55 protein-coding genes (1 of these 55 only partly in view) are annotated in these 56,526 nt (G+C 69.2%); 38 read left to right on the forward strand and 17 right to left on the reverse strand.

Annotated features, from left to right (window positions below; genetic code table 11):
- Window positions 1–30: 30 nt before the first annotated feature.
- The 3 genes from P0W64_RS16915 to ectA are packed head-to-tail and all read right to left on the reverse strand — an operon-like array spanning window position 31 to window position 2,291.
- Window positions 31–423 carry an ectoine synthase gene (locus tag P0W64_RS16915; RefSeq protein ID WP_275481332.1) on the reverse strand — a complete coding sequence of 131 codons (393 nt, stop codon included), beginning with the start codon at window positions 421–423 and terminating at the stop codon, window positions 31–33.
- The gene (ectB, locus tag P0W64_RS16920) at window positions 420–1,700 is read right to left on the reverse strand and encodes a diaminobutyrate--2-oxoglutarate transaminase (RefSeq protein ID WP_275481333.1); all 1,281 of its coding nucleotides are present in this window, start codon (window positions 1,698–1,700) and stop codon (window positions 420–422) included. Before ectB ends, P0W64_RS16915 begins: the two co-directional genes overlap by 4 nt.
- 42 nt (window positions 1,701–1,742) lie before the next feature.
- Window positions 1,743–2,291, reverse strand: coding sequence for a diaminobutyrate acetyltransferase (ectA, locus tag P0W64_RS16925; protein ID WP_275481334.1), 549 nt, complete (start codon window positions 2,289–2,291; stop codon window positions 1,743–1,745).
- A 384-nt stretch (window positions 2,292–2,675) separates the two neighbouring features.
- Here ectA and P0W64_RS16930 point away from each other — a divergent pair, with 384 nt between their 5' ends.
- Window positions 2,676–4,052: an LLM class flavin-dependent oxidoreductase gene (locus P0W64_RS16930; RefSeq protein WP_275481335.1), complete on the forward strand. Its 1,377-nt coding sequence runs from the start codon at window positions 2,676–2,678 to the stop codon at window positions 4,050–4,052.
- A 3-nt stretch (window positions 4,053–4,055) separates the two neighbouring features.
- Here the strand turns inward: P0W64_RS16930 and P0W64_RS16935 are convergent, their stop codons facing one another.
- On the reverse strand, window positions 4,056–5,639 hold the full coding sequence (locus P0W64_RS16935) for an alkaline phosphatase D family protein (protein ID WP_275481336.1): 1,584 nt from the start codon (window positions 5,637–5,639) through the stop codon (window positions 4,056–4,058).
- A 262-nt stretch (window positions 5,640–5,901) separates the two neighbouring features.
- On the opposite strand from P0W64_RS16935, the gene P0W64_RS16940 reads away from it, so the two are divergent.
- Window positions 5,902–7,308 carry an MFS transporter gene (locus P0W64_RS16940; RefSeq protein WP_275481337.1) on the forward strand — a complete coding sequence of 469 codons (1,407 nt, stop codon included), beginning with the start codon at window positions 5,902–5,904 and terminating at the stop codon, window positions 7,306–7,308.
- Here the strand turns inward: P0W64_RS16940 and P0W64_RS16945 are convergent.
- The gene (locus P0W64_RS16945; RefSeq protein ID WP_275481338.1) at window positions 7,298–10,198 is read right to left on the reverse strand and encodes an FAD-binding and (Fe-S)-binding domain-containing protein; all 2,901 of its coding nucleotides are present in this window, start codon (window positions 10,196–10,198) and stop codon (window positions 7,298–7,300) included. The genes P0W64_RS16940 and P0W64_RS16945 overlap by 11 nt on opposite strands.
- Before the next feature lie 65 nt (window positions 10,199–10,263).
- On the opposite strand from P0W64_RS16945, the gene rsmD reads away from it, so the two are divergent.
- The 6 genes from rsmD (at window position 10,264) to mutM (ending at window position 14,569) form a co-directional block, all read left to right on the forward strand.
- Window positions 10,264–10,830, forward strand: coding sequence for a 16S rRNA (guanine(966)-N(2))-methyltransferase RsmD (gene rsmD, locus P0W64_RS16950; RefSeq protein WP_275481339.1), 567 nt, complete (start codon window positions 10,264–10,266; stop codon window positions 10,828–10,830).
- Window positions 10,827–11,300 (forward strand): pantetheine-phosphate adenylyltransferase, encoded by a 474-nt coding sequence (gene coaD, locus P0W64_RS16955; protein ID WP_275481340.1) that lies wholly within the window; start codon window positions 10,827–10,829, stop codon window positions 11,298–11,300. Before rsmD ends, coaD begins: the two co-directional genes overlap by 4 nt.
- Window positions 11,301–11,403: 103 nt before the next feature.
- A complete protein-coding gene (locus tag P0W64_RS16960; RefSeq protein WP_275481341.1) occupies window positions 11,404–12,189 on the forward strand; it encodes a DivIVA domain-containing protein in 786 nt (261 codons plus the stop codon).
- Between the two features lie 93 nt (window positions 12,190–12,282).
- Complete coding sequence (locus P0W64_RS16965; protein ID WP_275481342.1) at window positions 12,283–12,891, forward strand: DUF177 domain-containing protein; 609 nt, start codon at window positions 12,283–12,285, stop codon at window positions 12,889–12,891.
- 23 nt (window positions 12,892–12,914) lie between these two features.
- Window positions 12,915–13,709 carry a ribonuclease III gene (gene rnc, locus P0W64_RS16970; RefSeq protein ID WP_275481343.1) on the forward strand — a complete coding sequence of 265 codons (795 nt, stop codon included), beginning with the start codon at window positions 12,915–12,917 and terminating at the stop codon, window positions 13,707–13,709.
- Window positions 13,709–14,569 (forward strand): bifunctional DNA-formamidopyrimidine glycosylase/DNA-(apurinic or apyrimidinic site) lyase, encoded by an 861-nt coding sequence (gene mutM, locus P0W64_RS16975; protein WP_275481344.1) that lies wholly within the window; start codon window positions 13,709–13,711, stop codon window positions 14,567–14,569. The genes rnc and mutM overlap by 1 nt, the downstream gene beginning before the upstream one ends.
- Before the next feature lie 15 nt (window positions 14,570–14,584).
- Here the strand turns inward: mutM and P0W64_RS16980 are convergent, their stop codons facing one another.
- Window positions 14,585–15,436, reverse strand: a complete 852-nt coding sequence (locus tag P0W64_RS16980; protein ID WP_275481345.1) for an alpha/beta hydrolase — start codon at window positions 15,434–15,436, stop codon at window positions 14,585–14,587.
- Between the two features lie 119 nt (window positions 15,437–15,555).
- On the opposite strand from P0W64_RS16980, the gene P0W64_RS16985 reads away from it, so the two are divergent.
- The 7 genes from P0W64_RS16985 (at window position 15,556) to P0W64_RS17015 (ending at window position 22,577) form a co-directional block, all read left to right on the forward strand.
- Complete coding sequence (locus P0W64_RS16985; protein WP_275481346.1) at window positions 15,556–17,250, forward strand: AMP-binding protein; 1,695 nt, start codon at window positions 15,556–15,558, stop codon at window positions 17,248–17,250.
- Window positions 17,251–17,277: 27 nt separating this feature from the next.
- Entirely contained in the window at window positions 17,278–18,774 is a 1,497-nt protein-coding gene (locus P0W64_RS16990; protein WP_275481347.1) for an FAD-dependent monooxygenase, read from the forward strand.
- Between the two features lie 36 nt (window positions 18,775–18,810).
- On the forward strand, window positions 18,811–19,503 hold the full coding sequence (locus P0W64_RS16995) for a TetR/AcrR family transcriptional regulator (RefSeq protein ID WP_275481348.1): 693 nt from the start codon (window positions 18,811–18,813) through the stop codon (window positions 19,501–19,503).
- A 164-nt stretch (window positions 19,504–19,667) separates the two neighbouring features.
- Complete coding sequence (locus tag P0W64_RS17000; protein WP_275481349.1) at window positions 19,668–20,429, forward strand: maleate cis-trans isomerase; 762 nt, start codon at window positions 19,668–19,670, stop codon at window positions 20,427–20,429.
- 29 nt (window positions 20,430–20,458) lie between these two features.
- Window positions 20,459–21,091, forward strand: a complete 633-nt coding sequence (locus P0W64_RS17005; RefSeq protein WP_275481350.1) for a VOC family protein — start codon at window positions 20,459–20,461, stop codon at window positions 21,089–21,091.
- On the forward strand, window positions 21,088–21,333 hold the full coding sequence (locus tag P0W64_RS17010; RefSeq protein WP_275481351.1) for a hypothetical protein: 246 nt from the start codon (window positions 21,088–21,090) through the stop codon (window positions 21,331–21,333). Before P0W64_RS17005 ends, P0W64_RS17010 begins: the two co-directional genes overlap by 4 nt.
- On the forward strand, window positions 21,330–22,577 hold the full coding sequence (locus P0W64_RS17015) for an alpha/beta hydrolase (protein WP_275481352.1): 1,248 nt from the start codon (window positions 21,330–21,332) through the stop codon (window positions 22,575–22,577). The genes P0W64_RS17010 and P0W64_RS17015 overlap by 4 nt, the downstream gene beginning before the upstream one ends.
- Before the next feature lie 6 nt (window positions 22,578–22,583).
- On the opposite strand, the gene arr is transcribed toward P0W64_RS17015, so the two are convergent.
- Window positions 22,584–23,006, reverse strand: coding sequence for an NAD(+)--rifampin ADP-ribosyltransferase (gene arr, locus P0W64_RS17020; RefSeq protein WP_275481353.1), 423 nt, complete (start codon window positions 23,004–23,006; stop codon window positions 22,584–22,586).
- Window positions 23,007–23,071: 65 nt separating this feature from the next.
- Here arr and P0W64_RS17025 point away from each other — a divergent pair, with 65 nt between their 5' ends.
- From P0W64_RS17025 to P0W64_RS17055, 7 genes are all read left to right on the forward strand, one after another.
- Window positions 23,072–23,503 (forward strand): OsmC family protein, encoded by a 432-nt coding sequence (locus P0W64_RS17025; RefSeq protein ID WP_275481354.1) that lies wholly within the window; start codon window positions 23,072–23,074, stop codon window positions 23,501–23,503.
- Between the two features lie 14 nt (window positions 23,504–23,517).
- Window positions 23,518–23,778, forward strand: coding sequence for an acylphosphatase (locus tag P0W64_RS17030; protein WP_275481386.1), 261 nt, complete (start codon window positions 23,518–23,520; stop codon window positions 23,776–23,778).
- A 90-nt stretch (window positions 23,779–23,868) separates the two neighbouring features.
- On the forward strand, window positions 23,869–24,594 hold the full coding sequence (locus tag P0W64_RS17035) for a hypothetical protein (RefSeq protein ID WP_275481355.1): 726 nt from the start codon (window positions 23,869–23,871) through the stop codon (window positions 24,592–24,594).
- Window positions 24,594–25,784, forward strand: coding sequence for a glutathionylspermidine synthase family protein (locus P0W64_RS17040; RefSeq protein ID WP_275481356.1), 1,191 nt, complete (start codon window positions 24,594–24,596; stop codon window positions 25,782–25,784). Before P0W64_RS17035 ends, P0W64_RS17040 begins: the two co-directional genes overlap by 1 nt.
- Before the next feature lies 1 nt (window position 25,785).
- A complete protein-coding gene (locus P0W64_RS17045; RefSeq protein ID WP_275481357.1) occupies window positions 25,786–26,238 on the forward strand; it encodes a DUF350 domain-containing protein in 453 nt (150 codons plus the stop codon).
- Between the two features lie 57 nt (window positions 26,239–26,295).
- The gene (gene smc / locus P0W64_RS17050) at window positions 26,296–29,883 is read left to right on the forward strand and encodes a chromosome segregation protein SMC (RefSeq protein ID WP_275481358.1); all 3,588 of its coding nucleotides are present in this window, start codon (window positions 26,296–26,298) and stop codon (window positions 29,881–29,883) included.
- A 10-nt stretch (window positions 29,884–29,893) separates the two neighbouring features.
- Window positions 29,894–30,472, forward strand: a complete 579-nt coding sequence (locus tag P0W64_RS17055; protein ID WP_275481359.1) for a GNAT family N-acetyltransferase — start codon at window positions 29,894–29,896, stop codon at window positions 30,470–30,472.
- A gap of 90 nt (window positions 30,473–30,562) precedes the next feature.
- Here the strand turns inward: P0W64_RS17055 and P0W64_RS17060 are convergent, their stop codons facing one another.
- The 3 genes from P0W64_RS17060 to P0W64_RS17070 form a co-directional block, all read right to left on the reverse strand.
- Window positions 30,563–31,531, reverse strand: coding sequence for an alpha/beta hydrolase (locus P0W64_RS17060; protein ID WP_275481360.1), 969 nt, complete (start codon window positions 31,529–31,531; stop codon window positions 30,563–30,565).
- Between the two features lie 142 nt (window positions 31,532–31,673).
- Complete coding sequence (locus P0W64_RS17065; RefSeq protein WP_275481361.1) at window positions 31,674–32,588, reverse strand: acetoacetate decarboxylase family protein; 915 nt, start codon at window positions 32,586–32,588, stop codon at window positions 31,674–31,676.
- Window positions 32,589–32,678: 90 nt separating this feature from the next.
- Window positions 32,679–33,257 (reverse strand): TetR/AcrR family transcriptional regulator, encoded by a 579-nt coding sequence (locus P0W64_RS17070; protein ID WP_275481362.1) that lies wholly within the window; start codon window positions 33,255–33,257, stop codon window positions 32,679–32,681.
- Between the two features lie 171 nt (window positions 33,258–33,428).
- On the opposite strand from P0W64_RS17070, the gene P0W64_RS17075 reads away from it, so the two are divergent.
- Complete coding sequence (locus P0W64_RS17075; protein ID WP_275481363.1) at window positions 33,429–34,112, forward strand: type 1 glutamine amidotransferase domain-containing protein; 684 nt, start codon at window positions 33,429–33,431, stop codon at window positions 34,110–34,112.
- Between the two features lie 6 nt (window positions 34,113–34,118).
- Here the strand turns inward: P0W64_RS17075 and P0W64_RS17080 are convergent, their stop codons facing one another.
- Complete coding sequence (locus tag P0W64_RS17080) at window positions 34,119–35,141, reverse strand: LLM class flavin-dependent oxidoreductase (RefSeq protein WP_275481387.1); 1,023 nt, start codon at window positions 35,139–35,141, stop codon at window positions 34,119–34,121.
- A gap of 125 nt (window positions 35,142–35,266) precedes the next feature.
- Here P0W64_RS17080 and P0W64_RS17085 point away from each other — a divergent pair, with 125 nt between their 5' ends.
- On the forward strand, window positions 35,267–35,680 hold the full coding sequence (locus tag P0W64_RS17085) for a very short patch repair endonuclease (RefSeq protein ID WP_275481364.1): 414 nt from the start codon (window positions 35,267–35,269) through the stop codon (window positions 35,678–35,680).
- Between the two features lie 8 nt (window positions 35,681–35,688).
- On the opposite strand, the gene P0W64_RS17090 is transcribed toward P0W64_RS17085, so the two are convergent.
- On the reverse strand, window positions 35,689–36,456 hold the full coding sequence (locus tag P0W64_RS17090) for an alpha/beta fold hydrolase (RefSeq protein ID WP_275481365.1): 768 nt from the start codon (window positions 36,454–36,456) through the stop codon (window positions 35,689–35,691).
- A 93-nt stretch (window positions 36,457–36,549) separates the two neighbouring features.
- On the opposite strand from P0W64_RS17090, the gene P0W64_RS17095 reads away from it, so the two are divergent.
- Entirely contained in the window at window positions 36,550–37,791 is a 1,242-nt protein-coding gene (locus P0W64_RS17095) for an FAD-dependent oxidoreductase (RefSeq protein ID WP_275481366.1), read from the forward strand.
- Between the two features lie 63 nt (window positions 37,792–37,854).
- Here the strand turns inward: P0W64_RS17095 and P0W64_RS17100 are convergent, their stop codons facing one another.
- Entirely contained in the window at window positions 37,855–39,153 is a 1,299-nt protein-coding gene (locus P0W64_RS17100) for a DoxX family protein (protein ID WP_275481388.1), read from the reverse strand.
- A gap of 355 nt (window positions 39,154–39,508) precedes the next feature.
- On the opposite strand from P0W64_RS17100, the gene ftsY reads away from it, so the two are divergent.
- Window positions 39,509–41,008 (forward strand): signal recognition particle-docking protein FtsY, encoded by a 1,500-nt coding sequence (gene ftsY, locus P0W64_RS17105; RefSeq protein WP_275481367.1) that lies wholly within the window; start codon window positions 39,509–39,511, stop codon window positions 41,006–41,008.
- On the opposite strand, the gene P0W64_RS17110 is transcribed toward ftsY, so the two are convergent.
- Complete coding sequence (locus tag P0W64_RS17110) at window positions 41,005–42,360, reverse strand: rhomboid family intramembrane serine protease (RefSeq protein WP_275481368.1); 1,356 nt, start codon at window positions 42,358–42,360, stop codon at window positions 41,005–41,007. The two genes, ftsY and P0W64_RS17110, sit on opposite strands and share 4 nt — an antisense overlap.
- Window positions 42,361–42,607: 247 nt before the next feature.
- Here P0W64_RS17110 and P0W64_RS17115 point away from each other — a divergent pair, with 247 nt between their 5' ends.
- The 5 genes from P0W64_RS17115 (at window position 42,608) to P0W64_RS17135 (ending at window position 49,494) form a co-directional block, all read left to right on the forward strand.
- Window positions 42,608–43,942, forward strand: a complete 1,335-nt coding sequence (locus tag P0W64_RS17115) for an ammonium transporter (protein WP_275481389.1) — start codon at window positions 42,608–42,610, stop codon at window positions 43,940–43,942.
- 102 nt (window positions 43,943–44,044) lie between these two features.
- Complete coding sequence (locus P0W64_RS17120) at window positions 44,045–44,383, forward strand: P-II family nitrogen regulator (protein WP_275481369.1); 339 nt, start codon at window positions 44,045–44,047, stop codon at window positions 44,381–44,383.
- Window positions 44,384–44,420: 37 nt separating this feature from the next.
- A complete protein-coding gene (locus P0W64_RS17125; protein ID WP_275481390.1) occupies window positions 44,421–46,838 on the forward strand; it encodes a [protein-PII] uridylyltransferase in 2,418 nt (805 codons plus the stop codon).
- Window positions 46,839–46,847: 9 nt separating this feature from the next.
- Window positions 46,848–48,422 (forward strand): signal recognition particle protein, encoded by a 1,575-nt coding sequence (gene ffh / locus P0W64_RS17130; RefSeq protein WP_275481370.1) that lies wholly within the window; start codon window positions 46,848–46,850, stop codon window positions 48,420–48,422.
- 1 nt (window position 48,423) lies between these two features.
- Window positions 48,424–49,494, forward strand: coding sequence for an amidohydrolase family protein (locus P0W64_RS17135; protein ID WP_275481371.1), 1,071 nt, complete (start codon window positions 48,424–48,426; stop codon window positions 49,492–49,494).
- Here the strand turns inward: P0W64_RS17135 and P0W64_RS17140 are convergent, their stop codons facing one another.
- The 3 genes from P0W64_RS17140 to P0W64_RS17150 form a co-directional block, all read right to left on the reverse strand.
- Window positions 49,495–50,181, reverse strand: coding sequence for a lysophospholipid acyltransferase family protein (locus P0W64_RS17140; RefSeq protein ID WP_275481372.1), 687 nt, complete (start codon window positions 50,179–50,181; stop codon window positions 49,495–49,497).
- Complete coding sequence (locus P0W64_RS17145) at window positions 50,168–51,445, reverse strand: acyltransferase (protein WP_275481373.1); 1,278 nt, start codon at window positions 51,443–51,445, stop codon at window positions 50,168–50,170. The genes P0W64_RS17140 and P0W64_RS17145 overlap by 14 nt, the downstream gene beginning before the upstream one ends.
- Before the next feature lie 108 nt (window positions 51,446–51,553).
- Window positions 51,554–52,927, reverse strand: coding sequence for a glutamate decarboxylase (locus P0W64_RS17150; RefSeq protein WP_275481374.1), 1,374 nt, complete (start codon window positions 52,925–52,927; stop codon window positions 51,554–51,556).
- Between the two features lie 177 nt (window positions 52,928–53,104).
- Here P0W64_RS17150 and rpsP point away from each other — a divergent pair, with 177 nt between their 5' ends.
- The 7 genes from rpsP to P0W64_RS17185 all read left to right on the forward strand — a co-directional run.
- Window positions 53,105–53,548 carry a 30S ribosomal protein S16 gene (rpsP, locus tag P0W64_RS17155; protein WP_275481375.1) on the forward strand — a complete coding sequence of 148 codons (444 nt, stop codon included), beginning with the start codon at window positions 53,105–53,107 and terminating at the stop codon, window positions 53,546–53,548.
- Entirely contained in the window at window positions 53,545–53,793 is a 249-nt protein-coding gene (locus P0W64_RS17160) for an RNA-binding protein (protein ID WP_275481376.1), read from the forward strand. The genes rpsP and P0W64_RS17160 overlap by 4 nt, the downstream gene beginning before the upstream one ends.
- A 4-nt stretch (window positions 53,794–53,797) precedes the next feature.
- Complete coding sequence (gene rimM / locus P0W64_RS17165; protein WP_275481377.1) at window positions 53,798–54,328, forward strand: ribosome maturation factor RimM; 531 nt, start codon at window positions 53,798–53,800, stop codon at window positions 54,326–54,328.
- Between the two features lie 10 nt (window positions 54,329–54,338).
- Window positions 54,339–55,037, forward strand: coding sequence for a tRNA (guanosine(37)-N1)-methyltransferase TrmD (gene trmD / locus P0W64_RS17170; RefSeq protein ID WP_275481378.1), 699 nt, complete (start codon window positions 54,339–54,341; stop codon window positions 55,035–55,037).
- 67 nt (window positions 55,038–55,104) lie between these two features.
- On the forward strand, window positions 55,105–55,398 hold the full coding sequence (locus P0W64_RS17175; RefSeq protein ID WP_275481379.1) for a YbaB/EbfC family nucleoid-associated protein: 294 nt from the start codon (window positions 55,105–55,107) through the stop codon (window positions 55,396–55,398).
- Entirely contained in the window at window positions 55,398–55,670 is a 273-nt protein-coding gene (locus tag P0W64_RS17180) for a hypothetical protein (protein ID WP_275481380.1), read from the forward strand. The genes P0W64_RS17175 and P0W64_RS17180 overlap by 1 nt, the downstream gene beginning before the upstream one ends.
- On the forward strand, window positions 55,670–56,526 hold the 5' portion of the coding sequence (locus tag P0W64_RS17185; RefSeq protein WP_275481381.1) for a hypothetical protein. 118 nt of this gene lie beyond the right edge of the window; only the first 857 of its 975 coding nucleotides appear in the window; the start codon lies at window positions 55,670–55,672; its stop codon lies off the right edge, out of view. The genes P0W64_RS17180 and P0W64_RS17185 overlap by 1 nt, the downstream gene beginning before the upstream one ends.

The raw sequence follows: 56,526 nt of genomic DNA on the forward strand, positions 1-56,526 counted from the left end.
GGCCGCGCTCTAAGGGGCCTTCACCGGTGTTCAGTCCGGCACTGCGACCAGCGGGTAGACGCCGTTCTCGTCGTGTACCTCGGTGCCGACGACGGGCGGGTTGAACACGCAGAGCATCCGCAGCTGGGTGCGCGCGGTGACGGTGTGCCGCTCGTGCCCGTTCAGCAGATACATCGTGCCCGGCGCGAGCGGGTACTCCTTACCCGTCTCCCGGTCGAGCAGGGTTCCCTCGCCCTCGACGAGCCAGACCGCCTCGACGTGGTTGGCGTAGTGGAACTCGTTGACACTGCCGGCGTCGATGGTGGTCTCGTGGAACGAGAAGCCGACCTTGTCGCCGCCCAGCACGATGCGCTTGCTCCGCCAGTGCCCGGCCGCCACGTCGCGGTCGGTCCCGGTGATCTCTTCGGTCGTGCGGACGATCATCGCTTGCTCAGTACCTCTCGGGTTCCGGCCTCGAGAATGTCGAGGCCCTGGTCGATCTCTTCCTCGGTGATGGTCAGCGGCGGCAGCAGCTTGACGACCTCGTCGTCCGGCCCCGACGTCTCGGCGAGCAGGCCCTTGTCGTAGGCGTAGCGGCACACCTTGCCGGCGAGCTCCGCCTCGGTGAACGCAAGCGCCTGCACGAGGCCGCGGCCTCGCGTCGCCAGGTCGTCCGGGAACTCGGCCGCCAGCGTGCGGAAGCGCGACGCGATGCGCTCACCCTTCTCCAGCGTGGACTTCTCGAGCGTGTCATCGGCCCAGTAGTGGTCGAGCGCCACCTTCGCGGTGACGAACGCGGGGTTGTTGCCGCGGAACGTGCCGTTGTGCTCGCCCGGGCCCCACACGTCGAGGTCGCGCTTGAACAGCGTGAGCGCGAGCGGCATCCCGTAGCCGCCGACGGACTTCGACAGCGTGACGATGTCCGGCTCGATGCCCGCGATCTCGAACGAGAAGAACGGGCCGGTGCGGCCGCAGCCCATCTGCACGTCGTCGACGATCAGCAGGATGTCGCGGCGCTTGCACAGGTCGGCGAGGGCACGCAGCCACTCGGGGCGGGCGACGTTGACGCCGCCCTCACCCTGCACGGTCTCGACGATGACTGCCGCGGGGCGGTTCAGGCCCGAGCCCGAGTCGTCGAGCACGCGCTCGAACCACTGGAAGTCCTCCACGACGCCGCCGAAGTAGTTGTCGAACGGCATCGGCGTCGCGTGCACCAACGGGATGCCGGCGCCGGCACGCTTCATCGAGTTGCCGGTCACCGAAAGCGATCCCAGCGTCATACCGTGGAAAGCGTTGGTGAAGTTGATGATCGACTCGCGGCCGGTCACCTTTCGCGCCAGCTTCAGCGCGGCCTCGACGGTGTTGGTGCCGGTCGGGCCGGGGAACTGGACCTTGTAGTCGAGCCCGCGCGGCTCGAGGATGCGCTCAGAGAACGTGTCCAGCAGCTCGCCCTTCGCGACCGTCGACATGTCCAGTGAGTGCGTGATCCGCCCGCTGCTGATGTAGTCGACGAGGGCCTCGCGCAGCAGAGGGTTGTTGTGCCCGTAGTTGAGAGCTCCTGCGCCGGCGAAGAAGTCGAGGTAGCGGTTGCCATCTCGGTCGATGATCCACGAGCCCTCCGCCTTGTCGAAGACAGCGGGCCATCCGCGCGAGTAGCTGCGAACCTGCGACTCGCGGTCGTCGAAGATCGTTTCAGGAAAAGTAGTTGTAGGAGTGGTCATCTCGTCCTCCTGGTTGGAACCGTAGGCTGACATCGGTCCCGGTTAGACGGGGGTGATCGTGTAGAGCCGCTCGGCCTCGTGGCCGTGCGGATCGGATTCGGGAGAGATATCCGCCGACTCGAAGTAGTCGGCGACGGTCAAAGTTCCGTAGCGCGCCCGGGCTACGGACCGGAAGAGCTGATCGGACGCCTGATTCGACGGCGTGATCGTGGTCTCCAGGCGCGAGATCCCCTGTGGGGTAACGCGGTCCAGTAGTCCGTTCAGCATGGTTCCCGCGATTCCCAGGCCACGGTGGGCGCCATCGACGGCCACCTGCCAGATGAAGATCGTGTCCGGCCGGGAGGGCGGGATGTAACCGGTGATGAAGCCGACGACCTCGTCATTACGTACTGCGACGCATGAGGTCTCGGCGAAATCGGCACACCAGAGGGTGTAGGCGTAGGTGGAGTTGAGGTCGAGTACCGCGGTATCCCTCGCGATCTCCCACAGCCTTGTGCCGTCGGATGTCGTGGGTCGCCGGATCGACACTGCATCGTTGCCTGCAGGGCCTTCGGTGATTCCTGGGGTGGAGCTCACTTCAGTAGGGTGCATCGCAGTTCGACGTTAACGACCTCGCGGCCGGAATTCACCCCCGGAGCGGAATCGGCACCGAACACGCCCGACAATCCCCTGCAAGACCGGTGTATGTGAGATGGGTCACATTCAGGAGCGGGTCGGCGGTAGGCGCTGCCCTCATCGCACGTCCGGCGCCTCGGGCCCCGTCGTCGGTGAGGCTGTCGCAGCACATCACGCACGTCGTGGACGCGAAGAGCGCGGAGGGTACTCGGCTGCGCAACCCCCCTGCGGTGTGTCGGCCCTGCACACGGGCCCAGCGCACGGCCGGAGGATCTGTTGCGGACGGTGTCTCGGGTGGTCCTGGAACCACCGCGAGCGCAACGCTGGCTGGGGTGCGTGGCCGGCCATAGCGTGCGCGACATGACCCGTCAGATCCGCTTCAATGCGTTCGACATGAACTGCGTCGCCCACCAGTCGCCCGGCCTCTGGCGGCACCCTGAGGACCAGTCGCACCGGTACAAGGAGCTCGGCTACTGGACCGATCTCGCGCAGCTGCTCGAGCGCGGAACGTTCGACGGCATCTTCATCGCCGATGTGCTCGGTGTGTACGACGCGTTCCATGGCAGCGACGAGGCCGCGATCCGGCACGCGGCGCAGGTTCCCGTGTCCGATCCGCTGCTGCTGGTGTCGGCGATGGCGACCGTGACCGAGCACCTCGGCTTCGGTATCACGGCGGGCACCGGCTTCGAGCACCCGTTCCCTTTCGCTCGTCGCCTGACGACGCTCGACCACCTGACGAACGGACGCATCGGGTGGAACGTCGTGACGGGATACCTGCCTTCCGCCGCGAAGAACATGGGGCAGCTGGACCAGCTGCAACACGACGAGCGCTACGACCACGCCGACGAGTACCTCGAGGTGCTCTACAAGCTGTGGGAGGCGTCGTGGGAGGACGACGCGGTCGTCCGCGATCGCGAGAAGGGGATCTTCACGCATCCCGAGAAGGTGCATCCGATAGCTCACCGCGGGAAGTACTTCGACGTACCCGGTATCCACGTGGGGGAGCCGTCGCCGCAGCGCACGCCCGTCATCTATCAGGCGGGCGCGTCCCCGCGCGGCCTGGAGTTCGCGACGGCGAACGCAGAGGCGATCTTCGTCGCCGCGCCCACCAAGGCGATACTGAAGAACCTGGTGACGACCGTGCGGGAGGGACTCGTCGCGCAGGGACGCGACCCGCATTCGGCCCGGGTCTACACGTTGCTGACGATCGTGACCGACGAGACGGAGGCGGGTGCCCAGGCGAAGCTCGCCGACTATCGGGGCTATGCCAGCGACGAGGGCGCGCTGGTGTTCATGTCCGGGTGGATGGGCGTGGACCTGGGCGCCTACTCGCCCAGCGACCCCGTCGGAGACGTGCAGTCCAACGCCATCCAGTCGGCCGTCGCGGCGTTCCAGCAGGCCGACCCGTCCGGCCGGCCCTGGACGGTCGCCGACATCGCGAAATGGGGCGGCATCGGTGGGATGGGTCCCGTTCTGACCGGATCGGCTTCACGCATCGCCGACGAGTTGCAGGAGTGGGCGGAGGAGACCGACGTCGACGGCTTCAATCTCGCCTACGCCATCACGCCGGGCACGTTCGAGGACGTCGTCGAGCTCGTAGTGCCTGAACTGCGCAGGCGCGGCGCCTATCCCGACGAGTACACGCCGGGAACGCTGCGCCACAAGCTGTTCGGGAAGGGCGACCGGCTGCCCGACGACCATCCTGTGCACCGCCACCGCCTCGGAGCGGCGGTCTAGGGGTCACGCCGCGGGAAGCTCCTTGGACCACAGAGACTTTCCCGTCGCATCGCACAGGCTGACCGTCAGCGCCCTGGTCTGGGCGTTGATGGTCACATCGCCGAAGTGCTGGAAGCCTTCTGCGGGCGATGTGTTCGCCTTCTCCGGTGCGTGCACGAACTCGTACCGCGCTCCAAACGTCCCATCGAGGGGGCTCTGCGGGAACGCGCCCGCGTTGAGCGGGCCGGACACGAACTCCCAGAACGGCGTGAAGTCGGTGAAGGCCGCGCGCTCGGGGGCGTACGAGATCGCGGCGGTGTAGTGCACATCCGCGGTGAGGAACGCGATGTTTCGCACCTCCTTGACCGCGCTGAGAATGCGGGAGAGCGCGATCTCGCGACCCAGCGGAGCGCCGCCCTCGCCCTGCGCGACCGCCTCCATCGACTTCGGTCCCTGCTTGGGATCGGACAGGGAGTCGGGGACGACGATGCCCAGCGGCAGGTCGTTCGCGACTACCTTCCACGTCGCCTTCGAATTCTTCAGTCCGTCGATGAGCCACCGCTCCTGTTCGCGGCCGAGGATGCCCTCGTCGTCCGTCGTGGCCCACGCGTCCGGGTTCCGGTCCTTGTAGCTGCGCATATCCAGGACGAACACGTCGAGCAGTGGTCCGTACGAGATGGTCCGGTACACGCGACCGGCCTTCGCCTCGCGCGGGTCGACAGGCTGCCATTCGCTCCACGCCTGGTACGCCCGTCCCGCCAGGACGTCGACGTCGGTCTCGGTGTAGCCCTTGCGGTCCTGACCCGTGAGGTTCTCGCCGGGGAACCAGTTGTTGAGCACCTCGTGGTCGTCCCATTGGATGATCTGCGGGACCGTCGAGTTGAAGCGTAGGTAGTGCGCGTCGGACAGGTTGTACTGGTAATTGCCCCGGAACTGGTCGAGGGTCTGGGCGACCTGATCCTTGCCAGGAGCCGTGACGCTGCGGTACGTGCGACCGTCATTCTGTTTCTGCTCGGCGGTCACCGGATTATCGGCGTAGATCGCGTCGCCGGAGTGCAGGAAGAAGTCCGGCCGTTTGTCCGCCATCGCACCCCACACCGCCATGCCGCCGTCGCGGTTGATGCCCCAGCCCTGGCCGACGACGTCCCCCGACCACAGGAAGTGCACGTCGCGGGGTGCGGTGGGGACGGTGGTGAACACGCCGGTCACGGGCTCCGACCTCGCTCCGTTCTCGCCCTCGAGGGTGACGCGGTAGTGCACCGTCTGGCCCGCCTCCAGCCCGGTGATGCGGACGCGGCCGGTGCCGTCGGTCGCCGGCGTGAGCTGCGGGCCACGGACCGTGCGCGCGCCCGAGAAGCTCTCGGTCGCCGCGGTCTCGACGATCATCGTTGCCGGCGTGTCGGAACGGGCCCAGACCAGTGTCCCGTTCGCGCGCGGGTCGCCCGTGGCGACACCGTGAGTGAGCCGCGGACGCTTCACCGCCAGCCCGGATCCGGACGATCCGGACGATCCCGATGGTGTGCCCGACGAGCACGCGGCGAGCGCGGTGCCGGCGGGAATCAGGATCGCACCGCCGAGGCCGGCGCGGAGCAGAGTACGGCGGGACATGGCTGAACTGGGCTGATTCAGTGTCATTCGCCCAGCGTGGCCGAGAATTCTTCGCTCCGGCAAAGGCAGGGGAAATCGGCGGTGAACGAACAGAGACGATGAGCGCCAGTGGTTTCTGCTAGGTTCGACACACGGACGATACGACGGCTCGGCGGGCACTCGAAACGCTCACCGATTCGCCGAAAGCGGATCACGATCCGCCGCAACGGCACGTCTAGACAGAGGCGGCTACGGCGGCGGGTTAATAACGCTGGGGGCCGATATGCCTGATCAGTCACACGAGCCCGGTAGTAGCGCGAGTCTTGCTGCGGCGCTGGAGAAGCCACCCAAGGAGGTGGACCAGGGAGTACTCCATCGCGCCATCGCAGCGTCGGCGCTCGGAAACATGACCGAGTGGTTCGACTACGGCGTGTACGCGGCCACACTCACATACTTGACGCACACGTTCTTTCCAGGCCATCTCGGATCGATAGGAACCTACCTGGGCTTCGCGATCTCCTTCGTGCTGCGCCCGCTGGGCGGGATGGTGTGGGGCCCGCTGGGTGATCGATTGGGACGCAAGGTGGTCATGGCGACCACCATCCTGATGATGGCGGGTTCGACCGCCTTGATCGGCGTTCTTCCGAGCCACGCCCAGGTCGGTGTGTTGGCGCCGATCCTGCTCATGTTGCTCCGCGTGATCCAGGGCTTCTCCACCGGCGGCGAATACGGTGGTGCGGCTACGTTCATGGCCGAGTACTCGCCGGATCGCAAGCGCGGAAGATACGGCAGTTTCCTCGAATTCGGCACGATGTGTGGGTTCGCGCTGGGCAGCTGCGTGGTGTTGCTGATGCAGGCACTGACCACCGACGAGCAGATGCAGTCGTGGGGCTGGCGGATTCCCTTCTTCATCGCGCTTCCGCTCGGCGCGGTCGGCTGGTACCTCCGGTCGCACATGGACGACACCCCGGTGTTCGAGGAGATGGAGGCGACTCCCGAGGGGGACATCTCGGCCTGGGGGCGGTTCAAGAAGCTGCTGGTCGAGTACTGGCGTCCGATCCTCACGATGTTCGGAATGGTCATCGCTCTGAACGTCGTCAACTACTCGCTTCTCACCTACATGCCGACGTACCTCGAGAAGGAGATCAATCTGTCGACCGGGTCGACCACGGCGTTGATCGTCATCGGTGAGGTCGTGATGGCCGCGTTCATCCCGCTGTTCGGGCGGCTATCCGACTACACGGGTAGGAAACCCATGTGGTGGGGCTCGCTGATCGGCCTGCTCATATTCGCGTGGCCGCTGTTCATCCTGATGGCGCAGGGCTTCGTGTGGGCGATCATCGCATTCGTGATCCTGGGGCTGCTATACATTCCGCAGTTGGCGACGATCTCCGCGACATTCCCTGCGATGTTCCCGACGCCCGTTCGTTATGCAGGCTTCGCGATCTCCTACAACGTCGCCACCGCGGCGTTCGGCGGTACAGCGGGACTCATCAACGATGCGGTCGTGGACAACACCGGATGGAAGCTGTTTCCCGCCTGGTACATGATGGCGGCGTGCGTGATCGGCCTCTTGGCGATGCCGTTCCTCAAGGAGACCAAGGGATGTTCGATTCGCGGTGCCGAGATCCCCGGTCCCGATACGAATGCCACTCGGTTGGCACGGATCCACGAGAAGGCTAGCGCCTGAGCGGACGGTCGGCCAGCAACTCGGCCAGGTGCATCGGCGTTGCCGCCGGCACCTGGCCGATCGTTGTCAGATGGTCGACGGCCATGTGGCAGCTGAATCCGTCCGTGAGCACCACGGATTCGTGCGGACGGGCGCGAAGGGCCGGTGCCAGGGCGTGTTCGGCGATGGCCATGCTGGTCTCGTAGTGGCCGGCCTCGAAACCGAAATCGCCCGCGACGCCGCAGCACCCCTCCGCGACCTCGATTCCGTCGACGCCGAGCCGGCCGAGCACGGAGCGCTGTAGGCCGGCGCCGAACACCGAATACTCGTGGCAGTGCTGTTGCAGCAGTACGTGTCCCGGCATGGCGCGGCGCGGCCGCCAGCCATCGTCGAGCAGTATCGAGACCTCGGACGCGAAGCTGCGCACGCGCTCCGAGACGCGGCGCGCGGCAGGGGAGTCGACGAGGCGCGGCAGATCCCCCTTGATCGTTGCCGCGCACGATGGTTCGGGCACCACGATCGGGGCCGCGTCTGCGTAGCCGCCATCGAGCGCCTCGGCCAAGCGGCGCAGCCGCTTTCTCGCCCTACCCAGCTGCCCGGTCGAGATGAGCGGCAGCCCGCAGCAGCCGGCGGACGTATGGGTCACGGCGCGGCCGGCGTCCGTGAGTACCGCGGCGGTGGCCGTAGCGACCTGCGGACGGAACGCCCGGGTGAAGGAGTCGACGAAGAGCAGCGTGTCCGCGTCGGCGCGGACGGGTAAGGCCGACAGTGCGTCTCCTACCGCCCTGCGACTCGCGAGCGTAGGGAGCGTGCGGCGCGGGTCGATGCCCGCGAGTCTGGCGACGGGCCCGCAACGCCTCGCAAGTCGGTTGGCGATGGGGGCCAAGAATCGGGCGGTGGGTAGCAGTGCGGGCATCGCGCCGAACGCGTAGTGCGCAGGCGGGCGCACGCGGCGTCGATAGTGCTGGTGCAGGAACTCGGCCTTGTAGGTCGCCATGTCCACCCCCACCGGGCAGTCCGAGGAGCATGCCTTACACGCCAGACACAGGTCCAACGCCTCGCGCACATCGGCGGAGCCCCAGCCCTCATCTGGTGTGGCGGCCCCGCGCACCATCTCCTGCAGCACTCGGGCGCGCCCGCGGGTCGAATGCGTCTCGTCCTGTGTCGCGCGATAACTCGGGCACATCACACCGCCGGAGTGGCTGCGGCATCGGCCCACGCCGATGCACGCCTGGACCGCATGCACGAACGGCGCAGGCTTTCCCGGGAGCGGTGCGCCGAGGTCGGTCACCGTGGGCCAGGGACGGTCGGGGACGCCCGCCAGCGCCAGATCTGCGTCCACGGGCGCAGCGTCGACGATGCTGCCGGGATTGAGGATCCCCGTCGGGTCCCACAGGCGCTTGAACCGACCGAACGCGTCGATCATCGTGGGGGAGTACATGAGCGGCAGGTACTCACTGCGCGCACGTCCGTCGCCGTGCTCGCCGGAGAGTGAGCCCCCGTGGCGCACCACGAGTCGCGCCGCCTCGTTCGTGAAGGCGCGGAACACTCGCACGCCCTCGTCGGACCGCAGGTCGAACGTGATCCGTACGTGCATGCAACCAGCCCCGAAGTGCCCGTACATGACGCCCTGCAGATCGTGCCGCTGCAGCAGCGCCGTGAACTCGGCCAGGTAGCCCGCCAGGCGGTCAGGCGGAACCGCGGCGTCCTCCCAGCCGGGCCAGGACTCGTACGCGGCCGGCCCGGGCGCCGCCGGGTCGGCGAGTCGCGAGGACAATCCCGCGCCGTCCTCGCGCACACGCCACAGCTGTGCACGTTCGACAGGATCGGGGACGACGCGGCCCCCGGTCACGCGGCCCGCAGCACGGGCGGCGGCGAGCACGTCCCGCGCCTTGGCGTCGACCTCCGCCGGCGAGTCCCCGTCCACGTCTACGAACAGCCACGCGTGCCCGTCCGGAAGTGCGGCAACGGAATCGGTGCCGCGCCGCGCCCGCATCGTCGTCACGATGGCCTCGTCGACGCCCTCGACCGCGGTCGGGTCGAACGTGCGCAACAGGGGCACGTCCGCCGCGGCGTCCACGACGTCGCGGTACCCGAGGCACACCAGCAGTGCGTTCGCCGCCCGCGGGACCAGGGACAGGGTCGCGCCCACCACGATCGCGCACGTCCCCTCCGAGCCGACCAGCGCGCGGGCGACATCGAACCCGTTCTCCGGCAACAGTCGTGCGAGGTGATAGCCGGAGACCTGGCGACCGAACCGCTCGAGCTCCGTGCGCAGCGGTGCCAGGTTGGCGGTCGCGAGATCCCGCATACCGGACGAGATGTCGCGTGCGCGTGCCGCCGCGGCGGCGTCTCCCGACACCGTCGGGCGCACGCCGTGGCGGTCCGCGGTCAGCAGCAGACCGTCGGCGGTGACAAGCTCGAGTTCCTCGACATGATCCGTGGTTCGCCCGTACCTGACCGAGTGGTTACCGCACGCGTCATTGCCCACCGCGCCGCCGACCGTGGCCCTGTTCTGCGACGACGGGTCGGGGGCGAAAGTCCACCGATCACCGGTCTGTTCGTGCACGTGCGCCCGCAGCCTGGTGAGTACCACCCCCGGCTCGGCGTGGACGGTGCGACGCTCGCCGTCCACCGGACCCACCGCTGTCATGTGTCGTGAGAGGTCGAGGACGACACCTGCGCCGATCGCGTTGCCGCCCATGCCGGTGCCACCGCCCCGGGCGGTCAGCGTGATCGAGCGCTCGTGGCAGTAGCGTGCGACGGCTGCGACGTCCACCGCGGTGCGCGGGAAGACCACGGCGGCAGGGCGGATGCGGTAGTTGGACGCGTCGTAGGCGTACTCGGCGAGTCGCAGCGACGAGTCGTCCGCCTCGACCCCGAGCGCGCGTAGGTTCTCCGCGAGCGTCATGCGACTACTGTGCCGAACCATGGGCGCCCGCCACAATGCGGGCGCCACGATCGACGGGAGGGCCGATGACGAGGATCATCGCCGGGTCCGCGCGCGGCAGGCGGCTGCAGGTGCCACCGAAGGGGACACGGCCCACGTCGGACCGGGTGCGCGAGGCCGTGTTCAGCGCCCTTGCCGCTCGCGTCGACCTCGACGGTGTCGCTGTGCTGGATCTCTACGCCGGCTCCGGAGCGCTCGGACTCGAGGCGCTTTCGCGGGGCGCGGCATCGGCGGTCCTCGTCGACGCCGATCATCGTGCCGCGACGGTGCTGGCCGCGAACGTGCAGGCGGTGGCGGCCGCGGGACGGGATGCGCGGGTGCGGAAGTCCACCGTCGAGAACTTCCTGGCGGGCACGCCGCAACGACAGGACCTCGTCTTCCTCGACCCGCCGTACGACCTGCCGGGTGCAACCGTCGAGCGGGACCTCGAGGGACTGACCCGCGGTTGGCTGGCTCCAGGCGCGCACGTGCTGGTCGAGAGGTCGGCGCGGACACCGTCCATCGCATGGCCCGAGGGGTTCGACGAAGATCTGATTCGCGACTACGGCGAGACCCGGATCCAGCTGGCGCTCTGGCAGGATGGGGAGCCATGAGCAAGGCCGTCTGCCCCGGATCGTTCGACCCCGTGACGCTCGGTCATCTCGACGTCTTCCGCAGAGCCGCGCGACTGTTCGACGAGTTCGTGGTCACCGTGGTGGTGAACCCCAACAAGTCGGGCATGTTCGGAATCGACGAGCGGATCGCGCTCATCGAGGAGAACGTCGCGGATCTGGGCAACGTCACCGTCGATCAGTGGACGGGCCTGCTGGTCGACTACGCCCGCGAGTGCGGTGCCGACGCCATCGTCAAGGGCCTGCGCAATTCGACGGACTTCGACTACGAACAGCCGATGGCCTCCATGAACGCCCACCTCACCGGCGTCGAGACGGTGTTCCTGTGCACCGATCCGAAGTACGCGTTCGTATCCAGCTCGCTGGTCAAGGAGGTCCGCAAGCTGGGCGGTGACATCGACGAGCTGGTGCCTGGCAACGTCGGGCGTGCTCTCGCCGCCAAGCTGGCATAGGGGCGCGGCCGCCGTGCCGACACGCGTACGTCCGCGGGTTCGGTGCATTCTGCGCAGATCGCGGGACAATGGGCTTCAGACACCGTCTGTGAGAGGTTGTGCCGTGTACCGAGTTTTCGAAGCGCTCGACGAGCTGGGGGCGATCCTGGAGGAGGCCCGCAGCGTCCCGATGACCGCCGGCTGCGTGGTACCTCGGGGTGATGTGCTGGAGCTTCTGGACGATATCCGTGACTCCTTCCCCGGCGACCTGGACGACGCGCAGGATGTGCTCGACCAGAAGGACAGGCTCGTCAGCGAGGCCCGTCACCACGCCGATACCACTGTCGCCCAGGCTGATTCGGAGGCCGACGCGACCCTGAGCCGCTCGCGTGCGGAGGCGGATCGGCTCCTTGCCGACGCCAAGGCGCAGGCGGACCGCATGGTCGCCGAGGCGCACCAGCACGCGTCCGCGATGGTCGCCGACGCCCGCGCCGAGGACGAGCGGATCCGCCGCGGTGCCCAGCGCGAGTACGAGGCCGTCACAGGCCGTGCCCGCTCCGAGGCCGAGCGTCTGGCGGCCGAGGGCAACGCTGCGTACCAGCGGTCCGTCGACGAGGGCATCGCCGAGCAGGAGCGCCTGGTCGCCGAGACCGAGGTCGTCGCTGCTGCGAAGGCCGAGTCCGACCGGATCATCGACGCCGCTCACGCGGAGTCGGACCGGCTCCGCGGGGAGTGCGACGTCTACGTCGACACCAAGCTGGCGCAGTTCGAGGAGATCCTCGGCACCACCATGCGTTCGGTGAACCGCGGTCGGCAGCAGCTGCGCACCGCCGCGGGCGTGCACGACTACACGGACCACGGTGCCACCGACGACTACTTCGACGAGTTCGCGGAGCCGCAGGCGGGCTGAGCCGCGCGGTTTGCCCGGGCACGGAACCTGACCTATGCTTGGGTGTTTGGCTCAGTGAGCCCAGGAGTAACCGTCTAGCCCGTGAGGTGGGTTGTGTCCGAGAACAAAGCCGCGACTGTCCGGCAGCCCGCGGGGAAGCCGTACGTCCTGGATGTTTGCGCGTTCGGGAAGCGACCCGGGACGTCGGCGCAGGTGCATCGCACCGTGGCCGCCCCGGAGCGCATCGGTGTCGACATGATCGGGATCGAGGCCGGCGAGGAGATCGACCTGGACCTGCAGGTCCAGGCCGTTTCCGAGGGGATCCTGGTGACGGGCTGCGTCAGCGCGGACACCACGGGGCAGTGCGCGCGCTGTCTCGCGCCCGTCGACGGTGCCGTCAACCTGTTCCTGACCGAGCTGTACGCCTACCCGGGTAGCGAGACCGAGCAGACGACGGACGCCGACGAGGTGCAGCGCATCGACGACGACCTGATCGATCTGGAGCAGTCGATCATCGACGCGGTGGGAATCGAGCTGCCGCTCGCACCCACCTGTACCCCGGACTGCCCAGGACTGTGCCCCGAATGCGGCGAGCGTCTCGCCGACCTCGAACCGGGACACGAGCACGACAAGATCGATCCCCGTTGGGCGGGGCTCGCGCGGTTCGCGCAGGACGGACCCGCGGACGGCGGCGCCGCTGGAGCGGGGGCCGACGCCCGGTGACCAAGCGCCTCCCGGTCCCGCCGATGACGGACCACTCGCAGTTGCTGGCTGCGCTCGGCGTGGGCCTCCCTGATGAGTTGCTGACGCTGGCCCTGACCCACCGCTCGTATGCCTACGAGGCCGGCGGGCTGCCGACCAACGAGCGGCTCGAGTTCCTGGGCGACAGCGTCCTCGGCCTGTCGGTGACCGAGTGGCTGTACCGCACGCACCCGGACAAGCCCGAGGGCGACCTCGCGAAGATCCGCGCCAGCGTGGTCAACATGCACGCACTCGCGTCGGTGGCGCGCGGTCTCGGCGAGGGCGGGCTCGGCGCGCACCTGCTGCTCGGTAAGGGCGAGGAGCTCACCGGCGGCCGCGACAAGGACAGCATCCTCGCCGACGGCATGGAGTCTCTGCTCGGCGCCGTGCACCTCGAGCACGGCATCGACGCCGCCCGCGCCGTCGTCCTGCGGCTGTTCGAGGAACTGTTGTCGACGTCGTCCGCGATGGGCGCCGGCCTGGACTGGAAGACCTCCCTGCAGGAGATCACCGCCGAGAAGGATCTCGGCGTTCCCGGCTACCGCATCACTTCCACCGGTCCCGACCACGACAAGGAGTTCACGGCGGTCGCCGTCGTGGATGGTCGCGATCTGGGCAGCGGCGTCGGCCGCACCAAGAAGGAGGCCGAGCAGAAGGCCGCCGCCGCCGCATGGCAGGAGATCGACGAGAACATTCCGGGCACACAGCCAGGTGCGGCTGTGGCTCCGGAGGCTCGGCCCGCGGTTGCGGCCGGCCAGGCCGCCGGCGAGGAGCCTGTGGCGCCCGCGGCCGAGGCCTGATGCCCGAGCTCCCCGAGGTCGAGGTCGTCCGCCGCGGCCTCGCGGACCATCTCGTCGGTCGCACCGTCGTCGGCGTCGACGTTCTGCACCCGCGTGCCGCGCGACGGCATGTGGCGGGAGACCTCGACCTGATCGGCCGGATCTGCGGCGCGACGATCGCGTCCGCGGAGCGGCGCGGCAAGTTCCTGTGGCTGCCTTTGAGTTCCGGCGGCGCCGCCCCGGACAGCGCGATCGTCGTCCACCTGGGCATGAGTGGCCAGATGCTGTTCGGTGAAGGCGATGACCGGCACCTGCGTATCCGTGCCGCCCTGGGCGACGGCACTGTGCTGCGGTTCCTGGACCAGCGGACGTTCGGTGGGTGGCATGTCGACCCGCTCGTCATGGTCGACGGGACCGACGTGCCGACTTCCGTCGCGCACATCGCGCGCGATCCGCTGGACCCGCTGTTCGACCATGCCGCCGCCGTTGCCGCGATGAAGCGCAAGGACACCGAGGTCAAACGTGTGTTGCTGGACCAGACCGTCGTATCCGGAATCGGCAACATCTACGCCGACGAGGCGTTGTGGCGCAGCCGCGTTCACGGCCGGCGCCGGGCGGCAGCCATGACGAGGCCCGCGCTGGCGCGGCTGCTCGACGATGCCACCCAGGTCATGCGCGAGGCGCTCGGCCAGGGCGGCACCAGCTTCGACGCGTTGTACGTGAACGTCAACGGTCAGTCGGGCTACTTCGAGCGGTCGCTGAATGCGTACGGGCGCGACGGCGAGCCCTGCCGCCGCTGCGGCACGATCATGCGCCGCGAGCAGTTCATGAACCGCGGGTCGCACTTCTGCCCCAGGTGTCAGAGGGCGCCGCGGCGCTGATCGCGCGAGCCCGTGTCAGGCGATCGACTGCTCCACGAACGACAGCTGGCTCAACGCGTACTCGCGGGCGCGGCGGTGCAGCTCGATCGAATGCCCCACGCCCGCCATCCGGGTGGCGGCGAACGGACCTGTGAAGTGGCACGCGGCCGCCGCCATCGCCTCGTCGTCCGAGCGCCAGATCTTGTCCTGCTCCGCGAAGGTCAGACGCACGGGTGCGGTGACCGCGGCGCCGACGGTGGGCAGCCGGTCCGCCCAGTCGATGACGTCGTCGAGCTCGGGCATCGGCATGGGACGCATCAGCTCGCCGTCGCGCGCAGCGGCCGCGCCGTCGACCGTGTCGTCCGCGCCGAGCATGACGCCCGCGTGGGCCTCGGGCGGGAGCTCGATCGCGGGCGCGTCGCTGCGCAGGCCACCCCACATCTCCCGGACGCCGGGTTGCCAGAGCTCGCCCAGGCCGCTGATCTCGACGCCGCGGGGCGTGGCCGATGACGCCGCGACCAGCAGCGCGAGCATCCCGCCGATCGAGTGGCCCACCAGCACCAGCGGTAGACCGGAACTCGCGGCCAGCGATTCCATCGCAGCGGTGAGGATCTTCGTCTGCGCGTCGAACCCCAGCCGGTCCGCGGGCACGGCGGTGCTGCCGCCGTAGCCGGGCCGATCGACGGCCACGACCGTGTAGCCGAGACCGGGACCGAGTGCCAGCAGGGAATCGTCGCCGGCCTGGTAGTACTCGGAATCGTAGGTGCCGCCGTGGAGGACGAGGATCAGGGCGCGCGACGCCCCGGCGGGCCGGGCGATCCGAGCGGCGAGCGGGACGCCGTCGGCGTCGAGAGTGGTCGATTCCACCGGGGCGGAAGTGGTCGTCATGGTGGGGTCTCCTTGTGCGGGTGCAGCGATGTTACATAAATGGCGAGAATCCGACAGCAATGTAAATACAACGCGAAGACCCCTTGCTTGTCAACAGTTATGTTGATAATTTGACTTTTATGTCAGAGACGATCGCGGAGATGCAGATGGCCGTCCCCTTCCATGAGCCCGGTCTCGTCCCGTACCCGGACGGGTTCGTGCGCCGGTACCGAGACGAGGGCCTGTGGCGCGGCGTCTCCCTACCGGACGAACTCCGCGCCGCCGCAGGTGTTTTCGCCGAACGGACCGCCCTCGTCACGCCCGAGGTCCGCTGGACGTACGCCGAGCTGTTCGACCGTGCGGACCGGTTCGCGCGCGGGCTTCTGGTCGCCACGGACCTGAAGCCGGGCGAGCCGATCATGTTCCAGATGGGAAACGTCGCGGAGACAGTTGTGGCCTACCTCGGTGTCCTCGCCGCCGGCCTTCGCCCCGTGTGCACACTGCCCCAGCACGGGGCGCGCGAGATCGGCCTGCTGGCCGAGCACGTCGGGGCCCGGGCCACCGTCGTCCAGGGCGACAACGGCAAGGGGGAGACGGTGGCCGTTGCCTCGGCCCTGCATGCCGACGGCGCCCTCCCTGTCGTCATCGTCGCCCGCGGGGCCGCCATCGGCGGGACCCCGACCCTCGACGCCCTGCTCGAGGCGGGCCGCATGGCACCGTCGGCCCCCGCGGTCGATCCCGAGCAGATCGCCCTGTTCCAGCTGTCGGGAGGCACCACGGGCCTACCCAAGGTGGCGCCCCGGCTGCACGAGGAGTACGTGCACAACTCCCGCGCCTGGGCGCGAGCGCTGGGCTGGGGCACCGAGACTCGGGTGCTCTACCCGCTGCCGCTGATGCACAACGCCGGGATCGCGCTGGCGCTCCAGCCGGCGCTGCTCAGCGGCGCGAGCGTGGTGCTGTCGCCGACCGCGCAGATCCCGCAGCTGCTGGACCTGATCGAGGCCGAGCGGCCGACCGTCCTGCCCCTCATGCCGCCCGCCCTGGTGGTTCGCATGCTGGAGGAGCCGCGCAGCGCGACGGCGGACCTGTCCAGCATCGTCGACCTCATCGTCGGCGGGCAGGCGCTGCCGGAGAACGTCTCGATCCGGCTGCGCGACGAGCTCGGCATCGCGGTGCGGCAGATGTTCGGCATGGCCGAGGGCATGTTCCTCGTGACACCCGATGGGGCCGGAGAGGAGGTGCGCCACCACAGCGTGGGCTCGCCGGTCTCGCCCGCCGACGAGGTGCGGATCGTCGAGATCGCGGGCGACGACGAGGTGGCGCCCGGCGAGATCGGCGAGTTCTGCGCCCGGGGGCCCTACACGATCCGCGGGTACTACCGCGCCGAGCAGCACAACCGGGACGCATTCAGCGCCGACGGGTTCTACCGCACCGGCGACCTGGCACGCGCCCACGTGATCGACGGCGTCACGGTGTACTCGATCGAGGGTCGGATCAAGGACGTGATCAACCGTGGCGTCGAGAAGATCCACGCCGAGGAGGTCGAGGAGGTGCTGCTGCGCCACCGGGACATCGTCGATGCCGCGCTCGTGGCGATGCCCGATCCGGTGCTGGGCGAGAGGGCCTGCGCATACCTGATCGTCGAGCCGGGCGCCTCGACGCCGACGGTCGCGTCGATCGGCGGGTTCCTCACCGAGCAGGGACTCGCGAAGTACAAGCTGCCCGAGCGTATCGAGGTCGTGGACCGGTTCCCCCTCTCCAACGTGGGCAAGGTCTCCAAGAAGGACCTGCGCGAGCGGGTCGCCGAAGCACTGCGCGCCGAGTCGGCGCACTGACTTCTCGTCAGAGGAAGGACGAAGAACATGAGCAGGACGGTGGCGATCATCGGCGGCGGGCCCGCCGGGCTGGCGGCGGCGCGACTGATCAAGGTGAACGACCCGCGGGCGCTGGTCACGATCTACGAGCGCGCCGACGCGAGCGGCGAGACCTTCGGCTTCGGCGTGGGCCTCACCGAGTCGACCATGAGCAATATGGCGAAGGCCGACCCGATCACCGCGGACCGGCTCCGCGAGGCGAGCCACGCCGGGCACAGTCTGGTGCTGCGCACCGGCGGCCGCGAGGTGGGCCTGCACGGCGCACGCAACCTCGCGATCGGCCGGGCCGCGCTGCTCGAGGTGCTCACCAAGTCCGCCCTCGAGGCCGGTGTGGAGATCCGGCTCGGCTGCAAGGCGGGCGTCGCGGACGTGCAGGCCGACGTCGTCGTCGCCGCCGACGGTGCCCGCAGCGCGGTTCGGGAGCGGCTCGCCCACCGGCTGGGCGTCTCGATCACCTACGGCAGCCTCCACTACATGTGGTGCGGCACCGACTTCGCGGTGAGTAACGCCAATTTCACCTGGCGCACCCGCGATGACGCGATGTTCGTGGTGCACGCCTACCCGTACGCCGACGATCGCAGCACGTTCCTCATCGAGACCGACGACGAGTCCTTCCGGGCCGCGGGCCTCGACCGGTTCGCCGCCGAGGCACCCGCGGGCGAATCGGACGAGCGCAGCCTCGCGCTGCTCGAGGACGTGTTCTCCGAGGAACTCGGCGGTCGGCGGCTGCTCGCCAACCGCACCCGCTGGGCGCAGTTCCCCACGGTCTCGCTGCGCAACTGGTCTGCCGGCAACGTGGTGCTCATCGGGGACGCCGCGCACACCGCGCACTACACCATCGGCTCCGGCACCAAGCTGGCGCTCGAGGACGCGATCGCCCTCGCCGAGGCCCTGGCCGAGCACGACGACACCGACGCGGCGTTCGCCGCGTACGAGACGGCGCGTCGCCCGTACGTGGACCGGTTCAAGCACCTCGCCGCGCGCTCGCAGAACTGGTGGTCGAGCTTCCGCGAGCGGGCCGCCCAGGCGCCGGAGCGGATCGCCCTCTCGTACATGACCCGCGCGGGCAACCTCGGCATCGAGCACTACGCCGCCGAGTACCCCGAGACCGCAAGGGCGGCCCTCGCCCCGCTCGGCGAGGCACCGGTCGGTGAGCCCGACACGGTCGGCGACTGGGTCCTGGGGCGCGCACCCGACGTGGCCACGGCGGACCTGGCCGGCGCCCTGCGGGCCGAGTGGGACGGTGGCGAGGTCTGGGGCCCCGCCCACGATGCCTTCGTCGCCCGCCTCAGCGGCGAGGACGCCGACGTGATCGTGGTCGGCGGGCCGTCGGACCCGAAGCACGTGGGCGCGCGGATCGACGTGGCCGAGCGCGTGCGCTGGGCGGGCAAGACCGTCGTCGTCGAGGTTCCGTCGGCCCTGCGGACGGAGGCCGCCGCAGCGGTCGGCGCGGGCCGGGCGGACGCCGTGGTCCTCGTCGGCTGAATGGTCGCCACGACCGCCCGACGTACACTGCGACGCATGTCGACAGGCGTGGGTAAGAGCAGCGGGCAGCGTCGGCGCGAACTGGTTATCGGCGACGTCCTGGACTCCGCGACGGACCTGTTCGCGGTGAAGGGCTACGACGCGACCAGCCTGCAGGACATCGCCGACGCCGTGGGCGTGTCCCGGCCCGCGCTGTACCACTACATCAGCAGCAAGGAGGACCTGCTGGTGATGCTGGTGGAGCGGGTCTCGCAGGCGCTCGCCGACGTCATCGCCGAGCTCAGCGCCCGCGCCGACCTCCAGCCCAGCGAGAAACTCACCATCCTCACCGAGCAACTCGTGCGGCAGCGCGCCGAGCACCCCAGCCAGTTCCGCATCCTCGACCGCTCCGAGATGATGCTGCCGAAGGAGGCCGGGGAGGACCACGCCGCCGCCCGCCGCCGCGTGCTACGCGAAGTGGTGTCGATCATCGAGGAGGGGATCAAGGCGGGGCAGTTCAGCCCCGTGGACCCGCGCACCGCGGCGCTCAGCCTGCTCGGCATGTGCAACTGGGTCGCGTGGTGGGCGAAGCCGGCCGACGGCGTCGAGGTGCAGGCGATCGTCGACACGATCAGCGGGCTGGCGCAGCGGATGCTCCGTGTTCCCGAGACCGACGGCGCCGTAGCCGGTCCGGCCGGCCTGCTCGCTGAGATCCGCACCCGCCTGGACCGTCTCGAACCTCTGCTCTGACCCGAGATCGCCTGCGCGCCAGGATCGCCCGTTCCGCCACTCCGGCGGGGCGGGCGATCGTCGTCTGCGGGTTACGCGACCGGCAGATCCCTGACATTAATGTTGACAATTGAACGTCTGTGTCGAATACTGAGAAGGAAGGCGGAACCCATCGGAGGAGACCCATGAGCGCCAACCCCATTCGGATCGGACTGGTCGTGCCCAGCTCGAACGTCACCGTCGAGACCGAGATGCCCCGCATCCTGGCGCGGCATCCGGAGCGGGAGTTCACCTTCCACGCGAGCCGGATGCGCATGCAGAAGGTCTCACCCGAGCAGCTGCGCGCCATGAACGCCCAGCGCGAACGGTGCGTGATCGAGCTCGGCGACGCGGGCGTCGACGCAATGCTGTACGCCTGCCTGGTCGCGATCATGTCCACCGGACCGGGGGAGCATCACCACGTCGAGGCGAAGATCGCCGAGCAGCTGTCGGAGGGCGGCAGCGACGCCCGCGTCCTGTCCAGCGCCGGCGCGTTGGTGGACGCCCTCGCCGATATGGGGGCGACGCGGATCGCCGTGGTCACCCCGTATCAGCGGCCGCTCGCCGAGCAGGTGATGGCCTACCTCGAGCACGAGGGGCTCACCGTGACCGAGTGGCGTGCACTGGAAGTCGCCGACAACGCCGAGGTGGGGCGCATCCCCGGCGAGCGGGTGATGGAGGCCGCGCGCAGCATGGACCTCGCCGACGTGGACGCTCTCGTGCTGTCGGCATGCGTGCAGATGCCCTCGTTGGATCTGGTGCAGGCCGCCGAGGACGAGTTCGGCGTCCCCGTGATCACCGCCGCGACCGCCGGTGCGTACCGCATCCTGCGCGCCGTGGGCGTCACGGTCGACATCCCCGGTGCCGGGTCCTTGTTGCGCGCCGACGCCGTCATCGAAACGCACTGACAGACACCGATTTCGAGAAGGATCGAGCCATGACCGAGCAGAACCCCGAACACCGCGTCGCGGGCGTGGACCACGCCGCGTTCCCGACGTTCGACCCCGTGAGCACTGTGAAGTTCTACAACGGTGTCCTCAAGTTCCCCATCGTCCACTCGATCTGCGCTGCCGGGTGGGGTCCGGAGAATCACCCCGACTTCATCCACTTCTTCTTCGACATCGGCAACGGCGACCGGATGGCGTTCTTCTACTACTTCGGGCTCGAGCCCTTCGGCGACCAGACCGCCCCCGGCGACTCCTGGGCCCGCCTGCCGCACGACACGCCCGTGTTCTTCAAGAATTCGCGGCACCTGGCCATCCACGTCGAGAGCGAGGAGGACCTACTCGAGTACCGACGCCGCCTCGACGAGTCGGAGTGGCCGTGCGAGATGCAGGTGATGCACGAGACGATCGAGTCGATCTACACGCACGACCCCAACGGCTACATGCTGGAGATCACCCGGGCCCTGCGCCCAGTGACCCCCCAGGAGGACCTCGACGCCGAACTCACCATCGAGGCGCTGTGCGACGTGGTGTCTGGCGGCTCGCCGTCGATGGACGCGCTGCTGCTGCGCAAGGCCGAACTGATCGTCGAGCGCGCGGAGGCGTGGGAGGGGGCCGTCCGATGAGCCGCATGTACGTACTGGACGTACCCGAGAACGACGGCGTCGTGAAGGTCGCGGGCGCCGACCCCGACGTCGTGATCGAGAAGGTGGGGCCTTACTTTCGGATCACCCGACCCGAGGAGATCGTGATAGACCGCCGCGCCACCGGCTGCCGGCACGCCGTCTGGTACAGCTCCCTCGCGGGCCTGGAGGAGTCGAAGGTCGCTCAGCACGACAAGGACGCGCTGCGGGTGGTCGACCGGTGACCGCCACGGAACGGCTCGGAGCCGGCCGGCACCTCGACGCCGACGCCGTGCCCGAGGGCACGGTCGCGACGCCCGTCGAGCTCTCCACCGTCGACGGTGCCAAGGTCGCCGGGATCCTGCGCACGGTCCCCGGTGCCACCGCCGTCGCGTTCCTCATGCACCCGCGGCAGGACTTCTCCCACCACGTGCTGGTGCCGGAGTTCCTCCGCCGCGGCGTCGCCGTCTGGACGCAGGGCTCGCGCACGCAGGGCAACGACCTGACGCTCCTGCACGAGCAGACTCTGCTCGATATGGCCGCGGGGCATGTGTTCCTGCGCGAGAACGGCTTCGAGACGGTGATCGCCGTGGGCCATTCCGGCGGCGGCGCGCTGGCCGCGTTCTACATCGAGCAGGCCGGCCTGCCCGCCGAGGAGCGGTTCGCCGGCACCCCCGGCGGCAAGCCCGTGCCGCTGCGCAGGGCTGCCATGCCGCTGCCCGACCACGCTGTCTTCATGGCGCCGCACCCCGGCCAGGGGGAATTGCTGATGCGCATGATCGATCCGTCGGTGGCGGACGAGTCCGATCCACTCTCGGTACTGCCCGAGCTCGATCCGTTCCACGCGGACAACGGATTCCGCCCGGCGCCCGAGCCGTCGTCGTACGCGCCCGAGTTCGTCGAGCGGTACCGGGCGGCGCAGCGCGCACGGGTGGAGCGGATCGACGCCGTGGCCCGCGAACGCGTCGCGCGCTCCCGGGCGGCACAGAAGCGGTTCAAGGACGGCGGCGACCCGGCCGACCGGCGCGCGGCGCTCGCGACCGAGTTCGTCACGGTGCAGCGCACCGATGCCGACCTGCGCTGCATGGACCCGTCGATCGACGCCAACGACCGCCCGTACGGCTCGCTGTTCGGGTCTCGCCCCGACCTCACCGACTACGGCGTGGTCGGCTTCGGTCGCCTGACGACGCCGGAGGCGTGGCTGTCCACGTGGTCCGGCCTGAGCAGCCGGGCGAGATTCCTGCGCTGCGCTCCGGCGGTGACGATGCCGGTTCTGCTCATCGAGATCACCGGCGATCAGGCCTGTTTCCCCGCCGACGCCCTGGCCATGGTCGCGGCGTTCGGCAGCGACGACGTCGAGCATGTGCGCGTGCGCGGCAAGCACTTCGGTGCCGCCCTCACCGACGGCGAGCCGACCGCCGCCACGTTGGCCGGCCTCGAGATCGAGCGGTGGCTGGCCGCACGGGTCGCGACGGCCGCTACCCGATAGTCGAGCTCAGTTGAGGATCTCGCCAACGCCGCCGCTGCGGATCGCGGCGAGCCGCTCCCGCCACATCTGCAGCGCCTCGGGGGTGAGGCGCGTCCAGTCGTGGATCTCCTCGACGACACGCAGCGGCTCACTGCTGCGGTAGGAGCGGGTGGGGTTGCCGGGGAACTTCTTGTCGGTGACGTTGGGGTCGTTCTCGTACTCGCCGGTGGGCTCGACCCGGTACACGTGCGGGGTGCCCTGGTCACCGTCGAGCGCGACGGCCAGCTCCGCGGCGAGACCGGCGCCGTCGCGCAGCGCGGTGAAATAGATGTGGTTCATGACGACCTCGGGCCGGTAGTTGGAACGGAATCCGGGGGTGAGAAGATCTCCGGCCGCGAGACCGGCCTTCGTGCCGTGGAAGAACGGGCCTGCGTCCAGTGCGTCGCTCACCCGGGCAGTATACGTGCCGGAACGCGTGCGAGGCCGCTGCGAGAGGCGCCGGTAGATTGGGCCGCATGGCAGACGATGGTGCGAAGCCGCACACGGAACTCTGGGTCGAGCGCACGGGAGTACGCCGGTACACCGGCCACAGTTCCCGCGGGGCCGAGGTGCTCGTGGGATCGGAGGATGTCGACGGCGTGTTCACGCCCGGCGAGCTGCTGAAGATCGCGCTTGCCGCGTGCACCGGTATGAGTTCGGACCGGCCGCTCGCTCGGCGCCTCGGCGACGACTACGAGGCCACGGTCCGGGTCTCGGGTGCCGCGGACCGAGAGAACGAGCGGTACCCCGAGCTGAACGAGGTCCTCGAGATCGATCTGTCCGAGTTGGACGAGGCAGCGCAGGAGCGGCTGCTCGTCGTGGTGGAACGCGCTATCGACGCCGTGTGCACCGTCGGGCGCACGCTGAAGGCCGGGACGACCGTGAATCTCGATATCAAGACCGACTGAGCATGACGGAGCGCATGACGGCCTGGGTCCACGGCCGTGTGCAGGGGGTCGGGTTCCGGTGGTGGACGCGGTCCCGGGCGCTCGAGCTCGGCCTCGTCGGGTACGCGGCGAACCAGGCGGACGGGCGCGTGCGGGTCGTCGCAGAGGGGCCTCGTGATCGCCTCGACCTGCTCTTACGGCTGCTCGGCTCTGGGGACACCCCCGGTGAGGTCGATGTGGTGGTCGAGCTCTTCGGACCCGCGCAGGGCGATCTCGACGGGTTCGTCGAGCGGTAGTGCGACCGGCGTGAGCGGGTGTGATTCGGGCATGTCGGCCCCGCGTCGGTAGGATCGCATGCGATATCCGACCGCGTCGGGAGAGAGACGATGAGCGACATTCCGGGGCCCGAGACCCCGTACACGCCGCCCGGTACCCAGCCGAATGCGACGCCGGCAGACGAGGACGGCCCGCGCCGCACGGGCCGGATGCGTGAGCAGGACCCCGACTCGACGGTCGCCCGGCCGGAGACCGTCGCCGAGGCCCGGGCGCGGCAGCGAGCGCAGCGCGACCGCGAACAGGCGGAACAGCAGGCGCTCGAGGACGCGCGGATCGCCGCGGAGAAGCGCCAGAAGCGGCGCAAGGCGATGATCGGCGGTGGCGTGGCGGTCGGCGTCGTCGGCGCGGTCGCCCTGATCTATGCCGCGATCCCGGACGGGAACTCGACACCGGTTCAGACGGCCTACTGCACGGACCAGAACGGCGCGGTCGTCTCGGACAACTACTGCTCGACGGGATCTTTCAGCCCCGTCACCGGATTCATCCTGCTCAACGGGATGAGCTACCGGTACGGCTACGGCGGGCACGTAGCGGGCAACCGGCTCGTCGGCGGCACCTACGACCGCCCCGCGGGTACGGCGTTCCGCACGCAGTCGGGCAATACGATCGACCCCAAGAAGGCGACCTCGTTCAATGCGGGCGGCGCCAACAACGCGGGCTCCAAGCCCTCCGTGCCGACCGCGAAGTCCAAGGGCACCAAGAACATCGACCGCGGCGGGCTGGGCGCCGCGAACCACGGGGGCTCCAAGCCCAAGGCCGGATCGAGCGGCTCGTAATGCGCCGCCGCAGCGTGACACCCCGGCAGGGGTGGCGCGACATCGTGACATCGCAGGGCATGGTCTACGGCACCCCGGCCCGCGACGGAGCCGGGGCACCGCGCGAATACTGGGACGAGTCCGTCTGCTACGAGTTCGATATGGACGAGATCCTCTCGCTGGAGGCGCAGGTCGATGTGCTGCACTCGATGTGTCTGCAGGCCGTCGAGAACGTCGTCCTCACCGAGAGATTCGCCGACTTCGGGCTGCCCGAGTGGTCGTGGGGCGCGATCGCTGATTCGTGGCGCCGCTCGGACCCGCACGTGTACGGCCGGTTCGACCTGCGCTACGACGGTGAGCGTCCCGCAAAGCTGTTGGAGTACAACGCCGACACCCCGACGACGTTGCTCGAAGCGTCCATCTTGCAGTGGTACTGGTTCCAGGACACGATCAAGGGCCTGCCCGACGCGGGCGACTACGATCAGTGGAACTCGCTGCACGAGGCGCTCGTCGCGCGGTGGGGCGCCATCCGCGACCTGATTCCGGCATCCGAGCTGCACTTCGCGTGGTCCGAGGCAGATCAGTCCGGCGAGGATCACGTCACCACCGCGTACATGCAGGAGACGGCGGCGGAGGCGGGCTTCGACACCGTCGGGCTGCCGGTCGAGCAGATCGGCTGGGACCGCGACCTCGAGACGTTCGTAGATCTCGAGGACGCACCGATGCACGCCGTCTTCAAGCTGTATCCCTGGGAGTGGGCGCTCGAGGACGACTTCGGCAGGCGGATCGTCGAGTCGATCCCCCAGACCACATGGATCGAGCCGCTGTGGAAGACCTTGCTGTCCAACAAGGCCATTCTGGCGGTGCTGTGGGAGATGTTCCCCGACCACCCCAACCTGCTCCCGGCGTACATCGACCAGCCGGGCTTCCTTACCGAGTACGTCAAGAAGCCGAAGCTCGGACGCGAGGGTGCCAACATGAGCATCGTCGGTGCCGGACACGAGACCGCAACCGGCGGCGTGTACGGCGCCGAGGGGTACGTCTACCAGCTGCTCGACCCGCTTCCCGAGTTCGACGGTTACCGCCCCGTGCTGGGGGCGTGGATCGTCGGCGACGAGGCCGCGGGGCTCGGAATCCGCGAGAGCGCAGGCCTGATCACCGACGACGGTGCCGCGTTCGTGCCGCACCGCATCACACCGAAGGGGAAGTGACGTGACCGTTTTCGAGGCCGCCGACGGGCTGAGCGGATCGACGCTGGGCAAGGGCATCGGGGCGATCCTGCTGTACGCGATCGTGGGGCTGGTGCTCATGATCGTGGGCTTCTACGCCGTGGACCTGACGACGCCCGGGAAGCTCCGCGACCTCGTGCGCGCGGGCAAGCCGAACGCCACGTACATCACGGGCGCGGGAATGCTCTCGATGGCGTTCATCATCGTCGTCGCGATCTATGCGGCGGGCGGGGAGCTGCTGGCCGGGCTGACGTATGCGGTGGTGTTCGGACTCGTAGGCATCGTGGCGCAGATCGTGTCCGTGCGACTGTTGGACCTCGTCACGGGCGTGGACCTGGACGAGTTGATGCATGCCGACGTGTTCCTGCCGCAGGCCCGTGTCATCGCCGGCGCGCACATCGCGCTCGGTCTGATCGTGGCGGTTGCCGTCTTCTGAGCATCTAAGCCATGTCGGAGACGGGCTTCTAGACCACAACGAATAAACTGGCGGTTTATGTACCTCAAGAGTCTGACCCTGAAGGGCTTCAAGTCCTTCGCGTCGGCGACGACTCTGCGCTTCGAACCCGGCATCACCTGCGTCGTCGGCCCCAATGGGTCCGGAAAGTCCAACATCCTCGACGCCCTGCGCTGGGTGATGGGGGAGCAGGGGGCGAAAGGCCTCCGCGGCGGCAAGATGGAAGACGTTATCTTCGCCGGTACCGCGGGCCGTGCGCCGTTGGGCCGCGCCGAGGTCACGCTGACGATCGACAACGCCGACGGTGCTCTGCCGATCGACTACTCGGAGGTCTCCATCACCCGTCGCATGTTCCGCGACGGCGCTGGCGAATACGAGATCAACGGATCGAAATGCCGGCTCATGGATGTGCAGGAGCTGCTCTCGGACTCGGGTATCGGCCGTGAGATGCACGTCATCGTCGGGCAGGGCCAGCTGTCCGCGATCCTCGAGTCCCGCCCCGAGGAGCGGCGCGCCTTCATCGAGGAGGCCGCGGGCGTCCTCAAGCACCGCAAGCGCAAGGAGAAGGCGGTCCGCAAGCTCGACTCGATGCAGGCCAACCTCGCGCGGCTCACCGACCTGACGGGGGAGCTGCGGCGCCAGCTCAAGCCGCTCGGGCGGCAGGCCGAGGTGGCGCGCCGCGCGCAGACCATCCAGGCCGATCTCCGCGACGCGCGGCTGCGGATCGCCGCGGACGACCTCGTCACCCGTCGCTCGGAGCTGGCCGAACAGTCGGGCAGCGAGGAGTCGCTCAAGGCCGAGCAGACCGAGGTCGCGTCCGCCCTCGACGAGGTATCCGCCCTCGTCGCCGCGCACGAGGAGAAGGTGGCCGCACTGACGCCGGCCGCGAAGGCGGCCAGCGAGGGCTGGTTCTCGCTGTCGGCGCTGGCCGAACGCGTGTCGTCGACGTACCGCATCGCCACCGAGCGGGCGCGATTGCTGTCCGAGCCGGTTCCCACGGCGCCGGGACGCGACCCGGAGGAATTGCTCGCCGAGGCGGCCCGCGTCGCCGAGGAGGAGGCCGAGCTGATGGCCGCGCTCGAGGAGGCGGCGATGGTGCTCGAGGGTGCGACCGAAGAACTGAGCATGCGGGAAGACGCCGCCCGGGCCGCCGAGTCGGCACATATGGCGGCGGTCGCGGCCATCGCCGACCGTCGTGAGGGCCTGGCCAGGCTCGCCGGGCAGGTCGAGACGCTGCGCAGCCGCGTCGAATCCGCCGATGCCGAGTCCTCTCGGCTCTCGGAGGCCATCGAGGACGCGGCGACGCGGGCAGCGGCCGCAGAGGACGAGTTCGAGACCGTGCAGGCGAAGATCGCCGAACTCGACGCCAGCGAGGCGGGACTAGACGACCACCACGAGCGCAGCGTCGCCGCCCACGCCGCGGCGCAGGCCCGGGTCGAGGAGCTGCAGGCGTCCGAGCGTCGTGCGGAGCAGCGCGTCGCGTCCCTGACCGCGCGGATCGAAGCCCTGGAGATGAACCTCGACCGCGGCGACGGCGCGGCCTGGCTCGTCGATCACATCGACGGTGTGACGGCCGCGGTCGCCGCGCGCCTGTCGGTGGAGTCGGGGTACGAGGCCGCCATCGCCGCTGCGCTCGGACCGGTGGCCGAGGCGGTCGCCGCACCGTCGCTGGTCTCCGCCGTCGATGCGCTCGCCGCGCTGCGCGGGGCGCAGGCCGGGCGGGCCGCCGTCGTCGTCGAGGGAGTGGCGGCGGTGGCCGCCCGGTCCGCCGGGCGCCTACCCGACGGTGCCCGGTGGGCTGTCGACGTCGTGACCTGTCCCGACGGGCTACGTGGCGCGGTGGTGTCGGCACTCGACGGGACCGTCGTTGTGGACGATGTCGCTGCCGCCAGCGCATTGGTGACCGACCGGCCGGAGCTGCGTGCGGTGACCCGCGAGGGCGACCAGGTGCGGTACGCGGTGTTGTCCGGTGGGTCTGCCGGCCGGCAGTCCGCGCTCGAGGTGCAGTCCGCGATCGACGCGGCCGCAGCCGATCTCGCGCGCACACGCCGCGAGGTGGAGGAACTGTCGGCAGCGTTGTCAGGGGCTCAGTCGGACCTCGAGGCCCGGCGTGAGGTCACCGAATCGGCACTTGCCGCGCTGCACGAGTCCGATGCTCAGATGGGCGCCGTGTACGAGCAGCTCGCTCGGCTCGGTCAGGTGGCCAGACTGGCCCGCGATGAGACCACGAGGTTGACGGGGCAGCGCGCGCGAGCCGAGGAGCAGCGCGACGCGACGCGAGAATCGTTGGCGGAGATGGAGGAGCGGCTGCGCGCTGCCGAGTCGACGTCCGACGACGCCGACGCATCGTCGGTATCGACTGAGGAGCGGGACGCGGCCTCCGCGGCGGTGACCGAGGCTCGCGCCGTGGAGATGGAGGCGCGGCTTGCGCGCCGGACCTCGGAGGAGCGCGCCGCCTCTGTGCGTGGTAAGGCCGACGGTCTGCGGCGCGCGGCCGCTGCGGAGAAGGCGAATCGGGAGCGGGCCGAGCGTGCTGCGGCGGCGCGGCGCAGCGCGGGCGAGGTGGCGTCGGCCGTCGCTTCGTCGGCCGTCGCGGTCTCGGAGCGCTTGGAGCGAGCTGTTTCTCGGGCCACCCGGCACCGGGACGCATTGGAGGCTGAGCGTGCTGAGCGGGGCGCTGCGCTCGACGTGGCGCGACAGGAGGCGTCATCGCTGTCGGCGCGGCTTGCGCAGCTGACGGACGCCGTGCACCGCGACGAGGTCGCGAAAGCCCAGGCGCAGTTGCGGATCGAGCAACTCGAGGAGCAGATCCTCGAGGCACACGGTATGGCCCCCGACGATCTGGTCGCCGAGTACGGCCCGGATGTGCTGCTGCCGCCGTCGGAGCTCGAGATGGCGGAGTACGAGGCGGCGAAGGAGCGGGGCGAGACGGTGGTAGCACCCACCGGCATGCCGTTCGACCGATCCGCGCAGCTGCGGCGGCTCAAAGCCGCCGAGAAGGATCTCGCGACGCTGGGCAAGGTGAATCCCCTTGCGCTGGAAGAGTTCGCTGCGCTAGAGGAGCGCTACAACTTCCTGTCGACGCAGCTGGAGGACGTGAAGTCGGCGCGCAAGGACCTGCTGGACGTGGTCGAGGAGGTCGACGCAAAGATCTTGGAGGTCTTCTCCGAGGCGTACGCCGATGTGGAGCGGGAGTTCGTGGAGGTCTTCGCGACGCTGTTCCCCGGGGGCGAGGGGAGACTGATCCTGACCGAGCCCGGTGACATGCTGGCGACCGGGATCGATGTCGAGGCGCGCCCGCCGGGGAAGAAGGTGAAGCGGCTGTCGCTGCTGTCGGGCGGCGAGAAGTCGCTGACCGCGATCGCGATGCTGGTGGCCATCTTCCGGGCCCGGCCCTCGCCGTTCTACATCATGGACGAGGTCGAGGCCGCCCTCGACGACACGAACCTGCGCCGGCTGATCTCGCTGTTCGAGCAGTTGCGGGACCGCTCTCAGCTGATCGTCATCACGCACCAGAAGCCCACGATGGAGGTCGCGGACGCTCTGTACGGCGTCTCCATGCGGGGTGACGGGATCACGCAGGTCATCTCCCAGCGGATGCGGGGGACGGAGCTGGTCGGCGGGTAGCTTGGACGGCGTGGCCATCGACGTGCGTCCGGCGAGCGTGTTCGACGACGTCGCTGCCGTGGTGGGGCCGAAGAAGCCGACGTCGAATGTGTGCTTCTGCTTGAGCTATCGGATCGGTTCTAAGGAGAACCAGTCCTTGCGCGGGCCGGCCCGGGCGGAGCGGGTGCGAGGGCTGTGCGCCGAGGACCCGCCACCGGGCGTGCTGGCCTACGACGGTGACGTCCCCGTCGGCTGGGCGGCGGTGCACCCGCGTGCTGACACGTCGTTCGCGTCGAACCGGCGGATCCCGCATGTGGATTCGCTGGACGTGTGGTCCCTGTGGTGTGTCCGCGTGCGGCCCGGCCACCGCAGGCAGGGGATCACGGGCGCGCTGATCGACGGTGCGGTCGAGTTCGCCGCCGGCTGCGGCGCCCTCGCTGTCGAGGCGTATCCCGTGGACAACCGCGGTGAGCGGGTGGATCTGACGATGGCGTATGTGGGCACGCGGACGATGTTCGAGCGAGCGGGATTCGAATGGGCGGCCGACACCACCTCCGTTCTGAACGGCTTCCCGCGTGTGGTGATGCGGCGGGATCTGCGGGTGCCGTAGTCGTCGCGTGCGGCGAATCCGAAGTGTTCGATGGAAAGACGCGCGACCGCATCGTCTGATGCGGTCGCGCGCCGGCGTGACTGTCGTCGCTCAGGCCAGTGCGTCCCGGAGGAAGTCGATGGCCAGCTTCCGGGCGACGTTGGCAGCCTTGGTATCGCGGAGGCTGTCGAGGAGCAGGAAGTCGTGCACCATGCCCGCGACGCGCACGGAGGTCACGTCGTTGCCGGCCTCGCGAAGCTTGTTGGCGTACTGCTCGCCCTCGTCGCGCAGGACGTCGGCCTCGTCGGTGATCACGAGGGTCGGCGGAAGGCCCTTCAGCTCATCGAGGCTCGCCTGCAGTGGCGACGCATACTTCTCGACGCGCCGGGCGGGGTCGGTGGTGTACGCGTCCCAGAACCACTGCATGCCGTCGCGAGTCAGGTAGTAGCCCTCGGCGAACTGCAGATAGGACGGGGTGTCGAAATCCGCGTTGGTGACAGGGTAGAGCAGCGCCTGCGCCTTGAGGTCGATGCCGCCGCGGTCCTTGTTCATGAGGGCGAACACGGCGGACATGCAGCCGCCGACGGACTCTCCGGTGACGGCGATCCGGCTGGTGTCCATGCCGTGGTCGGTACCGTTGGCCAGAATCCATTGCCCCACAGCGTAGTTCTGTTCCACCTGAGTGGGGTACTCGTGTTCGGGCGCGCGGTCGTACACGGGGAACACGCCCACCGCGCCGGCGCCGACTGTCAGCTCGCGGAACAGCCGGTCGTGCGTCTTGTCATCGCCGAAAACCCAACCGGCGCCGTGGATGTACACCAGCACGGGAAGGGGGCCGGTGGCGCCGCGCGGCCGGATGATCCTGGTGCGCACGGTTCCCCACTCGCCGGCGTCCACGTCGACCCATTCCTCGTCGACGTCCGGACGCGGGACGGTGGTATCGCTCTGCAGGTCCGCAAGTATCTTTCGCCCCTCCTCGGGCGGCACCTCGTAGATGCGGGGATGCGGGTCGGTGGCTTCCGCGAGCTCCTTGGCCGCGGGCTCGAGGTAGGGCGTGATGGGCGGGGGGAGCTCGGACATGAGAATTCTCCGTTCGTGGCAGCGAGTGATCCGTATCGATCCTGAGTCCACACAATGTCTGCAGTGCTTACATGCACTGGGTCGACCGTAACACGTTCGGCGACCGAGGTGAAGGCGTTCGGGCGCCCTTGTGCTCCCGGGGTCAGCGGACCGAGAACGGGACCGGCATGTGTAGCGCGGCCTGTGCAGAGGTGTTGGCATCGAATTGGATTGTGCGGATGGGCTTCAGGGCGCGCAGATCGTCGGACATCCGCCCCCGACCGAGGGTCAGATCGAAGCCGCGGGGGAATCGGGACGTCCCGCCGGCGAGGATGTTCGTCTGGTTGAGTGTCGAGTGCCAGGCACCGTCGCGCTTGGTGTAGGACGTGAGGGTCGAGACCTTCTCGCCGCTGGCGAAGCTCTTCTGTGTGGGAGTCGGAGCCGAGAAGGCGATGTCGACACCACCGTCGTCGCCCGAGATCCGGGCCGACGTGCGGCCCGCATCGATGTCGACGTCGAGATCCGTTACCCACTTGGGGAATCCGTACCCGTCGTGCCCGCGCACCTGGGCGATCTCGGTGTTGACGGGCAGGGAGAGTACGTACGAGTGGAGATGGTCGTCGCCGAGCGCGGCCACGACATCGGCGACTGCCGTTGTGATGCCTCCGTGGCGGGCGGGGCGCACCGCGACCCCGACGGCGGCCTCGGTGTAGAAGTCGATGTCGCAGACGTCGTATCGGAACAACATCAGCGACACCACTCCCAGGCCCGGCGCGATCTCCAGGGGAGCGAGTTCGCGGGGGATGCGTCTGCGGATCGCGCTGCTGGGAGCGATCATGGTCAGCCGTGCCGAGGACATGGCGTAGTAGAAGTTCGGAGTCCGCGTGGTGCCGATGGGGGAGTCGACCTTGGTCTTGGGCAGCGTGCGGAAGAAGTCGACGCCGGGCACCAGTGGGTCGGCGGCCACCTCGTCGAGCGGTGTGTCCATCCGATAGCGGTCGAACAGTCCACCCCTGGGGACCGAAACGGTCCGCCCGCCCAGATCGACCTCGACTGTGGCGGCTGTGCTGTTGGTCATGGGCGTTCCTCCCGAACTCATGTATGCGTTGCTTACATCAGGGTAGAACGGCGTGTAAGCACTGTCAACACGCGGTGCCGTGGGGCTTCGTCAGTGATTGAGCCCCAGGGTGGCGACCACGGTGGCTCGAACAGTCGAGGCGACCTGGTCGGGCGACGACGGGTCGAGCTTCCCGTCGATGAACAGGAAGGCGAGACCGTGAACCAGGGCCCATGCCCCCGTCGCAAGCGCCTCCGGGGTGTCTGTAGCGACGCTCGTCTCGACGATGTTCAGGAGATACGCGTTTATCGCCGCGACGGCTGCGACGCGGTCCGCGTTCTCGGTGTCGCATACCCCGCCGAACATGACGCGGAACAAGCCGGGGCGCGTGAGCGCGAACTGCACGTATGAGATGGCGATGTCGGCTATGTCGTCCGCGGACTCCGGGTCGGGGTTCGCCTGTTGAAGTGTCACCGCGAGTTCGCGATAGCCGACTGCGGCTACCGCCGACAGGAGTGCGTTCCGGTCCGAGAAATGGCGGTATGGCGCGCCGGTCGAGACGCCGGCCCTGCGCGCGACGGCACGTAGGGACAGGTCGGCGTCGGCGCCGTCCGCATCGAGCATCTCGATGGCAGCACGGATCAATGCGGCCGGAAGGTCGCCGTGATGATAGGCCGCGCGCGATTGCATGTCGCGAATTCTAGCCACCGCGAACCACTCGCCGAGTACCCCACCGGGCTCACCGGTGGTCCGGCCGGGGTTGACGGGTATGCAGTGAAACCCTTAATGTAAGCAGTGCGCACATCGTGTTCCGTGGACATACCCGAACGAGGCCGCAGACAGTCAGCAGGAGGCACCCCCATGACGCGACGCATTCTCAACGTCGTCACCAATGTCGGGCACTACGACGACCCCGACCACCCGACCGGCCTCTGGCTGTCCGAGCTCACGCACGCGTGGCACGTATTCGAGGGGCGGGGCTTCGAGCAGGTGATCGTGAGTCCAGCCGGCGGCAAGTCGCCGTTGGAGCCTCGGTCGCTGAAGTTCCCCAACTACGATAAGAGCGCGAAGGACTGGCACGCGGATCCGGAACGAATGGCGTTGCTGGAGAACACCGTGAGTCCGGATCAGGTGGACTCCGCCGACTTCGATGCGATCTTCTTCACGGGCGGCCACGCGGTGATGTACGACTTCCCGGGCAGTGAAGGGCTGCAGCGGATCTCACGCGAGATATTCGAACGAGGCGGCATCGTGTCGTCGGTCTGTCACGGTTACTGTGGCCTGCTCGACACCAAGCTGTCCGACGGCTCGTACCTCGTCGCCGGCCGTAAGGTCACCGGGTTCGCCTGGCAGGAAGAGGTGCTCGCGCGCGTGAACAAGCTCGTTCCGTACAACGCCGAGGAGGAGATGAAGAAGCGCGGCGCGCTGTACGAGAAGGCGAAGCTCCCGTTCGTGTCGTATGCGGTCGTCGACGGCAACCTCGTCACCGGGCAGAATCCGGGTTCCGCAAAGGAGACGGCAGAGAAGGTCGCGGCGCTGCTCTGACCGTCGCTAGCGCCAGCCCAGCGCCGGTGCCACCTTCGTGAGCAGATTCTCCAGCAGCTTGGCGTTGTAGTCGACGCCGAGTTGGTTGGGCACGGTGACGAGGAGAGTGTCGGCTTCGGCAACAGCCTCGTCGTCGGCGAGCTCCTCGATCAATACGTCGGGCTCCGCGGCATAGGTGCGGCCGAAGACCGCCCGTGTGGTCGGGCTGATCATGCCGACCTGGTCGGTGGAATCGCTCTCATGCCCGAAGTAGGCGCGATCCACATCGTCGACGATCGGGATGATGCTGCGGCTCACCGAAACCCGCGGTTCGCGTTGGTGTCCTGCCTGTGTCCATGCCTCGCGGAAGGCGCGAATCTGCCCGGCCTGCTGGATGTGGAAGGGCTCGCCGGTCTCGTCGTCCTTGAGCGTCGAGCTCATCAGGTTCATGCCGAGCTGCGCGGCCCAGCGGGCGGTGGCATCGGACCCTGCGCCCCACCAGATCCGGTCTCGAAGAGTCGGGGAGTGCGGTTCGATGCGCAGCAAGCCGGGAGGGTTGGGGAACATGGGTCGTGGGTTGGGCTCCGCAAAGCCCTCGCCGGACAGCACCTGCAACAGCAACTCCGTGTGGGTGCGACCCATGTCCGCGGACGTCTTGCCGTCGGCGGCCTGGTACCCGAAGTATGCGAAGCCGTCGATTACCTGCTCCGGCGATCCGCGGCTCACGCCGAGCTGTAGTCGTTCGCTCGCGATCAGGTCTGCGGCCCCGGCGTCCTCGGCCATGTAGAAGGGGTTCTCGTACCGCATATCGATGACGCCCGTGCCGATCTCGATCCGCGATGTCCGTGCGCCGACGGCGGCCAGCAGCGGGAAGGGCGACGACAGTTGCCGCGCGAAGTGGTGCACGCGGAAGTATGCGCCGTCGGCGCCCAACTCCTCTGCCGCGACGGCGAGGTCGATCGACTGGTGCAGCACGTCCGCAGCGGAGCGGGTCTGCGACTGCGGCGACGGGGTCCAGTGGCCGAACGACAGGAATCCGATCTTCTTCACGAATGCTTGAACCATCAATAATCTGGTTCTGTTCCCGCCCGGGTGGCGGCCTCGCCTCGACGGTGATGCCTCGTGGCTGCGCCGACCATCGTCTAGACGGTCGGGCGCAGGCGCATCATGGGCGTATGACGTCGTGGGCGAGCTCGGCCGGGGTACGCCGGTCGATGCAGGGAAACCGTGGCCGGGACACCGCACCCGAACTCGCCCTGCGCCGCGCCGTGCACGCCCGCGGTCTCCGCTACTTCGTCGACCGCGCGCCGCTGAAGGGCGTGCGCCGCCGCGCCGACCTCGTTTTTCCGCGCGCCCGGGTGGCGGTCTTCCTCGACGGCTGTTTCTGGCACGGTTGCCCCGAACATCACACGGTCAGCAAGACCAATGCCGGATTCTGGGCCGAGAAGGTGCGCGCGAACCACGCCCGCGACCGTGACACCGACGCCAGACTCGCGGCTGCGGGTTGGTTCGTCGTCCGGGTCTGGGAGCATGAGGACCCCGAGGACGCGGCGAGGATGGTGGAGGATGCGGTCCGCGGCCGCCGTTGACTTTGGGGCTATAGCCCCTGTTGCGCAAGGAATTCCGTGATATCTCCGGCCAGGCGGCCGGACTCGGGGACGCTGAAGAGGTGGCCGGCGCCGTCGTACTCGAGGTACTGCGATCGCGGGATCCCGTCGGCGAGTGCTCGGGTCGACGACGGCAGTACCGTGCGATCGTGCGACGCGCCTATTACGAGGGCCGGTACGACGATGCGGGGGAGCAGCGGCCGGATGTCGATGTCGCGCACCAGTTCCACGTGCGGGATCATCGCGGCTGCGCGTCCGCGGTGATAGTCCGCGAGGAGTTCCACGGTGGTCGGGGGTGTCTTCTCGAGTTTCGCGGGGCTGCCGGTCGCGACGAGCAGGAACCGGGCCAGGTCATCGGCGCGGTCCTCCCGCGCGAGCGAGGCATAGAGCTCGCCGAAGGCGACCGCCTGCACGTCGGGCACTGCGAACCCGACCACGAGGACGAGGCCCGATACGTGTTCGGGGTGCCGGATCGCGGCGGTGACGGCCACCGCCGAACCCAGCGAGAGACCCAGCACCGGGAAGCGGTCGAAGCCCGCGTCGACCGCCGCGCCCACGAGTTCGTCAGCCAGGTCTTCGAGCCGCAGCGGCGTCGGCTGTGCAGGGCGGCCACCAGATCCCGGGTAGTCGACGCCGATCAGTGTGCGGCCCTTGAGTTGAGCCGACAGCGTCATGAAGTTGTCGGCTACGCCGCCGCCCGCGCCATGTGCGAGCGCGAGGGCGGGGCCGGAACCGAACCGCACGGGGGAGACAGGCATAACGGCGATCGTAGGGCCGCCTCAACCGCTGTAGCGCCGCAGGGCCTCCTTCGGGGTGTTGCGCGAGACGATCACGAGACGTAAATTCAACGCATGATGAAAAGCGAGAGCACGACCTGCCTCGTCGTTGGAGGCGGACCCGCGGGAATGGTGCTGGGGCTGCTGCTCGCCCGCGCCGGAGTCCAGGTCACGGTCCTGGAGAAACATGTGGACTTCCTGCGGGACTTCCGCGGCGACACGGTCCACGCCTCGACCCTGACACTGCTCGACGAGCTGGGGCTGGGCGCGCGTTTCGCGGCACTTCCGCATCGGGACGTCGAGAGCCTGGGCGCCGTGTTCGACGCCGGCGAGGCCACGGTCGCCGACTTCACGCGCCTCCCCGGCTCCGTGAAGCACATCGCCTTCGTGCCGCAGTGGGATCTGCTCGACCTCCTTGCCGAGGCCGCGGAGGAGGAGCCCACCTTCACGCTGGTCAGGAACGCGGAGGTGACGGATGTGCTGCGGGGTCACGGCATCGAGGGCGTCCGGTACACCGATCGGGCGACCGGTATCGAGCACGAGATGCGGGCGGTTCTGACCGTCGCATGCGACGGTCGCGACTCTGTCGTGCGCGCCTCCGCGGGGCTGGAACCGCGCCGCTTCGGCGTGCCGATGGATGTGTGGTGGTTCCGGCTCCCGCGCCGCGCCGACGATCCCGAGGGTGGGTTGGGTCGGCTCAGCGCAGGGCGCTTCTGCATCCTCATCGACCGCGGCGCAGAGTGGCAGTGCGCGTACATCATTCGCAAGGGCGGCGACGCCGAGCTACGTGCTGCGGGCATCGACGCGTTCCGCCGCGGTCTCGCCGAGCTCGTGCCGTGGCTCGCGGACCGGGTGTGCGCCGTCGAGTCCTTCGACGACGTCAAGCTGCTCAGCGTCGAGCTGAACCGGGTGCATCGCTGGTATGCCGATGGGCTACTGCTCATCGGTGACGCCGCCCATGCGATGTCCCCGGTCGGCGGAGTGGGCATCAATCTAGCGGTCGCGGACGCCGTCGCCGCTGCGCGCATACTCGGCCCTCACCTCGCCGCCGACGGTGCTGCGGCCACCGCTGTGCCGACAACCGTCCTCCGCCGCGTCCAGCGCCGACGGTGGCTGCCCGCCTTCCTCATCCAGTCGGGGCAGCGCGCGATCCACCGGCAGGTGCTGTCCAGGACGCTTTCGCGGGCGTCGTCGTCGGCCGGGCTGCCGCGCGCCATCGCCGCCCTGCAGAGGTTCCCGGCGCTGCAGGGTATTCCGGCCCGGATCGTCGCGCTCGGTCCGCTGCCGGAGCACGCGCCGGAGTGGGCCCGGCGGTAGCGGCTGCCTGGTAGTCGTGATCGGTGGCGTCGAAGCACCCACCGCACATGGCATCGGTCGCGCTCACCGATTGTCGGGCTGCTGCTGGACCCAGTGGAAGCCGCTCGAGGTGAGCGGGAACGTCGCGGGGTCCTGGTGTGTGAACCAGGCGTGGATGCGGTGACCGGCGTAATCCGCGCCGTCGATGACGATCCGCGCGTTCGACCCCTTGGCGGCGTCGGGAAACCAGTAGGTGAGGTGTATGCGGGTGGGAGTCGACTTGTACGAGCCGCGCTCGATGCGGTTGTCGATGTCGATGAAGTGCCGCGCGGCGTCGATCCGGGCGCCGAACACCTCGAACGAGTCGTCCATGTGCTGCACCGTGACCATCACGGGATCGCTCATGAGGAACGGACGGTCGATGATGATGCGGCGCCAGCGCAGCTCATCCGTGAGCAGTGGATCCCGCGCCCGGCCCTCGGCCGTGAATCCGTCGACCTGCCAGATCCCGTAGAGCGGCGGCGCGGGGCGGCTGTACTGCGCCCAACCTTTGCCGGCGAACGCCGCGGCGAGGATGAGACCCAGGCACAGTTGGGCGACGACGGCGACGCGCGCGGCTCGGCCGGTGAACAGCGGTGCCGCCCGGACGCTGGGGACGGCGCGGTCGGTGAACACCGTGAGGAACAGGCGACGCGCGTGTGGCGCGATCAGGAACAGACTCAACAGGAGCAGCTGGGAGGACACCGACTTGAGCCGGATGTCGTAGGTCATGTTCAGCAGGAACACCTGCGTGAGATCGACGACGCACACCAGGGCCCCGGCGACGGCCGTGCGGCGCCACAGCAGCAGCGCCGCGGCGAGGACCTCCGCGGCACCGAGCGCGATCTGATACGGCTGCGACACACCGACCTGCGCCCACAACACGCCCGTGCGGCTGAAGCTCCCGAACGGCTCGACCAGGCGGTTGAGCACGAACGGCATCTGAGTCGGGATCAGCTTCGCCATCCCGAAATACAGCATCGCCGCCGCGAGCATCAGACGTAGGAAGGTCCATACGAGCGTTTGGAAGCGGTGATAGCTGCGGCGGCGGTCGCGCGCGGTCCAGGCCGCCGTCGCCATCGCCGCGCTCACGGCGAGGCAGAACATCGCGGTCCACTGGAAGGCGCTGTCACTCCCGACCTGGATGTCGTCCACATGCGCGCCGATGAGGCGTCCTACTGCGGCGACCGCGGGCCGCGTCGCGTCGAGCCCGGCACGCAGCACCGACCACGGGCCCTCGAGACCCACCCCGGCGAGTACCGCGGGAACCAGGCCGATCACGAGCGCGGCGCCCAGCAGGCAGAAGTAGCAGGTTCCGAACCGGAACACGAGAAGCACGGGCAGGGGCCACGCGCGGCCCGCCGCCGATGGTGCCGCACCCGCACCCGCGCCCGCGCCCGGATCGGTGTCGGTGTCGGTGTCGAGGGCAGCATCGGCGGCGGGGTGCGGATCGATCGTCGGGGTTGCCACGGCTCCAGCGTCCAGGTGGTTCTGGTGCGATGGTTGGCGTCGGCTTGGGATCAGGTCGTCCGGTGCACATCTCCAGTGGCCGGGTGCACATCTCCACTGCCTGGGTGCACACCTCCACACCGACACTCGGGGAACGCCGTGGAGATGTGCACCTGACGTGTGGAGACCTGCGCCCGGCGTGGGCCCCGTCGTCGGATGGGTCGCTGGGCCGCTGGCTACAGTGGCCCGTGTGAGCGCAACGGGTATCTGGATCATCGTGGCCGTCGTCGTAGTCCTCGTGTTGCTGGCTGCATTGACCACGGGCCTCTACCTCAACAAGCGGCGCAGGGTGTCCCTCAAGGACGAGCCCGCCGAGCCCAAGAGCCTCGACAAGTCGGGCGGGTACAAGGCCGGCGGCGGGTTCAGCTTCAGCGAGGGTCCGGGCGCCAAGGAGCCGGAGCCGGTCACCCGTCCTGAGACGCCGCAGCCCAAGCGGGAGACGAAGGCGTCCGAGTTCGCACCTGAGGCGACGGGCGCGGAGGAGCCGGAGCGCACAGCGCAGCCCGAGGCCGAGCCGGTGACCGACCTCGACGAGACGCCCGCCGAGGCGGTGGAGGAGACCGACGAGACCCGCGTGGACGCCGAGGAGTCGGTCGGCGCCGACGTCGCGCCGGAGGCCGAAGCCGTCGAGGCGGAAGCCGCACAGACCGTCGAGCCCGAGGCCGCAGCCCCTGAGGCCGCAGCGCCGGGGACCGTCGAGCCCGAGGCCGCAGCGCCGGGGACCGTCGAGCCCGAGGTTGCCGCGCCCGCGCCGAGGCTCGACGAGATCGAGCCCACCGCGGGGCGGATGAACCGGCTCAAGGGCCGACTCGCGCGGTCGCAGTCGACGGTCGGTGCGTCGCTGCTGGGCTTGCTCGGCGCAGGTGACCTGGACGAGGAGTCGTGGGAGGAGATCGAGGACACGCTGCTCATGGCCGACCTCGGCACGGCGACGACGCTGAAGGTCACCGAGGCGCTGCGCGAGGAGATCGCGGCCAACGGCGTCGCCGATGCGAAGGAGGCGCGTGAGCGCCTGCGTAAGGTCCTCATCGCCGAGCTGCACCCGGAGCTGGACCGCTCGATCCGCGCTCTGCCACACGCGGGTGCGCCGTCGGTGCTGCTCGTCGTCGGCGTGAACGGCACCGGTAAGACCACGACGACGGGCAAGCTCGCGCGCGTCCTCGTCGCGGACGGGCGACGCGTGCTGCTGGGTGCTGCCGACACCTTCCGCGCCGCCGCCGCCGACCAGCTTCAGACCTGGGCAGAGAGGGTGGGCGCCGAAGTGGTCCGCGGCAAGGAGGGTGCGGATCCCGCGGCGGTCGGCTTCGACGCCGTGGACCGCGGCACCGAGCAGGGCGTCGACGTGGTGCTTATCGACACTGCCGGGCGGCTGCACACGAAGACCGGCCTGATGGATGAGCTCGGCAAGGTCAAGCGGGTCGTCGAGAAGAAGGCCAAGGTCGACGAGGTGCTGTTGGTCCTGGACGCCACCATCGGCCAGAACGGGCTCAGCCAGGCGAAGGTGTTCCGCGAGGTCGTCGACATCACCGGCGTCGTGCTCACCAAGCTCGACGGCACGGCCAAGGGTGGCATCGTCTACGCCGTGCAGCACGAGCTCGGGGTGCCGGTGAAGCTCGTCGGCCTCGGCGAGGGCGCCGACGACCTCGCGCCCTTCGAACCCTCGGCGTTCGTGGACGCGCTGCTCGGCTAGGGCCTCCGGCGGAGCGCGACTGTGACGGCGATGCCGATGGCGACGCCGATGCCGTGGACGTCGCCGAGCGCCAGCATGACAGCCGTCGTTATCAGGGCGACCGCGAGGCAGCCGAACCGCAGCAGCTGCGGATCGACCAGGCGTCGGGCCGCCAGGAACGCGGGAATCGTGAGCATTCCGGCGGCTGCGCCTGCCGCGGGGCCACCAAGAGCGAGTGCGCACAGGTAGACCAGGAAGAACACCGAGTACATCAGGGGGAGCCGGGGCGGGAGCGGCGCTCGCGCCGCGAGCCCGACGACGATCGCCCCGACCAGTCCTGCGACTGCGGCCGAGCATCCCGAATCGGTGGTGTGCGGGTACAGCAGGGACGTCGCGACGACTGAGCCGACGCCCGCGACCAGATAGACCGCCGCCCACCGCAGCGTGCCGAGGCGCGACTCCACCGCATATCCGACGAGCACCACGCCCAGAAGGTTGAACACGAACTGTCCGATCCCGTAGCCCTGGATCAGGATCGGAGTCACGAGCCGCCACCACTCGCCACGACCGAAAGCGGGCGGGTTCTGCTGCAGTGCATCGACCACCGCGGGCGAGAACAGCGCCGGGATGCTGACCAGTGCGGTGCCGATAACGGTCAGCGTCGTCGCAGGGCTCCTGCGTATCGACGCCGGAAAGCGATCGACGAGCAGGCTCGCCCCGACGATGCCGAGCCACGTCACCGTCGGGTATGCGGCGAGACGCTCGGTCGCGCCGACACCGATCCCCGCGCCCTGCGCCGCGAATCCGGCCAGGACCAATCCGGTCACGCTCGTCGTCCCGCACACGAGACCGACGACCGCCATACCCCGTCGGGGGCGCCACATCGCTCGCGACAGCACGAACACGCCCGCTGTCGCGAGCGGCATGCTCAGGAATCCACCCGCCAGGTGCGCCAGCGGTGCGACGTCCTCCGGGCTGAGGCCGGCTACCACCTTCCCGATACCGCCCGCCGCCAGCAACGCACTGCCCCAGATCCGCGCTCGGCCCGCCGGCCATGACGGATAGAGCAACGCGGCTCCCACGATGATGGCGAGGCCGGTAGCGATGAAGCCCAGGTTCATCGCGAGGTGGAGAGGTGAGCAGATGTCGTTGTGGTACCGCCCGAGATCGACAGGGCCGCAGTGCACCGCACCGAGGTCGCTCACGTAATGATCGACGACGCTGTACCGCGTCGTCGTGGCCGCCTGCGCGACCGCCTGCGCCGGAAAGAACACAAGGGTCGCGAGCCATGCGCCCGCGCCCACGCGTTCTCGTGTCGCCGCGGCCCGCCTGGGCACCGTCGTCGCTTGTTCGATGTCGGTGTCGATGTCCATGCGGACGACCCTCGACGTTTGCGGCGTGCCGGCGCATCCCCCGTGAGGGGGATCCCCGCGACCTGGGCGATAGCACTCGCGGGGGAGACATGTGAACGGGGTGTTACGTGTCTACCCCCGGTCGAACCCGGTGGCGTTCACAGGAAGGAAACACCGGCTCCCTCTTCGCGAAACACGTTGCGAGCAGTCTTGATCCCGCAAGACGCCGCGGGTGCGGCGCACTAGGAGGTTCAACAACGTGATGATGATGGCGTCATCGGTGCCAGCGGAACTTTTCGGCAAGGTCGACATCGGGACGACGGCGTGGATGCTGGTCTCGGCATCCCTGGTTCTCCTCATGACCCCCGCCCTGGCGTTCTTCTACGGCGGGCTGTCCCGGCAGAAGTCGGTGCTCAACATGATGATGATGTCGATGGGCGCGCTCGCCGTCGTCGTCATCATCTACTGCCTATGGGGCTTCTCCATGTCGTTCTCCGCGGACGGCAACTTCTTGCAGCTCTTCGACAACCCGTTCAAGTATTTCGGGCTCGGGCAGCTGATGGACACGGGCACGGCGGGATCGGACACGACATATGTGTTGTCCGCCAAGGACAGTGGCCTGCCCATGATCGTGTTCGCGGGTTTCCAGATGACGTTCGCGGTCATCACCGTGGCACTCATCTCGGGCGCCGTCGCGGAGCGCGTGAAATTCCTTACGTGGCTGGTTTTCTCGGGCGTGTGGGTGACCCTCGTGTACTTCCCGCTCGCGCATATGGTGTGGGGTGGCGGCCTGCTCTCTAAGGATCCGAATGCATTGGCGGCCAAGATCTTCGGGCTGAACGAGGCAGGCGACGGCGCGGCGGTGGCGCCCATCGACTTCGCGGGCGGCACTGTCGTCCATATCAACGCGGGCATGGCAGGCTTGGTGCTCGCCATCGTGGTGGGCAAGCGACTCGGCTTCGGTCGCGTCGCATTCCGGCCGCACAACATCCCGTTCGTGATGCTGGGCGCCGCGCTCCTATGGTTCGGCTGGTTCGGCTTCAACTCGGGCTCCGAGCTGAACGCCGACGCGACCGCCGGTCTGGTTTGGATCAACACCACCGTCGCCACCGCCGCCGCGATGATCGGCTGGCTCGTGGTGGAGCGCTTCCGCGACGGACACGCCACCACGGTGGGCGCCGCGTCGGGCGTCGTCGCGGGCCTCGTCGCCATCACCCCGGCGTGTGGCGCCTTGACTCCCGTCGGCTCGATCATCCTGGGTGTCGTGGCCGGCGGCGCGGCGGCGTTCGCCGTGAGCCTCAAGACGCGCCTCGGTTTCGACGATTCGCTGGATGTGGTGGGTGTGCACCTCGTCGCGGGCCTCATCGGAACGATCGGCATCGGCTTCCTCGCGAAGGGCACCGGCCTGTTCTGGGGTGGCGACTACAAGCAGCTGGTCGTGCAGTGCGTCATCGCCTTCGTGGCACTCGCGTACACGGCGGTGCTGACGGCGATCATCGCCTACGCCCTGAAGTTCACCCTCGGGTGGCGCATCGACAGGGAGGCCGAGGACATCGGTATCGATGAGTCCGAGCACGCGGAGACCGCGTACGAGACGGCCTAACTATGCTGGTCCTGCGGAAACAAGGGCTATCGCAAGACGTCACCGAACGCTCGGCTGCACCGCGAGAGTGCTGCGGCCGGCAACCATGGAGGTAGTGAAGAAATGAAGCTGGTTACCGCGATCGTGAAGCCGTTCACGCTCGAAGACGTGAAGTCCGGGCTGGAGCAGGCGGGCATTCTCGGCATGACCGTGAGCGAGGTGCAGGGCTACGGCCGGCAGAAGGGCCACACCGAGGTGTACCGCGGCGCCGAGTACTCGGTCGACTTCGTGCCCAAGGTGCGCATCGAGGTCGTCGTCGACGATGCAGTGGCGGACAAGGTCGTCGAGGTCATCGTCGAGGCCTCCCGTACCGGCAAGATCGGTGACGGCAAGGTGTGGGTCACGCCCGTCGACTCCGTCGTCCGCGTGCGCACCGGCGAGCGCGGCGCCGACGCCCTCTGATCCCCGCAGACGTCGAGACAAGCCCTTGACCGACGACATGCCGGGCGCGGCGACCGACCTTGTGGCGGCCCGCGCCCGGCTTCTGCGGCGTACCCCTTCCGACTCCCGGCTCGACGCGCACGCGCTGCGCGACGCGCTGGCCGATCTCGCGGAGCTCTGGCTCACCACCCACGGACACGCCGCGGGCATCCTTCCCGACAGTGGACTCGCGCTGGTCGCGGTAGGCGGCCTCGGGCGCCGTGAACTGCTGCCGTACTCCGACTTCGATCTGATCCTGCTGCACGATGACGGCGTTCCCATCGAGTCCGTCGCCGAGGCGGCGGACTCGCTCTGGTACCCGCTATGGGACGCGCACATCAAGCTCGACCACAGTGTCCGCACCGTCCCACAGGCGCTGCAGGTGGCCTCGTCCGACCTCAGCGCCGCGCACGGCATGCTCGAGGCCAGGCACATCGTGGGCGACGAGGCCTTGTCGACCCTGCTGGTCACGGGCGTGCGCCGACAGTGGCGTTCCGACATCCGTGGGCGCTTCCCCGAGCTGGTCGAGCAGGCCGAGGAGCGGTGGCGGCGCAGCGGCGAGATCGCGCACCGCGCCGAGCCCGACCTCAAGAACGGGCGCGGGGGTATGCGGGACGTGCAACTGCTGCGGTCGCTGTCGATCGCCCAGCTCACAGACGGCATCCCGGTGCTCGACGGTGCCGCGGGGCCCGGCGGCGTCGCGCATGCGCACGCCCGACTCCTGGACGCGCGTACAGAGCTGCATCGCACGGCGGGCCGCGCCCGCGACCAGCTACGTGCGCAGGACGCCGACGAGATCGGCGCGGCGCTGCGCGTCGGCGACCGCTTCGACCTCGCGCGCACCGTCAGCGACAGCGCACGCACCGTGGCGTTCGCGGTGGACGTGGGGATCCGGACGGCGGCGAACGCGCTGCCGCGTAAGGGGATCGCCCGGATCCGCAAGACCCCGGCACGGCGTCCGCTCGCGGAAGGCGTGGTCGCCCAGGCGGGGGAGGTCGTGCTGGCGCGGGACGCGAACCCGGCCCGAGATCCGGGCCTGACGGTGCGGGTGGCGGCGGCGGCCGCGGCACACGACCTGCCCATCTCCGTGGGGACGCTGGCCCGGCTCGCCGACGCGGCGCCGGAGCCGCGCGAGCCATGGCCGGAGGAGGCCGTCGACGACTTCCTGCGGCTACTGGGCGCGGGCCGCCGTAGCGTCCGCGTCATCGAGTCCCTCGACCGGACGGGCCTGTGGGGGCGGTTGCTGCCCGAATGGGGCGCTGTCCGCGACCTTCCCCCGCGCGACGCGATCCATACGTGGACCGTGGACCGGCACCTCGTCGAGACGGCCTCGTGGGCTGCGAGCTTCGCGAGTCGCGTGACCCGTCCGGATCTGCTGGTCCTCGGGGCGCTGCTGCACGACCTGGGCAAGGGGCGCGGGGGCGACCACAGCATCGTCGGCGCGGAGATCGCGGCGCAGGTGTGCCGGCGGCTGGGACTGCCGGACGCCGACGCCGCCGTGGTCGAGTCGATGGTGCGGTATCACCTGCTGCTGCCTGAGGTGGCCACGCGTCGCGATCTCGACGATCCCGCCACCGTCGAGAAGGTGGTGACGGCGCTGGGTGGGAACCCGGTGCTGCTCGAACTACTGCACGTGCTCGCGGAGGCAGACTCCCTGGCGACGGGACCCGGCGTGTGGGGCGACTGGAAGTCGTCGCTCATCGGGGATCTCGTGCGGCGCGCCCGCCTCGCGATGGCGGGGGAGCCGCTACCCGAGCCCACCCCGCCGGACGATGAGACGGTCGCTATCGCGGCCGACGGCGGTACGCACATCCGCATCGCCCCGGCACCCGAGCGCGGCCCGCACACGTACGCGGTCACCGTCGTGAGCCCGGACCGGCGTGGTCTGCTGGCCCGGATGGCAGGCGTGCTGGCGCTCGCCGGCCTGCGGGTCCAGGATGCATCGGTCACGGCGGTCGGCGATGCGGCCGTCAACCGCTTCGTCGTCGTGCCCAACTTCGGTACCCCCGCCGACGAGGCCATCGTGCGGCAGCAACTGCTCGCCGCGCTGTCCGGCGCCACGGATGTGAAGGCCGAGCTCGACGCCCGCGAGTCCGCCGCGGAGCCGCCACTGGCGGGTGGGGCCGCCGGACCGCCGCTGCGGTCGGCGTCGCCGGCCCGGGTGCGATGGTTCGAACAGGCCGACCGGACCGTCGTGCTTGAGGTTCGGGCGGGCGACCGGCTCGGCCTGCTGGCGCGCGTCGCATCGATCCTGGAGACCGCAGGCGCCGACGTGCTGTGGGCACGCGCGATCACGCACGGCGCGTCGGTGGTCGACGTGTTCTGCGTCGCCCCGCCCTCCGATCCGGGTTTCCGCGACACCGTCGAGGCGGCAGTGCTCGAAGTCGTGCCCGCCGCGGAGCCGCCACCTACCCCGGACGAACTGGCCAGCCGATAGGGTGTTGGGGTGTTCGACTCCCTCTCCGATCGCCTGACAGGCGCACTCAAGGACCTCCGCGGCAAAGGCCGGCTGACCGACGCGGACATCGACTCGACGTGCCGGGAGATCCGTCTGGCGTTGCTCGAGGCGGACGTCGCGCTGCCTGTGGTCCGGGCGTTCGTCGCGCGGATCAAGGAGCGCGCCAAGGGCTCCGAGGTCTCGGCGGCGCTCAACCCCGCGCAGCAGATCGTCAAGATCGTCAACGAGGAGCTCATCGAGATCCTCGGCGGCGAGACCAGGCGGCTGAACCTCGCGAAGACGCCGCCGACGGTGATCATGCTCGCCGGCCTGCAGGGTGCGGGTAAGACGACCCTCGCCGGCAAGTTGGCGGCGTGGCTGCGGGGGCAGGGGCACACGCCCATGCTCGTGGCCTGCGACCTGCAGCGGCCAGGCGCCGTCGATCAGTTGCGCATCGTCGGCGAACGTGCGGGTGTGCCGGTGCACGCACCGCACCCCGGTACATCCGTCGGGGGTGCGGGCGAGCTCGGCGTGAGCGCGGCCGATCCGGTGAACGTCGCTCGGTCCGGTATCGATGAGGCGCGCGCCAAGCAGCACGACGTGGTCATCGTCGACACCGCGGGCCGGCTCGGCATCGACCAGGAGCTGATGTCCCAGGCTGCGAACATCCGCGACGCCGTGAGTCCCGACGAAGTGCTGTTCGTCCTCGACGCCATGATCGGCCAGGACGCGGTCTCGACCGCGCAGGCGTTCCAGGACGGCGTCGGGTTCACCGGCGTGGTGCTGACCAAGCTCGACGGCGACGCCCGCGGTGGTGCGGCCCTGTCGGTCCGCGAGATCACCGGCAAGCCGATTCTGTTCGCGTCCACGGGTGAGAAGCTCGAGGACTTCGACGTCTTCCACCCGGACCGGATGAGTTCGCGCATCCTCGGAATGGGTGACGTGCTGTCGCTCATCGAGCAGGCCGAGCAGGTCATGGATCAGCAGAAGGCCGAGGAGGCCGCGGCGAAGATCACCTCGGGTGAGCTGACGCTGGAGGACTTCCTCGATCAGATGCTGATGATCCGGCGCATGGGCCCCATCGGGAACCTGCTGGGCATGCTGCCGGGAGCGGGCCAGATGAAGGACGCACTCGCCGCGGTCGACGACTCGCAGCTGGACCGCATCCAGGCCATCATCCGCGGCATGACGCCAGCCGAGCGCGCGGATCCGAAGATCATCAACGCCTCGCGGCGCCTGCGTATCGCGAAGGGCTCCGGCGTCACCGTGACCGACGTCAACCAGCTCGTGGATCGCTTCTTCGAGGCACGCAAGATGATGTCGCAGATGGCGGGATTCGGTGCGCCCAAGCGTATTCCGAAGCGGAAGCAGAAGCAGCAGAAGGGCAAGAAGGGCAAGAAGGGATCGGGGCGCGGGCCCACGCCGCCGCGTAACGCGCGGGGCGGCGCGTCCGCCGGGACTCCGGGCATGCCCGGGTTGCCGCCCGGCATGGCGGGAATGCCGCAGGGCCTCGACCAGTTGCCGCCCGGGCTGGAGGGCATCGACATGGCCGAGATCGAACGGCAGCTGAAGAAGAAGCGCTGACGTGCTGCACTTCCGGGGGGCGGTGCTGCCGGACGGCCCGGATGAGTTCTGGGTCGACGACGGTGCCGTGCGTTTCGCACCCCCCGGCGGGCGCGCCGATACCGAGCTGACGGGCTGGGCCGTCCCGGGCCTCGTCGACGCGCACTGCCACGTCGGGATCGTGCCCGACGGCGAACCCACCCTAGAGCGGGCGCGCGAACTCGCTCGGGACGACGTGGCGGTGGGAGTCACTGCCGTGCGCGAGCCGGGGTCGAACCTCGATACGACTCCGCTGGACTCCGAGTCCGACATGCCACGCTTCGTTCGGATGGGGCGCCACATCGCACTGACTCGCCGATACATCCCCGGGCTCGGCGTGCAGCTCGACGACCCCTCAGGCCTCGTCGACGAGGTGCGGCGACAGGCGGCACGCGGCCACGGCTGGGTCAAGATAGTGGGGGATTGGATCGACCGGTCCGTCGGCGACCTCGCGCCCGTGTGGCCGGACGACCTGCTCGCGGAGGCGATCTCGGTGGCGCATGCCGCCGGTGCGCGGGTGGCATCGCACGTGTTCGGCGAGGACGCGCTGCCCGGGCTGCTCGCGGCGGGCGTCGACTGCATCGAGCACGGTTCGGGGCTGACGGACGAGACGATCCGAGTGATGGCCGCCCAGGGCACGGCGCTCGTCCCGACGCTGGTGCAGATCGCCAACTTCCCGTCGATCGCGGAGCCGGCGCTGGGCAAGTACCCGACGTACGCAGCTCACATGCAGGATCTGTTCGACCGGCGATACGAGACCTATCGAGCCGCCTACGAGGCGGGCGTGCAGATGTACGCGGGTACGGACGCGGGCGGCTTCAACGCGCATGGGCGGCTGCCGGTCGAGATCGCCGAGTTGGCCCGGGTGATGCCGGCCGAGGAGGCACTCGCGGCGGCGTCGTGGCGCGCGCGGGAATGGCTGGGCTTCGCGGGTATCGACGACGGTGCACCTGCCGACTTCGTCGTCTACGCCGACGACCCCGTAGCTGTCGTGGCCGCCGGGAGGACGCTCGCGCCTGCGACTGTGGTGCTGCGCGGGCACGTTGCGCTCTAGCTACTTCGTCCCACTTCCCGGCTTGGCATAGACTCCCGTCTGTTCCTGACCCGTGCGAGCGGCGATGGCGTTCATGAGGCGATCGGTTGCGCGGCGGATGGAGACCTCGTCTTCGGGCGTCACGTCGCTCATGTCCAGGGGCGGCAGGATGTCGACCGAGACGTGACTCTTCCAGAAGTTGCTGCGGGTGCGGCCGTCCGTGCCGGTGAGCGCGATGGGAACGACGGGTGTGCCGGTTGCGGCCGCCACCCGGATCACGCCGGTATGGCCCTTGTACATGCGGCCGTCGGGTGATCGGGTGCCCTCGGGATGTATGCCCCAGGCGCCGCCGTCCTCGACTATCGATGTCGCCGCTGCGATCGCGGGGGACGCCTTCGCGCCGCCGCTGCGGTCCACCGGTATCTGGCCCATGCCGGAGAAGAAGATCTTCTTGAACCTCCCGCGCAGGCCCGGTTGGGTGAAGTAGTCGGACTTGGCCAGGAACATCACCGGTCGGCGAGCGCTCTGTACCACGTAGAAGGAGTCGGAGATCGCGAGGTGATTGGCCGCGAGGATCACGGGACCCGTGGGTGGGACGTGTTGTCGCCCTGTGACCTTCGGCCGACCCCACACCCACAGTGCGGGCCCGATCAGGATGTGACGGGCGACCCGGTAGCGGAACGCGGCGCGTAGTTCATCGAGGGACATTCCCTGTATCTACCCGGCCCGACGGACCTTCGGGCGAGAACTGCCGTGATCCCTTGCCGTCGTTCCGCAGTTTCCGCCCGAAGATCCGCGCACCGTCGCGCTTGCGCCCGACCCACCAGTGGGCTTTGGGGGCGCGGCTGAGCAGCTCGACGATGCCGACGGTGACGAGGACCGTCACCACGTACGCGAGCAGCGTCGCCCACGGTGACGACACATGCCGCAGGAACCAGGAGGTGTTCTCGGCGGGGAGCAACAGCACCGACAGCACCATCACGTGGGCGAGGAACACGCCGAAAGAGCGCTTGGCACCGTACGAGGCGACGCGCGCCAGCCGCGGGATCCGATCCATGTTGCGGGCCGCGATGAGGCCCACGGTGTAGACGGCGGCCGTGAGCGCGACGTAGAGGGCCAGACTGGTCGGCTGGAATGCAGAGGAGGCGACCATCGGCGGCGCGCCGCCGCGGAGGCGGAGCTGGTAGATCAGCTGCTCGCCGACCGCGATGATCGCGGCGGCGGCGAACACGAGTGGAGCGTGGCGCAGCAGGACGGCCTCGACCCGCTCGCGGTGCGCAGCGGTGACCGCACCCAGGAAGACGAAGAACTGGTAGGGGACGAAGGTCGCGTAGGCGTGCCACCAGTAGTTGCCGATCGTGCCGGCGGGCTGCCAATGGATCAGCGTCGCGTACACCGCGAGCTGGACGATGGCGGACACGAACAGTAGCCGCAGGTGGTGCCCACGCGTGCGGCGCACGATCCAGAGGACGGCCGGGAAGAGCAGGTAGATCTGCAGCGTGACGAAGATGAAGTACAGCTGGTAGCCGTTCATACCGCCCCACACCACGTTGTAGGCGAGGTTGGCGAGACTGCCAGGGATGTTGCGCGTGTTGTGCGTGGTGACCATCGCGAACACCCAGTAGGCGATCGCCCACACGAGGAACGGTATGGCGACCAGCGGGAGGCGCTTGCGCCAGAATGCCCGCGCCGAGAAGTCGGTCTGGTCGAGCGTGCCGTAGGCCAGCACCAACCCCGTCAGGGCGAAGAACGCGTTCCGGGTGAAATGCAGGTTCAGGGCCAAGGCGTTGGTGACCGTCCCGGTCACCTCGTTATTGGTGTTGGTGAGCGTGTGTACCAGGATGACCAGCAGGAAGGTGATCACACGCATGAAGTCGAGCTGGTGGAGATACCCGCTGCGGCGAGGGGTGGCAGCCCCGGTGCGGCTCGTCGAGACGGCCGGGCGGTTCTGGTCTGCCACTGTCGTCGCCATGCTCTGGATCCTGCACTCCTTGTCTGGGAGATTCCTGGAAGCCGACGCACAGGCTGCTGGTCGAGAATGGTCCCGGGCGCCGAATCGGGGACTCACCTTACCCGACTGTCAGTGCCGGAACCGAGTCTCGGCGGGCGCGTGTGGCGCAGTCGTCGACAGCCGCCGCAAGGTCTCGGCGAGGTCGTCGCGCAGGCGCGCAGCCAGGTCGCGGGAGAGTCCCTCACGCACCACGATGCGCAGAACGGCGACGTCCTGGGCGTCGGCGGGCATCGTGTAGGCGGGAACCTGCCAGCCGTAGGTGCGCAGCTCATGGGACACGTCGAAAACCGTCATCGGTGCATCGGGGTCGAGGTCGAAGGCCAGCACGGGCAGCGCCGTTCCGCCGGTGATGATCCGGATGTGGTCCAGCTCCGCGAGCTCGCCGGCGAGCCATGTCGCCGTGTCCCGCAGGCTCTGCATGACCCGCCTGTAGCCCGCCCGGCCGAGGCGGAGGAAGTTGTAGTACTGCCCGACGATCTGGGCGCCGGGCCGGGAGAAGTTGAGCGTGAAGGTCGGCATGTCGCCGCCCAGATAGTTCACGTGGAAGACGAGGTCGTCGTCGAGTTGGTCGCCGTCCCGGAATACGACGAACCCGATGCCGGGGTAGGTGAGGCCGTACTTGTGGCCCGACACGTTGATCGATACGACGCGGGGGAGCTGGAAGTCCCAGACGAGGTCGGGATCCAGGAACGGCGCGACGAAGCCGCCGCTCGCGGCGTCGACGTGGACGGGCACGTCCGGGCCGCCGGCGGCGGCCACGTCGTCGAGGGCGGCGCATACCCCGGCGACGTCCTCGTACTCGCCCGTGAAGGTGGTGCCCAGTATCACGACGGCGCCGATGGTGTCCTCGTCGACGGCGTCCCGGACCTGCTGGGGAGTGACGACGTACCGGCCCGGTTCGATGGGCAGATAGACGGGCTCGACTTCGAAGTATCGGCAGAACTTCTCCCATACGACCTGCACATTGCTGCCCAGTACGAGCTTGGGTCGGGAGGTGTCGGCTCCGGCGGCGCGGCGGCGCGCCCGCCACGCCCACTTGAGTGCGAGGCCCGCCAGCATGACCGCCTCGGAGCTGCCGATCGTCGACGCGCCCGTCGCCGACGACGGGTCGGCTGGATCCAGGCCGGGTGCGTGGAACAGCTCGGCGACCATCGCGATCGAGCGGGACTCGATGCGCGAGGTAGACGGGTACTCGTCGTGATCGACGGCGTTCTTGTCGAATGCCTCGGTCATGAGCCGGGTGGCGGGCTCCTCCATCCAGGTCGTCACGAACGTCGCGAGATTCTGCCGGGCCTGCCCGTCGAGCATCATCTCGTCGTGGATGAAGCGATAGGTCTCGACCGGCGTCAGCTCGTGGTCGTCGAGCCGAGCGAGCGGGATCGGCCGGGAATCCAGCCGCCCGGAGTAGGCGGGGGTCAGCACGGTGTCGTCGTCGATGTCCACGCCCGCCGACGGTACGACGATTTCGTGGTGTGCGCAGACCGTGGCAGAATGGCCGATTGCTGCCCGGACCCGGTTACGTACCGGCCCGGGGCGGTCACCACTGAGACGGCAAAACCGGATGTGTCCATCCTGGCGCATCGCTGAATTGCACCGTGACATGTAAAGGAACAAGGCTTCATGGCTGTCAAGATCAAGCTCACGCGGCTCGGCAAGATCCGCAACCCCCAGTACCGCGTCGTCGTCGCCGACGCCCGCACCCGCCGTGACGGCCGTGCCATCGAGACCATCGGGAAGTACCACCCGAAGGAGGAGCCGTCGCTCATCGACATCGATTCCGAGCGCGCTCAGTACTGGCTCGGCGTCGGTGCGCAGCCGACCGAGCCCGTCCTCGCCCTGCTGAAGATCACGGGCGACTGGCAGAAGCACAAGGGCCTTCCCGGTGCCGAGGGCACCCTCAAGGTCGCCGAGCCGAAGCCTTCCAAGCAGGATCTCTTCAATGCGGCCCTGGCCGAGGCCGACAAGGAGCCCGCCACCGAGGCGACCACCCCCAAGAAGAAGGCCGCCCCCAAGAAGGACGAGGCCGAGGCCGCTGAGGCCGAGGCGCCCGCCGAGGGGCAGTGAGCGCCGTCGTCGCCGATGCCGTGGAGCACCTGGTCCGTGGCATCGTGTCCCACCCCGACGACGTTCGCGTCGACCTCATCACCGGCCGACGCGGCCGCGTGATCGAGGTGCATGTCAACCCCGACGATCTGGGTAAGGTCATCGGGCGCGGGGGCCGCACCGCCACCGCTCTGCGGACCCTGGTCGCCGGCATCGGCGGTAAGGGCATCCGGATCGACGTCGTCGACACCGACCGGCTCGACTAGCGCGATGGAGCTCGTGATCGGGCGGGTCGTGAAATCGCACGGCATCCGCGGCGAAGTCGTCGTGGAGGTGCGGACCGACTCGCCCGACCTACGTTTCTTCGATGGCGCCGTCCTCACCGGGCGGCGCCCGCGCGAGGACTCCGTCGCGCAGTACACGGTGACCGCGTCGCGTGAGCACTCGGGGAGGCTGCTCCTCACCCTGGCCGAGGTCTCCGACCGCACGGCGGCCGACGCGATCCGCGGGACCCTCTTCGTCATCGACTCGTCCGAGGTCGAGCCTTCAGACGACCCCGACGAGTTCTACGACCACGAGCTCGAGGGACTCGAGGTGAGGCTGGCCGACGGCACCGTCGTCGGGACCGTCGGTGAGGTGCTGCACCCGCCGGGCGGTGAGCTCCTGTCGGTGCGTGCTGCCGATCGCCGGGAGATCCTGGTGCCGTTCGTGAAGGCCATCGTGCCGGTGGTCGATGTAGCCGCGGGCATCATCGAGATCGATCCGCCCGAGGGGCTGCTGGACCCGGATCCCGGGGCGTGAGGAATCGGCTGTGCGCATCGACGTGATCAGCATCTTCCCCGAGTACTTCGCTCCCATGCGGCAGGCGCTGCTCGGCAAGGCCATCGATAAGGGCCTCCTCGAGGTCGAAGTCCACGACCTGCGCGACTGGACCCATGACGTGCACAAGGCCGTCGACGACTCGCCGTACGGCGGCGGGCCCGGCATGGTCATGAAGCCCACGGTCTGGGGCCCCGCACTCGACGACGTGTGCCCCGCCGACGCCCTGCTGGTCGTGCCGACGCCCGCAGGCGTGCCGTTCACACAGGCCATGGCACAGGCCTGGTCGGAGGAGAGGCACATCGTGTTCGCGTGCGGACGCTACGAGGGCATCGACCAGCGGGTGTTCGACGACGCAGCGCGCCGTGTCCGCGTCGTCGAGGTCTCGCTGGGGGACTACGTCCTCATCGGCGGCGAGGCGGCCGTGCTCGTGATGGTCGAGGCGTTCGCGCGGCTCGTCCCGGGCGTGCTCGGCAACGCCGCCTCCCACCAGGACGACTCATTCTCGGACGGGCTCCTGGAGGGACCGTCGTATACGCGCCCGGAGACGTGGCGTGGCCTCACCGTGCCGCCCGTCCTGTTGTCCGGCGACCATGCGAAGGTCGCCGCGTGGCGCCGCGAACAGTCGCTGGCGCGCACCGCCGAGCGGCGTCCGGATCTGTTGCCGCCCGGAGCCGGCGAATCCGAGTAGGACCGCCGGTGCCTGGGGCACAATGGTGGGCGGACCGGATCGGGGGATCCGGACATCGGGGGAAGCGATGGAATCGACGCGGCTGTTGGCCGAGGTGGAATCGCGGGCGGCTGAGCTCGCCAGGCTGGACGAGGAGTACCGCACCGCGCGGGTGACCGCGCGCAGTCGGGACCGGCTGGTGGCGGTCACCGTCGATGTCCGGGGGCGGGTGGTCGACGTGGACCTGCACGCCGGAGTTCAGCGCACGCACGCCCCGGCCGCGCTGGCGCAGCTGATCGTCGAGCTCGCGGGGCAGGCGGCGGATTCACTCGGTACGCACTACGCGCGCCGCGCCGCGCTCGCGGTGGGCGGGGTGCGTTGATGGAGATGGACCCGGCGGCATGGGAGCGCACCGCGCGGCAGCTCGACGCGCTGGCGGACAGCGTGATCGGTCCGCGATCCGTGCCGCGTGCCGGGGACAGGTACGAGCGCGCCATCCAGGGGCAGCTGGCGGCCTCCGACCGCGCTGCCGCGGAAGCCGCTGCGGCGGTCGAGGCGGTTCTGCGGGAGCTGGCAGACAGCGTCGCCGAGTGCGCCGCGCGCGCCGTGGCCGCCGATGCGGCGGGTGCCGTGTCGATAACAGGGGCGCAGTAGTGGTTCCGGGAGCCCTGGGCGACTTCCGCTGGTGGCCGCGGGTGGAACCGGCCGAGTACGAAACGTACGCCGAGGCATGCAGGGAGCGGGCCGCATTGTTCCGCGACCTACACCTCGCTGCCGACGAATGCATGCGCGCACTCGGCGACGGCATGAGCGCTCCGGCAACCGTGTTCGTGTGTGCCGCGGGCGTGGAAACGACTCGCGCCGGGCTCGCGGAGTCGCTGGCCGCTTTGTCGTCCGGCACGGCGGCGCGCCTCGAAGACCTCGCGGCCCGCGCGGCCGCGGACGTTCACGACCTGCGGGCGCAGGCTTCGCCCGGCGACGAGGGCCTCGGGTTCGCGATCGGCCTGATCGACCAGCGCGCCGAGGCGCATGCCGAGGCGGTCGCGGAGGAGGCCGAGCGGCGTGCGCGGCTGCTCGGAGCGAATCACGTCGTGGCTCTGGCTGAGGCCCAGGGGGTCACCGTGACGGAGCCGGCCGGCTCCGGGTTGACTGGTGCCGGGATGCTAGCCGGGGCGATGGGGCGCGACGGGGTACACCGAGCCAGGAGTTACCGCGCCGACGCGTCCAGCGCGCTCGCGGGTGTCGCGGAGCGGTTGCGGGAGCTGGGCGAGGGTGTCACGGGACCCGCGCGCGGTTGGGTCCGGCTCGCTGTCGCGTCGGTCACCGACGAGGCGGGGCGCGCGCGGATCGTGATCGGCACGAACGAGCTGGACGGCTACCTCCGCGCCGGCATCCTGCTGCGCGACGGCGAGTCCGTCGCAGGGAACGAGGAGTGGCCCGAGTTGTCGATCGCCGCGCACTGCGCGGCGCACGGCCTGATCGGCGGCCCGGTCGTGGGCGCGCAACCGCT

The organism is Tsukamurella sp. 8F, from assembly GCF_029167375.1.
Lineage (GTDB): Bacteria > Actinomycetota > Actinomycetes > Mycobacteriales > Mycobacteriaceae > Tsukamurella.

Coding starts and splice junctions, on each gene's coding strand:
- rsmD (WP_275481339.1), top strand. CDS start 10,264: ATGACGAGGATCATCGCCGGGTCCGCGCGCGGCAGGCGGCTGCAGGTG.
- P0W64_RS17145 (WP_275481373.1), bottom strand. CDS start 51,445: ATGGCGACGACAGTGGCAGACCAGAACCGCCCGGCCGTCTCGACGAGC.
- P0W64_RS16985 (WP_275481346.1), top strand. CDS start 15,556: ATGTCAGAGACGATCGCGGAGATGCAGATGGCCGTCCCCTTCCATGAG.
- P0W64_RS16945 (WP_275481338.1), bottom strand. CDS start 10,198: ATGACGCTCGCGGAGAACCTACGCGCGCTCGGGGTCGAGGCGGACGAC.
- P0W64_RS17090 (WP_275481365.1), bottom strand. CDS start 36,456: ATGCCTGTCTCCCCCGTGCGGTTCGGTTCCGGCCCCGCCCTCGCGCTC.
- P0W64_RS17085 (WP_275481364.1), top strand. CDS start 35,267: ATGACGTCGTGGGCGAGCTCGGCCGGGGTACGCCGGTCGATGCAGGGA.
- P0W64_RS17125 (WP_275481390.1), top strand. CDS start 44,421: ATGCCGGGCGCGGCGACCGACCTTGTGGCGGCCCGCGCCCGGCTTCTG.
- P0W64_RS17060 (WP_275481360.1), bottom strand. CDS start 31,531: ATGTCCGAGCTCCCCCCGCCCATCACGCCCTACCTCGAGCCCGCGGCC.
- P0W64_RS17025 (WP_275481354.1), top strand. CDS start 23,072: ATGGCAGACGATGGTGCGAAGCCGCACACGGAACTCTGGGTCGAGCGC.
- P0W64_RS16980 (WP_275481345.1), bottom strand. CDS start 15,436: ATGACGACCACTTCCGCCCCGGTGGAATCGACCACTCTCGACGCCGAC.
- P0W64_RS17175 (WP_275481379.1), top strand. CDS start 55,105: ATGGAATCGACGCGGCTGTTGGCCGAGGTGGAATCGCGGGCGGCTGAG.
- P0W64_RS17030 (WP_275481386.1), top strand. CDS start 23,518: ATGACGGCCTGGGTCCACGGCCGTGTGCAGGGGGTCGGGTTCCGGTGG.
- P0W64_RS16935 (WP_275481336.1), bottom strand. CDS start 5,639: ATGTCCCGCCGTACTCTGCTCCGCGCCGGCCTCGGCGGTGCGATCCTG.
- P0W64_RS17035 (WP_275481355.1), top strand. CDS start 23,869: ATGAGCGACATTCCGGGGCCCGAGACCCCGTACACGCCGCCCGGTACC.
- P0W64_RS16940 (WP_275481337.1), top strand. CDS start 5,902: ATGCCTGATCAGTCACACGAGCCCGGTAGTAGCGCGAGTCTTGCTGCG.
- P0W64_RS17110 (WP_275481368.1), bottom strand. CDS start 42,360: ATGGACATCGACACCGACATCGAACAAGCGACGACGGTGCCCAGGCGG.
- P0W64_RS17180 (WP_275481380.1), top strand. CDS start 55,398: ATGGAGATGGACCCGGCGGCATGGGAGCGCACCGCGCGGCAGCTCGAC.
- ectB (WP_275481333.1), bottom strand. CDS start 1,700: ATGACCACTCCTACAACTACTTTTCCTGAAACGATCTTCGACGACCGC.
- P0W64_RS17065 (WP_275481361.1), bottom strand. CDS start 32,588: ATGACCAACAGCACAGCCGCCACAGTCGAGGTCGATCTGGGCGGGCGG.
- mutM (WP_275481344.1), top strand. CDS start 13,709: ATGCCCGAGCTCCCCGAGGTCGAGGTCGTCCGCCGCGGCCTCGCGGAC.
- P0W64_RS17140 (WP_275481372.1), bottom strand. CDS start 50,181: ATGTCCCTCGATGAACTACGCGCCGCGTTCCGCTACCGGGTCGCCCGT.
- coaD (WP_275481340.1), top strand. CDS start 10,827: ATGAGCAAGGCCGTCTGCCCCGGATCGTTCGACCCCGTGACGCTCGGT.
- rpsP (WP_275481375.1), top strand. CDS start 53,105: ATGGCTGTCAAGATCAAGCTCACGCGGCTCGGCAAGATCCGCAACCCC.
- P0W64_RS16930 (WP_275481335.1), top strand. CDS start 2,676: ATGACCCGTCAGATCCGCTTCAATGCGTTCGACATGAACTGCGTCGCC.
- smc (WP_275481358.1), top strand. CDS start 26,296: ATGTACCTCAAGAGTCTGACCCTGAAGGGCTTCAAGTCCTTCGCGTCG.
- P0W64_RS17070 (WP_275481362.1), bottom strand. CDS start 33,257: ATGCAATCGCGCGCGGCCTATCATCACGGCGACCTTCCGGCCGCATTG.
- P0W64_RS17005 (WP_275481350.1), top strand. CDS start 20,459: ATGACCGAGCAGAACCCCGAACACCGCGTCGCGGGCGTGGACCACGCC.
- P0W64_RS16995 (WP_275481348.1), top strand. CDS start 18,811: ATGTCGACAGGCGTGGGTAAGAGCAGCGGGCAGCGTCGGCGCGAACTG.
- P0W64_RS17040 (WP_275481356.1), top strand. CDS start 24,594: ATGCGCCGCCGCAGCGTGACACCCCGGCAGGGGTGGCGCGACATCGTG.
- P0W64_RS17095 (WP_275481366.1), top strand. CDS start 36,550: ATGATGAAAAGCGAGAGCACGACCTGCCTCGTCGTTGGAGGCGGACCC.
- rimM (WP_275481377.1), top strand. CDS start 53,798: ATGGAGCTCGTGATCGGGCGGGTCGTGAAATCGCACGGCATCCGCGGC.
- P0W64_RS17115 (WP_275481389.1), top strand. CDS start 42,608: ATGGCGTCATCGGTGCCAGCGGAACTTTTCGGCAAGGTCGACATCGGG.
- P0W64_RS17120 (WP_275481369.1), top strand. CDS start 44,045: ATGAAGCTGGTTACCGCGATCGTGAAGCCGTTCACGCTCGAAGACGTG.
- rnc (WP_275481343.1), top strand. CDS start 12,915: ATGACGGACCACTCGCAGTTGCTGGCTGCGCTCGGCGTGGGCCTCCCT.
- P0W64_RS17010 (WP_275481351.1), top strand. CDS start 21,088: ATGAGCCGCATGTACGTACTGGACGTACCCGAGAACGACGGCGTCGTG.
- P0W64_RS16915 (WP_275481332.1), bottom strand. CDS start 423: ATGATCGTCCGCACGACCGAAGAGATCACCGGGACCGACCGCGACGTG.
- P0W64_RS17000 (WP_275481349.1), top strand. CDS start 19,668: ATGAGCGCCAACCCCATTCGGATCGGACTGGTCGTGCCCAGCTCGAAC.
- ectA (WP_275481334.1), bottom strand. CDS start 2,291: ATGCACCCTACTGAAGTGAGCTCCACCCCAGGAATCACCGAAGGCCCT.
- P0W64_RS17075 (WP_275481363.1), top strand. CDS start 33,429: ATGACGCGACGCATTCTCAACGTCGTCACCAATGTCGGGCACTACGAC.
- P0W64_RS16990 (WP_275481347.1), top strand. CDS start 17,278: ATGAGCAGGACGGTGGCGATCATCGGCGGCGGGCCCGCCGGGCTGGCG.